This is a genomic window from Scytonema sp. NUACC21 (assembly GCF_054684315.1).
Genome location: NZ_BAAFZH010000079.1, coordinates 1 through 57,671 on the forward strand (window position 1 = coordinate 1; position 57,671 = coordinate 57,671).

The window sequence follows — 57,671 nt, forward strand, 5'->3', positions numbered from 1 at the left end:
AGAAATGGAAGCTTTAACAGCCGTTTCCGTTGCTGCTTTGACTCTGTATGATATGGCAAAAGGCCTGGAAAAATCGATTCAAATAGAATCAATTCAGTTGCTAAGCAAAACTGGCGGGAAATCAGGAAGTTATTCCCGACCAGGTTAAGGTTAAACTTTATACAATATCTCCTACTGCTTCGCTGACATCAGTGGGAGCTTGGTAGTCCTTATCGGGAATTTGTTGCAATACAGAAATAGCGTTGTCGTCAGCACCGTTCTGCTGTGCGTGTTTAATCAATTGTTCCTTTTTAACAGGATAATCAACACCTTTCAAGTGTTTTTGTAGTTGGATGGGATTGAGCTTAGCCATTTTTATCCACCTCTAAACGTTTCTTCCATCTTGGCAAGTGAATGTACTGGCTACCTCTATCAAATAGCTTACAGAGCCACTGTGTAAGATTTATTGCGTTGGATAGATATCGGATATTTGAGAGCCTCAAATAACTTCACGGAAGATTATCGGGATCAACACCAAGGGAACGCAAATAAGCTGATAACTGCTCAGCCCTTTGGCGTTCTTGTTCAGCCCTTTGGCGTTCTTGTTCAGCCTTTTGGCGTTCTTGTTCTAACAGTAATTCAGCCTGTGTTGCTCGTTGCTCTCGTTCCACCGATGTTAAAAATCTTTGACCATCTGGACTGTAGATAATAAGTTCACCTTGTGTAATATCAAACCTAATTCCCAAACGCGGGCTAACCCATCGATCCATTTGCCAAAGCTTTTGTAGGTTCTCCCCTTGCCGCAACCATCCATCAAGTTGATAGTTGTCTGGGTCGTATATGTAGTACTCCTCGACACCATAAGTATTATAAAATTCCAGCTTACGGTTCATTTCATCAGTACTATTGCTGGGGGAGAGAATTTCAAATACAACTTGGGGTGGAATATTCTCCTCGTTCCACTGACGGTAGGAACGGCGTTTGCCCTTTGGTCTACCAAAGACAACCATCACATCTGGCGCTACTGCTGGAATAATTTGCGATCGCACGGGATACCAAAGTAAATCTCCTGCAATAAAAACATTTTCATCAGCAGCAAACAGAATCTCCAAATTCTCTTTGATAATAACTATCCAACGAAACTGCTCTGTATTATCCGCCATTGGTTTGCCGTCACTGCTGGGAAAGAGGATATCCTCATCAACTTGCGAAAAGGTTGTCATTGATTTTACCCCAGATTGTTTATACTTCAATTTTAAGCCAATCAGATTTGTAAGGTGGACGCTAACCGGACTCGCAAAAACTTTAAAATGAATCAGATGTCTACGACGTGTAATAAATATTTATGCCTCCTCGTTGGCCCCGTAAACCCGACCGCAAAGACCCTGCTTACCGCAAGTTAGATGACCGAATGAATTTTGCAGTTCATGTGGCAATATTCGCATTGTTTAATTCAGGTTTGTGGTTTTTCCATAACCTAAATAATGCAACCTGGGAGTGGTTACCTTGGTTGACTGCAAGTTGGTTAGTCGTATTGTTAGTCCATCTAATTTATATTTCAGCGATCGCTAATTACTCAGAAACACCACCTACATCCACCTGAAGAAGGACTGGTTAAGCTGGGGCGATTGTAACTTGTGGTGGTAGAGCTTGGTCGATAAATGAGCGATAATCTTAATTGAGATGAGAGATTAAACTCATTATATAGGGTTATATTTATGGCTCCAACTAACACCACAGAATTACTAGAAGCCCTAGCTGCAGAAATTGGCGAAAGCGTTTACATAGATATTGCCAAGTGGCATCTTTATTTATCAGATGCCAAACTGCATACAGTAGTAGCGGAACAAGTGTACCCCTTAATTACCGCTAGCAAAACTGTGGAAGAAGAGGATGTTATAGAAGTTTTACAATCTATTCCAGTCAAGATTGGTGGCGGTAGAAAAGAACTTCCTCTGATTGATTTACTACCAGTACAATGCCAGGTTAATTTAGTAGATATTTTAGAAAAATATCAGCAGGAAATGTAATTAAATTGTTACGGGCACTCAGTTAATCACAATAACAAATTTCCAGGTAAATTTAAGGAGGATTATTTTATGCTTTTACAACTCAAGGATAGTGGTGAACTCGTCAAAGTTGTTGATGTTCAGGAATTGATAAATCCCAATACTGATACGATCCGCGCACAAGAACAAGAAGGTCAAGAAGAACAGCAAGCGGATTCTTATAAAAAAGACAATCTCGTTTTTCCTTCTGGTGAAAATCTACCACGTTGTTGGATGGATGCCAATTACAGAAATAGTACGAATTAGTCATCTTACCAACTTCATCAGATTCTGAATATTAGGGTTTATCCAACCTTCCTTAAAATAGTGCCAACCTAATTCTAGTGGATGCTTGTGGTTGGGAAATTCTAGTGGTACGGGCGTCTCGCCCGTAACCAGTCTACCTCAAGATAAAAATACCATATTAAAAGAGCATATTTAACCAATCGCTGAAGACTTCTCTACACCATTAATTTCTTCACCTTCACCACGGGGAAAAAACCGCTTTGTTATCCAGTAAGTAAAAATGTGAGAAAGTAATCCCATTGGACCGGCAAATAAACAAAGTATCAGTGAATGGATTGTCCAAATCCCCGTTTTCTGTCCTTCTAGGTAAATGTAGCGCCCTGTAAATAAGTCCAAAGTTAAAAAATGAATCCAACCAGTAGCTGTCACTTTTTCATCTGCAAACAACCGCGCAAGATCCGCTAACTGAGGACTTGAAAAAGCTTGAGCAGATTCTGGTGTGATACTGGCAATAAATAAATACAAATATGCTGCAGCTAGTGGAACGAAAGGAATATAAGACTCCATGACCCTTTTTGTAACGTTCCATCTAGGCAGTAATATCATTGAAATCCAAAAGGGCAAAACAAAAAAATTGGCAATATTGAAAATTTGCTCGACAGACATAAATAATTGAAAATTCCAACTTAGTAGGGTGGGCAGTGCCCACAAAATCATATCACAATGGGAAAGGTCTATCTTAATATCGACTTGACCTACCAACTCTACAAAGATGTTAATTGTGATTCTATGCTAGAAGAGTTAAGAGCGCGACCAATAAAAACAAGGCGGGTTTGTTTTGGTTCTTGTGGTTTCCAAGGGCGATCGTAGAATTGTTCAAACCGATTGCCTACACCTTGCATCACCAAACGCATAGATTTATTTGGTACTGCCACAAAGCCCTTAATCCTATATATCTCTTGCTGTTGCGCCAGGACTTGTAACTGAGACACAAGTTTCTGTGGGTCAAAGGCACGGTCTAGAATCAGGTAAGTAGAAGTAATCTCGTCATCGTGGTCATGTTCTTCTTCTGTGTCGTGGTGGCTTGGGCGAGTCTCTAAGTTATCTTCAACTGCAGCTTGGAATCCCAGTAAAACAGAGGCATCAAGTTGACCGTAATTGCTTTCTACAACTTTCACACCTCTGGGTAATTCTTGTTGAACTAACTGTTCAACAGTTGTCTTAGAAGACTCATCAACTAAATCGGTTTTATTCAACACCACTAAATCCGCACAAGCCAGCTGGTCTTCAAACAGTTCTTGTAATGGTGTTTCGTGTTCCAAACTATCGTCTGCTTGCCGTTGTGCTTCCACTGCCTCTGGGTTACTGGCAAATGTCCCAGCAGCAACTGCTGCACAATCTACCACCGTAATAACAGCATCCACTGTGGCTGCATTGCGAATTTCATGCCAGCGAAAAGCTTTTACCAAGGGTTTTGGCAGTGCTAAACCAGAAGTTTCTATCAAAATGCAATCAATACTATCTCTACGCTTAATTAACTGTTGCATTGTAGGTAAAAATTCTTCCTGCACTGTACAGCACAAACAGCCATTTGTTAATTCAAAAATGTTATCGCTGGTATCATCTTCTGGGCAAATTTGACAAGTTTTTAATAATTCACCATCAATACCAAGTTCGCCGAATTCATTAACTAACACGGCAATGCGCCGTCCTTGGTTATTTTGTAGTAAGTGGCGAATGAGGGTAGTTTTACCACTCCCTAAAAATCCAGTGATGATAGTAACGGGAATTTTTGCTGCCATTTTTATGTTTATAAAGTCCAATATCTAGAATCAAGGGTGTTGGTAAGTAGGATGACATAAATTAAAGTTAACTCATGAGGACCGTCCTTAGTCATTTGTCATTGGTTATTAGTAAGGTTTCAGATCCATTTACATTTTGTAACTCCTGTCTGTTTATTCACGCCGACTGACTTAATTAGTCGTTATTTGTGTGAATGAGCCACTTAAAACTTTGCTCAAAAGCTGTAGGGGCTACCTCTCCGCGACTCCCTACTTCGCTAGGGTAATCCCAGAGGTGCTGCCCCTACAATTGATAAAACTTTGTGGCTTATGGTGCTGTTATTCGACAGTTGCTAGCTCGGTACTGCCGCGTGTACGACGCTTTGTCAGAGTATTGTACAGCATTTGACCAATGGCTTTAATAAGATTGCCTTCCAACTCTTGGAACATTTTCATGTTCATGCCAAAAGCAGCGTTGGCTTCATCAACAATCCGAGAGGCTGTAGCATCATTTATTGGGAGTTCGTCCAATGCCTGACGGTATTTAGCTTTAAATGCCTTTTCATCAGGAATTTCATCAAATTCATAAAAGGCGGTACCTTGTCCGTCGGAAAGGTTCATTGCTGTTTGGGCAATCCCCTTGAGAATTTGTCCGCCAGACAAGTCTCCCAGATAACGGGTGTAGGAGTGAGCTACTAATAATTCAGGTTCTTTTTCCGAAACTACCCGGATGCGCTCTAAGTACGCTTCACCTGCAGGAGATAGTTGAATTTGCTCCCGCCAGTTGCTTCCATAGTAGTAGTTGAGATCCTGCTCTAAAGTGTGCTTGCGGTAAAGTTGGGGAAAATTGATTTTAGAAATAATTGGATGGTTCTGGTGCTTCTCCATCTCTTCTTCAATGGTTGAGTAGATGAAGTAGAAGTTAGCCACGAGTTTGCGATAGGAGTTTTTCTCAACGACTCCTTTTAAAAAGCACTTGACAAATCCAACATTTTCTGCCATCGTGTGGGCTTTTTTTGTCCCTACACGCAATTTTGTTGCTAAATTGCTGCTCATATTAAATTGCTCAACTTTAAAAAGTCAACTGCCGGAGATGGATTTACGAACGGCTACAAAAGCCACTAAAACGTTACAGTAGAACTATTTGATGAGAATTTCTATTAATATTTTTTAAGTTTTTAAGCTTAGTATTCAATTATACATATAATGTCATAAGAAGTATAAACCTATATTTTCACTACTCGAAGTCTTCTGAGCCCTGTCTTAACGATGCTTGTGTACGATTATTTACAATTTTAGCGTAAATTTTTACAAAAAAGTAACTAAAAATACATAACGGTCAAAGTTTAAGTTTATAACCTCTGCCATAGAGAGATAAAATTTCAAGTCTGGGAATAATTTGTCACAAATCATTAAGGTAATCATCTAGTTCAGTGCTATTGCTGAATTTACAAAATCTTTACAATAACATCATCAGGAATATAAGTATTTTTGCTGAAAAAGGCGACAAATTGGCATAAATTTATAGAGGTAAAAATTAGTAAAATGTCCTGAGGAAAAGGTATATGAAGGGAATTGTTGAATGAAGTTTAAAGTGTTATTCTCCAGTGTGACTGTGTAGAGATATTTAAATTATGGTATCATTTATAACGCAAAATCAAGGCGGTATTTCTGAGGAATCAGCTTCTCAAGGCAATGATAATAAGGAAAATTTTGGTCTGGATTTAATATCGCTGCCTGGTACCCCTCTGTTTGGAACAGATGGAATTCGGGGGCGCGTAGGAGAACTGTTAACTGCACCCCTAGCATTACAAGTTGGTTTTTGGGCTGGAGTGGTTTTGCGTAGCCAAGTTTCTCACCCAGGACCAGTGCTCCTCGGGCAGGACTCCAGGAACTCCAGCGATATGCTTGCTACGGCTTTAAGTGCGGGGTTAACAGCAGCAGGGCTAGAGGTTTGGTATTTGGGTTTATGCCCCACTCCCTGTGTTGCGTTTATCAGCAGTACGAGTGATGCCATTGGGGGAGTGATGATATCTGCAAGTCATAACCCGCCAGAAGATAATGGTATTAAAATTTTTGGCGCAGATGGTTTGAAGTTACCCCAAGCATTGCAGGCAGAAATTGAAGCAGGGTTGCGGGGATTAACACCATATCCGGTACTTCGCGATCGCGGACAGCACTACTCTCGCCCAGATCTGGTGGAAAATTACGCTCGGGCTTTGAAAAAACCACTGCACGGTAGTGTGAATTTTCAAGGCATGAGAATTGTTTTAGATTTAGCGTGGGGAGCAGCCGTTGGTCTAGCACCCTCAGTATTTGAGGAATTAGGGGCAGAAGTTGTTTGCTTGCACAATCAAGCAGATGGCGATCGCATCAATGTGAATTGCGGTTCCACTCACTTAGACATTTTGCAAGCAACGGTTAATGAATACCAAGCCGATCTGGGCTTTGCCTTTGATGGCGATGCAGATCGCGTTTTGGCTGTAGACAATACGGGTCGTCAAGTCAATGGTGATTACATCCTCTACCTTTGGGGACGCTGCTTGCAGCAAAAGCAAGAACTACCAGACAACTTGATTGTTTCCACCGTCATGGCAAACCTTGGCTTTGAGAGAGCGTGGAAACAAGCAGGTGGTAAATTGATTCGTACAGCAGTTGGCGACCAGTACGTGCAAGCAGAAATGCTGCGGACAGGGGGAATGCTTGGAGGCGAACAGTCAGGTCACATTCTTTGCCGTCACTATGGCATTACCGGAGATGGTTTGTTAACAGCACTACACCTAGCAGCCTTGGTTCAACAAGCAGGTGTTCCCCTATCGGAAATGGTAGATCGGAGCTTTCACACATACCCACAATTCTTGCGGAACGTGCGAGTAGAAGATAGGTCAAAGCGTATTGCGTGGAAAGAGTGCCAACCTTTACAACAAGCTATTGCCCGCGCCGAAGCCGCCATGAGTGATGCTGGAAGAATTCTAGTCCGCGCCTCCGGTACCGAACCAGTCATCCGAGTTATGGTAGAAGCCGAAGATTCCGAACTCGCTAACTATTGGACAAATGAATTGGTATTACAAGTCCAGCAACACTTGGCAGATTAACTCGTAAGTCACTGACCCCCGAATAGAACCGTAGGGTGGGCACCGCCCACCACAGCCAGTACAAATAACAGCATGAAGCCCGCGCAGGCGGGCTTTGTTTGTTTGGCTGCCACTTCAGTTAGAAATACGAAATTTCTGTAAAATTTATATAAAATTTTCATAATTTTTTTCCAAAGATTAACGTTAAGATCCTATTAAGTCGCTCAAATGCGTAAAACCCATACAACCCTGACCTCTGTATGGAAATGGAAGCCTTTAGAAATCTCGACCAGTAATTCCCATTGCTTAGAAAAAGTAGTTTCGCAGTCTTTGGCTTATGCTAGTTTTTGTGGTGCCGCTAAAAAGCCCACAAGTTTCAAAATCTTGGGAGCTTGTGACTCAACTATTTGAGAGGTGCGTGCGATCGCTCTGCAATCAAACTTCACAAGAATACAGAGTAATTGTTGTTTGTCACGAACGTCCGCGTCTTGATTTTCGACATCCTAAAATCACCTATATTGAAGTTGATTTTCCACCAGCAAACGAAGCAGATGATTTCTGTAGGGGGCATACAGACAAGGGGCGCAAAATCCTTAAAGGATTAGTTCACGCTCGAGAATTTTTACCAACTCATACAATGGCAGTTGATGCTGACGATTGTGTCAGCAAGTACTTGGCAGAGTTTGTCAATCAAAATCCTGATTGTAATGGGTGGTTTGTCAACAGAGGCTACAAATATCAAAACGGTAGTGATTTTGTCTTCCTGAAACGAAGAAATTTTTACAAGATGTGTGGAACCAGCAACATCATCAAGTATGAGTTAAATCAACTACCTGAGAACCCAGAATACAATAGAGGCTATGGATACTACAAATTCTACGTAGATCATGAAAAAGTCAGACAAACACTAGCTCATGAAGGAAACCCTCTAAAACCACTACCTTTCCCAGGTGCCGTCTACATAGTCGCTACTGGAGAAAATCTGTATTACGGAACGACGAAACTGACGTTTAATATCCTCAATCGCAAATCGCTGAACCAATCGATGCTTGAGGAATTTAACCTATACCCATTAAGACAAAATTCAGTTATAACAGAAACAACGTATTCAAGATGACCCCTGTGAAACCCGAGATAATTATAGCTGACTCACGGGTATATTTGCAGCAAGGTCATGCTGAAATCAAAAGTAAAAGGCAAGAAATCCAAAAAAACAAAAAAGCAGCAGAAAGAGGAAACGCCAGCTCTTAGCCTCAAAGAACGGCTAGCACAAAAGCGAAAAGCTGCACAGGCAAGAAAAGAATTTACCAATCTTTTTTCCACCGCCGTCGCAGGCGGTATCTTTGTTGGCATTCTCTTGGCTCTTATTGGAGGAATTAAGGCAGCAGTTCCGGGTATATTGGGAATCATTACCCTGTCTTTATCGTACAAATATCCCCGCCAAGCGCTTTTTGCTTTCCTGATTTATATGCCCTTTAGCGGTACTATTACTTACTACATTGGTAGCAGTCCCATACTCCAACTTGCTAAAGATTCCTTCTACATTCCAGTAGTCATTGCACTTTGGCAGGCATGCAGCAAGCAGAAACAACCCTTTATTATCCCCAAAGCCATTAAAACTCCATTCTTTATTTTGTTGGGCTTATGCGTGCTGACACTATTATTTGTCAATGGGATGCAGCAATTTAGCCCGCCTACAAGTGGTATAGGAAGCGGACCCAACGAAAAACCGTTTTTCATGGGTATTTTGGGTCTGAAAGTATTTATAGGCTACATACCCCTAATAACTTGCGCTTACTATTTAATACGCAACAAACGAGATTTTTTATTTTTCTCACGGATGCAGGTTGTTATTATACTCATCTGCTGTGGATTGGGATTTATCCAGTATATGCTACTGCTAACTGGGGTCTGCCAAGGCACAAGAAATCTACAAGGTGCTGCCTTATTCAAGGCATCAATTGAAGCCCGTTGTTATTTTGGGGGTTCTCTAGTCTACAGCCCCGATCAAGGGATGATTCGCTTACCAGGAACCTTTGTTGCACCTTGGCAGTGGGCTTGGTTCTTGATTTCTAGCACCTTTTTTAGCTTTGCCTCTGGTTTTAGCGATCCTTCTATTATTTGGCGTTTTATCAGTTTGGGTTCCATCGCCGCAGTCTTTATCAACGCAGTGATCTCCGGACAGAGAATAGCTTTAGCATTGGTACCCATCTGCTTTGTAGCTTTGCTATTGCTAACAGGTCAACTTCGTAACCTGAAGCGGTTTATCCCTATAGGAGTAGGGCTTGCACTTATCTTGGGGATTGCTGTAGTGAGCAACCCTGCAGTTCTAGAAGAAAGGACAGCAAGTTTTAATGAACGATGGGAGGCTTCACCACCATACGAGTTTATTACACAACAATTTGAGGAATCTTTCAAAGAACAAAGAGGAATTTTAGGCAATGGCTTGGGTCGCGCCACAAACTCAGCCCGTGCAATGGGTGAAACCAGGCTAATTGAAACCTATTATCCTAAAGTCCTCTATGAAGTTGGCCCATTAGGAACCTTGGCTTTTCTGGCTTTGGTCACAACTCTAACAATCACTTGTTACAGAACGAATCGTCTGGTAAAAAACCGTAATTTCCGCAGTTACGGATCGGCTTTATGGGTGTTTATATTGTTTATTAGTTACAACACCTACTACTATCCTTTGGATGTCGATCCAGTGGCTGTGTATTACTGGTTTGCTGCTGGTGTTCTCTTGAAATTACCAGTGATAGATAAACAAGAGAAAGAAAATTCTGAAAATTCCGAGCAAAAACAGTCGAAGAAAAAAACAGTAAAAGCACTATTGAACTAAATTGAATTTAAATTACAGGTAAGCAAAGATGGTCAAGGTTCTCATCACAGGTATAAAGCATTTAAGCAATAATAATCTGCCTCGGAAATCCCGGCATAAAGTAGTGCATGCTAAACCTTTTCCTTCAGGGAGATATCCTTTGGAAAAAGTTTGGCATCCTTTATCAAGCTTTAGTTTCTGGAGACCCATCTGGAGACAACACCAAATTATTCATTCTTTTAACAAAATTATAGAAACAAAAAAAACTTGGTTTATCACTTTTGAAGATCATTCCTTTTTATATATAAATCCCCGCAATAAGGTTGAAGCTCTAGCTTATGAACACTTAAACAATCGCTTGGGATTAGAAAATTGTAAAAAAATGATTGCCATATCAGATTATGCGAACATGAGATGTTTGACTTGGCTTGATAAAATTAACAGAGATTTATTGGAAAAAGTGGTTCGTAAAGTTATTGTTATTCAGCCTAACTTTCCAGTTAGAGTAACATCTCCTAAAAGTTACAAAAAGTCCCAGAGATTGCAGCTGTTATTTGTAGGGAATCACCTAGCTAGAAAAGGTGGAATCGTCGCTTTAAGACTGGCAAAGAAAGCAGAAAAAATGGGTTTACCTATTGATGTGCATATAATATCTGAACTGAAACACGGGTCAGGAGTCCCTACAGATTTTCCAGATAAGTCAAAGTATGCAGATGACCTGAAGTTACTTGATTTACCTAACGTGACTCATTATAAGAGTCTCCCCAATGGAAAAGTTATTGAATTACTGTCACAAAGTCATTTTCAAATGTTGGCTACTTTGCATGACACATATGGTTTTAGTGTAATTGAAGGATTTACTGTTGCAACTCCTGCTATTACGACAAATGTATGTGCTTTACCAGAATTTGTGCATCATGAAAAAAATGGATATTTGTTGCCCTTAGAGCTTAACGACATTAGGCACTGGAAAAACTGGTTACCCGCAGAAAAACGAAATTCTGAAGAGTATTGGGATATTTTAGATAGTACATATGAACTGATAGCAGATCGAGCATTACAAGTCATACTAAACTTTTTAGATAGAGACGATAAAGATGAACATTATGAGTTACTTAGTGAAGGGGCTTTAGCACAAGCAAAAAACTTCAACAACTCTGAAATTCAAAATGAGCTATTTGACAATTTGTATTCAGAAGCAGCAGGGGAAGCATAAAGTAGAAGAAAACTCACTTGTAGATAAATTCAGTATATTTACTTAGATAGGATATATAGATACAAAAATGTCATCTTACCCCTTAATTTCCGTAATTATCCCAACCTATGGTCGTGAAGAACCACTCCGCGATAGTGTTGCAGATGTCCTAAAGCAGGATTATCCAAACTTTGAAGTTTTGGTTGTCGATCAAACTCCAGAACACAAGCCAGAAATAGAATCTTATCTAGAAGAATTATCAACCGCAGGTAAAATAAAGTGGTTTCATCTGAAATGGGCGAGTTTGCCAGGGGCTCGAAATTATGCTATCAAAAGGGCAACTGGTGAGATTATTTTGTTTATAGACGATGATGTGCAACTACAACCTGGATTTTTGGCAGCCCATGCAAAAAATTATTTAGAAAAACCAGACGTGGGAGCTGTTGCCGGACGTGTCTTTGACAGAATGAAGTTGGGTGACTCTGGAGGAAAATTACAGATTGAATATCTTCCTCCTCAAGCGATGGACCCAGGGATTGCTTGGTACCATATTGACTTAGTACACACAGTAAAACCCCAGCAGGTGCTAACAGCAAGGGGCTGTAATATGTCCTTCCGTCGTGAAATTTTCACAAAGTACGGGCTGAAATTTGATGAGAGATTTCGCGGTAGTGCGGTACGAGAAGATTATTATACTTTGCAATCCGTTACATTTAGCAGTCCTTTTTTAAGGATGTGGCATATTGCGAAATTCTCCATTACTCCTAATTGCCAATCCATGCTAGATTTTAAGACTATCCCTTTAGATGCCCATCTCAAGCGCCCGCCAAAATAACCATAAAATGGTATCATAGAGAGCTAAGTTAAAAAGACTTTATGCAACTTGTATGCTATTAGCCACATGGAACAAGCAGGTCTTTGAAACACTCTATGGCAATCATCAGTTTCTCAGAAAACTAGATTCTTCTTCAACAAAGGTGTAGTAGGTATCAATTTTCTTGAAACAGCGATTGAGAAGTAGTGGAATTACAGCATTTTTTAGGTAAATGAAGTACATAGGTAGGGGCAATCGGTTGTTTGCCCCTACAACAACCTCTTGCTAGTACACATCGGTAGAAATAAGGCTATCATTGTGAATCCTTATAAAGCTTCCAGTAAAAGCCCGTTACTTTCATCCTTGAGCCTTCATACTTCATCCTTTGCGTACTATAAAACCTATTCAAAACTACTCATAAGTAGACAAATCTACATTATGGGTAATTTGATGCTTGCTTCCCCTCAGAATTCATCTAGCAAATACTAGTAAGTAGTACTGAAAGCAAAACGTCTGCAAACTGTACAACTAATAACGATTAACGACTTGGAAGAAATACACGATATTTTCACCACCATAGCTCAAGAACATAATACTTTTTATAAGATTCACAATTGACAACCTAGATAAAATTTCTCTCTAGAGGATGAAATCTTTCCTATCATTAGTAAATTTAATAGTTTTTTTGAGTTGTTTACAAATAATTTTTCGACTTTACACACTGGTTGTGCTTAAAGTAAAACTCAAACTCAGTATAAATTAAATGACTAACAAAATATAATACAAGAGTTTTAAGTATTTCCTTGGAGGAGAAAATAAAATTTCCAATGAGAAATTTAATATATTAGGGTAGTCACAGCAGGATTACAAAAAAGACTATAAGGAAAAATCAAAAAGGCTACGCAACAACCAGTATACATGACTTCTTACACTTTGCTATTGATGTAATATTTTGTACAAAAAATACTGAGATTCAAAAATAGTTCTTGAACTCTTTGGTTGATGTGATTTGAACTAAGTGATAAAAAATTTAAATCATAAAACAAGTAAGAATCGAAAATGATATCTAAAAGTTTTATTTGCTTATTGAGCGACAACAGGATAATATGTAACGTGCTGGGATCGCTCAGTATCTTAATCATAACTGCGCGAAAACTCTTATTTTGTAAAAGAGGAGATGTTGTGGTTTAATGATTGAGAATTGTCATTACAGAAAACAAGGTTTGCACCATGAAAAGGTGCGGTTACCTGAAAACTGACTGAACCATGATATTTCTTGGACTACTTTGGGTTACATCCTGGATTGGGGCTACTTTGTCGTTTAACCAAAGCTTGCCACTAAGTTTTACTTCAAAGGATATTCCGGCAAAAGTGTTATTCAATTCAGGTATGCTGGTTGGTAAATCTCGCCCATTTTTTATGCCTGAGCAACAGCAAATAAGTGCTTTAAGTACAACGCTGCTGTCTCCAAGGTTTCTCAAGATAGATTGGGGAGATAGGGAATCGAGCGCAAGCGACGCTAAGCCTCCCAATCCATTAGTAAAAAGGGCTAGAGATAGTAAAAATCACTTTTGTACTACTCCACGAGATAAATTAGCAAAGCAGCCTAGTATCAAAGATGCAAGTTTTCTACCCGTTCCAAGCTTGATAGAAACAGGTTCCGAGCACCGAGATTTCCTCCCAAATCAAATACTGCGATCGCTGCAAAATTTCTTTCGCTTTTCCACTCCTATTGAATCAAGTTTTGATTCTGCTTCTTCGCCGGTGGTAGTTGTTAGCCGAAGCGAAAACAATTATGAGGTATGGCTCAATAACCGTTTGGTAGCTCATCTACCCGATAAACAGCAAGCTAGATTGATGCAGCAACGCTTGGCAAGACTTGTGAAATCATCTACCTTTGACGCTTCCCGGTTACGACCCGCCCTAGTTGACGGAATACCTGCTTTAATGGCAGGGAATCGCTTTTTATTTGGTATTGGGAAAGAAGTGACTAAAAACATGCACCGTAGTGGTGACTTGTTAGCGATTGAGTGGGTTAATAATTTGCGTCAAGCATTGCAAACTCCTACTCTATCACTTGTAGAGGGACAACGGGAGATGTACGGCTTGACTCCTTCAAAGAAAAGAATGTCTGGCTTAGCATCTTGGTACGGTCCGTACTTTCACGGTCGCCTAACAGCAAACGGTGAGACATTCAATCAGAACGAATTAACAGTTGCTCATAAGTCACTGCCATTTAACACCTACTTGCAGGTAACGAATTTGAGAAACGGCAAAACAGTGATTGTGAGAGTCAATGACCGAGGTCCTTATATTCCCCCGAGGAGCTTGGATTTATCCAGGGTAGCCGCCCGCTGTATCGATAGCGAATTAGCTGGAGTTGTACATTATGAAGCGGTTATTTTGAACAAAAGCGAACCTAGAATGACTTTGAAAAACTCAAGCCTTGGCATTAAAATGCCGAAGCCTCCAAGAAAACTTGCAGTCATTTCGGACTGAACTATCCCCAACTCCTTCCCATCACACCCGGTAAAGGGTTCAGTTTTACCCCACCCTAGCCCTCCCCTTCCTTATCAAGGGGAGGGAATTGAATTTCTTGTTTCCACCCTTGATAAGGGGGGATTCATATTAAGTTCGGTTAATTAGTTATTATTAAACAATAATCGCAAAAACCGGAAAACCCGCCCCCCATCTCCCCATCTCCCCATCTCCCCATCTGCCTTAATGATAAGTCTTTGTGCTAACATGATATGATGGGCATTTTGGTCTGTCTTTTCTACTGGGCGGGCAACGCTCCCCCGCAGTCGCTGTTATTAAGAAAATGTCTGAATTGAACTTACACAGTCTTTATTCTCCTCATATCTTACACCACTGTCTTATTGAGAAAATAGTAAGCTAAAAAGCTGATTACTCCCTTCCCGCCATTGGATTACCTAAAGACATAGATGTAGATGTAGTAGATGTAGGGTGGGCACTGCACACCACAACACCAAGATGGTGGGCTTTAGCCCTACCTACAAAAATCGGTAATTTTAGAGCGAAAAAGGAGTAATTCGTAGGTAGGGCTATGCCGCACGTTATTTTCTTGAAAAGATGCAAGATGTCAGTATTGTTACTTATATATAAAAATTTCATAAGTAATATCAACAGTGTTTGGGGACAAGTTTTCAAAGATTTCATGAAAAGCTCATATTTCTCCTTAGTACTTTAAAGTTAATTCACAAAAGTTTTGTTATATTGATTATTGACTTGTATCACTAATTTTCTATTCATTTAAGAATGGTTATTGCACATCATGATTACAGCAGTAGACTCTAGAAACTGGCTACAAGAAAGCCGTTATAGTAGTCGGGGAAGTGTATATTTATATGCACCGATGGTAAACTTCAATGAGATGGCTGAAGTTGGTGACACTCCCCCCTGATGTGCTGTATTGGTATAGCAATCCTAAATCATTTGTGAACAACAGGTAATTTTGTAGTAAGTTGGTAGATAGGCTCGCACCGATTCTATGATGGTGGGCTAACAATTTCACAAATTAGATAGGACTGCTATGTATAAAAGTGTAAATATTTTGGTGTATTCAAATATTGCATCTTAATAAGAGTATGAGAGGAAATTACTCTCTTACTTTCGGATGATTCTAACAGATGTAATTAAGTGAAAAAACAATTTTATAACTGAATCAAGAAATCATTTTTTAGCAAATCTACTCACTGATAGACGCTCTTGGTCTAATAGTTGTTGTAGTTTATGCAATGAGATTCAGTAATTAATAATTTCCGAAATCAGCTTTGATAATTGTGAATAGCCTAATTTAGAGGAATTAGTTGCAAGCTATCAGAGTATCTATTATTGAATAACACCAAATTCAAGCTCCCCGTAGATCTAATAGGCTATCTTTCATATTTCTCAAAAATTGTTTGAGAATACCTATAGTATTCACTGGTAACTTTTCTATATCTCTGGTATTCCAAAAGACAGAGATTCTAAAAATAAACAGTGATACTAAGGATAGCTCAGGTTAGGTAACATTCTGAAAACTTTTGCTAGGTATTAAAAAACCACTTAACTAACAGAGAGTTCTAGAGCCATGAATAACGAGCACGATATTTCAAAGTGGAAGCGTTTTCAAGAACTTTTCTTAACAACTTTATTAGGAGATATTCCAACGCTTTTTCTGGGTGTAAAGCTACGAAATATTCTTTATAAGAGTATTTTTTCCCTGATAGGTAGCTCAGTGTACATCCAAAACGGGGCTGAATTTATCAGTACTAGATATATTAGAATTGGTAACGGGGTCTATATTTTCAAAGATGTTCGTGTAGATGGGGGAAGGCATAAAAATAATAAAATCGATCTAGCAGATGGAGTTGTCCTTGAAAAAAACGTGAATATCGGCGCGTTGGATAACACGCGTATTCACATTGATGAACGTACATTTATCGGCCCTAACGTTTGTATAGCTGGTCCTGGAAATATAAGAATTGGCAAAGATTGTCTTATTGCATCCAACTCAGGAATCTTTGCTAACAATCACGTTTTTGAAGACCCTACTCAAAAGATTGTCTCACAGGGCGTGACTCGTCAGGGGATTGTCATTGAGGATGACTGTTGGCTGGGACATGGGGTAACGGTATTGGATGGAGTGACTATCGGTAAAGGAAGTGTCATTGGTGCAGGTGCAGTCGTGACTAAAGACATTCCTCCCTATTCCGTTGCTGTGGGAATACCTGCAAAAGTTGTCAAACAGAGAACTAGCAAGCAATTAGTGAAATCTAGAGATTAGAGCGTCGGTACTACAATCCTACACACCCCGGTTTCTTTAAGTTGAGTCAACAAAATCTCTGTCTTTACAAGCAAAGAAGCCGGGTTTTTCCCAATACCGAACAACCCCTTTCGCTTAGCACCTTTGTATCTCTTTAATAGATTTCTAGAATCCGCTTGTCCTTGGTTTCTTGGCATATTTGCTTTAGGGATGCTTGCGGCTGATGTCGGGTTTTCTCAAAATTCAAAGCTAAACCATCTCAAAAAATCTATCCCTTGGGGGATACTTGCAGTGCTCTTCACTGTTACTGCTTTTGTGACTGAGTGGAGACGCCTGAGTTTAGAGTTCTGGATAGGGCAAAGTTTTCTTGGTGCAGCAGCGGCTTGTTTGTTTATTTGTTTCACCCAACTTGTGGTAGACGAGAAAAAACCGCCTCTATTGTTGAGGTTATTCGATCGCCCTTGGGCAATTGCACTTGGAGCCTTTTCATACAGTCTCTATCTCACCCACGGTCCGGTGTTAATGCTGGTACGTCAATTGCTTTTAAGTTGGCAAATGTCTCCAACAATGTTCGCTGTGACGTATTACTTACTAGGTACAGTCCTGTCATTGTTATTTGGCTACTTATTTTACTTAGTTGCTGAGCGCCCATTCATGTCTCATTTCTTGAAGAAGCGCAAGGTGAAAGATGCAGTCAGCAACTTGTAAATAACTCTTACATCAGACGAAAATCAATATACCATTTGAAATTGCTAAAACGCTTGTATTATTTATAAGGTGATAACCATGACCTCAATAACCTCTACATACTTTATTTCTTTGGAAAGATGGCTGCGTTTAAAAGAAGTCTTACTGATTGGACTTGTAGGAGGAATTCCTCCAGTACCAGGTAGGTTTTTACGCAACTTACTTTACCGCAGCATACTGGTGCGGATGGGTAACTCTGTGAGAATCGAGCGTTTGTGTGAGTTTCTAGGTTCGCACCAAATCGAGCTGGGAAATAATGTACATATTGGTCAAAGCTCCTTTCTAGATGCATCTAAGCCTGGGAACAAAATTTCTTTAGGCGATGGAGTGTGGCTTCATGACAATGTCCGCCTGACGGGGGATGGTATCAATGGCAAAATTCTGATATTTGATGCAGCTATTCTCGATCGCGGTACTGATATCAAAGCTCACGATAACGGCTGGGTTGAAATTGGTAGACGAACCTATGTTGGCCCGTATTGCACTTTTGCAGGACCCGGTCACATTAAGATAGGGGAAGATTGCACGATCGCATCTCATACAGGGATTTATGCAAACAACCATAATTTTGCCGACCTAACTAAACCCATGAACTCGCAAGGGGTTACCAGTCAGGGAATTGAGATTGAAGATGATTGCTGGTTGGGTACCGGAGTGAAGGTTTTAGATGGGGTAAGGATTGGTCGCGGTAGTGTCATTGGTGCCGGTGCAGTTGTGACCAAAGATATCCCGCCCTACTCAATTGCAGTTGGAGTGCCAGCGACAATAGTTTCTCAAAGAAAGAGTTGGAGATAGATAAGTCGGTTGGCACAAGTAAAGTTAACGAGTTAAGATCGTCCTTTGTACGCGTGCCATTCTTGATTGGTAAGGGTTCTAGGTATATTGACGTTTCTTAACTCGCGACTTAAAAACTAAAAACTGCATCACTATAACGGTTTTTAGTTGGGTGCAATACACATAGGAGGGCGAACAACCGTATGCCTGTCGGCAAGCTACGCTAACGCCCCTACATTGTCTTGATATCACTGTATTGGATTCAAGTGAGAAGCGCTATATTTTCTCATGGATACGGCACATCGGCTACAAGGATGCGTTTGGTGACGAATATATGACCCTCCATTCTACAGGTGTAAATTAGGATAGTTGACAAAGTAGCAGAGATGCCAAATAAAGAACAGTTTATTTGGTTTAATGCAAGGTATGAGGCGATGCTTCTTCTGAAAATCCTACTAAAGTAATAGGTTCCGAGTCAGGAAATACGACAACAATTTGTAAATCGCCTTCCATTGCCTGAATGTACTTTTGCAAAAGGGTACATCAGATAGATATAAAATACACTCATTAATAGAATACTGAATACAAGACCGCCCTTATAGTTACCTCCCTGTACCCCAACTAGACTCTCAACTAGGAGACACTGTTACTGTGACAAACGATATTAGCGATTATCATCCTAAAAATAATGAAAGTTATTCTCAATTTTTAAGTATGTTGCGAGTACTTGTAGTAGATAATGATGTTGATAGCTGCATCTTAATTAAATTTATTCTTGAAAGTTTTAATTTTCACGTCATGACAGCCTCATCAGTCATGGAAGCTATAAAACTCGTGGAAACATTTAAGCCAAATCTTTTAATAAGTGATATAGTTCTACCTCAAATCAACGGTTATACATTAATTCGTAAAATTAGAACTCTTAACCCTCCATTAGGACAAATTCCGGCCATAGCAGTAACAGTTGTAGATGTGGAAGAAGGACGAACCTTGGCTTTAAAGTACGGATTTCAAGCTTATTTAATTAAACCAATCGATCCAGATGAATTAATGCTAGAAATAGCAAAACTTTTGAAGATTCATCCAAAACATCAACTTCCCAGCCAAAATTCATTCGGAATAACATCTACTGAAGAAAGCTTGTTTACTTCTGAATCGAAACAGGTAGACAAATTATCAATTAAAACAAAAGCCTTGAACAAAGATTTTGCCAATCAGGTTATTGCTAGGTCTCAAGAACTTCATACTCATTCAAAACAGCTTCAGAGACGTTATCACGACCTTGGTTGTCGTTTTGTAGCCTTAAAAGCTCATTTTGCTCAACGTCAACAGAAATTGGAACCACTCAAGTTCTCTGGCATTGACATTGCATTCACTTTCCACAATTGAATACAATTTAGTATATGTCTTAAGTTTGGTTTATTGAACAGCTTCCATTGCATCTGATAAAAAAGTATAGTTCCTCATGAATTAGCTGATTAGCGTTATCTCAATTTAGCCTCAGTTCTCCCAAAGTTCAGCTAATTTATCTAGTAGGTTCTTGGCTAACTTTTGGATTTGAATTTTCTCGTTTCCATCACTTAATTCCCGGTCAGCGACGCTATTTGCTACAGTACCTGCCAAAACATCGGCACCAGCATAACGCCATTTGGTTCGAGGGGTATTCTGGTAGACGTGCTCGAGCTGCGCGACAATGTCGGAAATGTTTCTTGTTGCTAGCATTTCTCGCACCTGCACTGCAACGGGATCGTTTCCTTCAAGAAAGTCTCTACCTACCTTCAACCGATAGAGATGATCTTTACTATCCACATCCTGGCTTACAAGGTCACTTAACGTATTCAGGCGAACAGGTGGCTTATTCGGAAGCTCAACCACAATAGTTAGATTGCCGCCTATAGCATCAATGTAGTTTCTCAAAGTAGACAGCAACATATCAGACTCTCTTTCCAGGCGTGACACGTTAGATTGCGGCATCCGCAAGCTTCGTGAAATTTCCGCCTGTGTTAGCCCTGCGGCTTTTCGCAATTCCTGCAAAGTGAGATATTCAGTTTCTAATTGTTCAGCCCGAGCCTGTATCCGTTGCTTGCGATCGTCTGGCAAATTATCCCATATACTTTGCAAGATTTTCCCTTTGGTCATTGGTTTTCCTCCTTTAACTGGGTCAAATGATTGTCGAAGCGTTCATCGGCCTTTTTGATAAGCTGCTTGTAAAACCGTTTCTCACTCATCCCAGATTTATCCGAAGCGACAAGCAGAATTGCTTGTCGCTTCGGATCGAAGGCAAATGCAGCTCGCCACACACCGTTGTCCGCTTTAAACCGTAGCTCTTTCATGTTCGTATGCTTAGAACCATTAAGTGTGTCCACATGGGGCCTGTTTAGCTGCGGACCGTACTTTTCCAGCAATGCCACTTCTGCTAATAAAGCATCCTGCACAACTTCGGAAAATTCCAAGAACTCTTGTGCAAATAGAGGATACAATTCAACGTTCCAACACATACCACTACATTATCATTTATGATATATATCGTCAATGATATTATTTTGGTGTTTTTGTGTATGACGATCGCGTTGTAAAGTTCTGTTATTTCTCTTCATCTGCGTTTGTCTGCGTTCATCTGCGGTTCCTTAATTGTCATAGAATTAAGACAACCGATTGCCCACAAACCATCCCAAACCGCCCAGTCCTAACAATAACGGCGTTAACCAATCCCCCCAACGCACGTATAAAGTCTGACTTTGAAGACGATATATTGTTTCTGCATGAAGTTCGTAAGTATTGTGCCCGGATATCCACAATGTTCTGCCATGGGGATCGACAAAAGCTGAATATCCCGTATTTGTTGCCCGCACTGCCCATCTATCGGTTTCAATTGCCTTCATAATATCCTGTGCGTGGTGCTGGGCTGGCATAGCAGCACTGTAGTGAGCATCATTAGAAGGACCTAATATGAATTCTCCGCCCGCAGCTGCTTGACGGCGGAAATGTTCTGAAAAAGCAGATTCATAACAAATCCCCACAATGGCGCGACCAAAAGGCGTGTCAAATATCTGATTTGGCTTCCCTGCAACTTGGTGTTCTTTTAAAGGTGATAAACGGTCGATAATACCGCCTAAAATTTCTTCAAAGGGAACATATTCCCCTATTGGCACCATCTTAACTTTGCCGTAGCGACTAAAAATCACACCACTGCCCGTAACTGTAAATAAACTATTTGTATAGCTACGTCCCTCTCTATAAAAACCGCCAATCCAAGCAACTTTCTTTTTCTCTCTCACGGCAGCTACTAAAGAACTTGCCATAATTTTGTCCTGGAAAAATGGCAAAGCACCCTCTGGTGTCAGAACTGCATCAACACCCCGGTCTGCTAGCGTGGCATAACCCTTGGTGTATCTTTCAATGGCACGACGAAAACCTTCTCGATAAAGTTTAATTTCATTAGGGACATTACCCTGAACGATCCCCATTTTCAATGCTGTTTCGGGTCTTTGAACTAAAGGGCGGGAGTATAAACTAAAACCAATGAGATGGAGAACAATAAATAGTGCTGCAGCAGAAACCAAATAAGCGAGACGTAGAGGCGCTGAGTAAGGCGATTTTGTGGTGGAGGTTTCACCACTATTTAAAGTATCTTTTGGCACATAAGCAAGATTAAGGTTTCTCCTCTCTGCGACCTCTGTGCCTCTGCGGTTTATCCATGCTTCCGCAATCAAACCGTTCACCGCCACAATAGCCGCAGTCACGGCATTAGGACCAGATAATTGACCCAAATGCAGAATTGCAAGATTATGCGGGCTTTGAGTGTAAGAAAGAGAACTCCACCACAATGGACCAGCACTCCAAAGTCCTTCTAATCCGCACCAGATAGCTGTGCCAATGAGAACGCGAACAAAGGGAATCAAATGTAGAGACGCGCCATGGCGCGTCTGTGGTTTATGACTGAGCCTATCTCTAAAATTCAAAACCCAGCAGAGACAAGCTGCCCAGGTAGCAACTAATGCAGCGCCCCACAAGGTAATAAAGGTCCAGCAAAACAGTGCGATCGCCAAACTTGCCAACCAAGGAACCCCCATCCAAGTCATGGGATGAATTCCCGTAATCCAAGATAGGGCAATTCCGTGATAACCAATACCCCAAGCCAGGGATGGGAGGATAGGGAGAAGGGGCGATGGGTTGTTTCGCCCGGAAGAATTGACAACCAACACCCACAGGGGAGCAAGGGCAATCCATGCTAAAAACCATGCATTAAAGGGTGCAACTGTCAACCCCATCAAAATTCCACCAACAAAGGCAATGAGGACACCGTTTTTTGGAGCAAGGAGAATTTTGCTCATCAATTCGCCTTGTTTCCGTGTCCCCGTATTTTCTTGTCTTTTCTGCTTACTCTGCCTCGGTTGCATCACCACTATCGGGGGGAACTATTGCCACTCCCGTGATAACGTCATCTTCATCAAGACGCTGCACTCGTACCCCAGTTGCCGATCGCGATTGAATAGAAATCGCATCTACTGCCTGACGGATGATAATGCCACGACTGGTAACCATCATAATCTCCGCGTCGTCATTATTAACAATATGCAGGGTTGCCAATTGGTCTTTGATTTTGCGGTTCTTGAATTTGGTTGCCATGATACCTTGACCGGCACGATTTTGCAGGCGGAACTGGGAAACGGGTACTCGCTTGCCATATCCTCCCATTGTAATCACCAATACCCAAGGTCCAGTACTGCCATTGCCAGCAACTTCTACAGATTCTTCATTCACATCAGCATCAATGAGTTCTTCGGTTTCGACATCCTCAATTTCAGTTTCTGTGTCTGTATTTAAGGTAGCAAGAATAGCAGCTGGGAGTATATCCATTCCCACCAATTCATCTTTATCGCGCAGTTTCATGGCTCTTACCCCACGAGTTGCCCGTCCTAAGGGGCGGAGTTGTTCGTGATTGCACCTAAAGTGAATTGCCATACCGCGACGCGAACCGATGATAACGCTATCTTCCACTCTTGCCCGTCTCACCCACCGGAGTTGGTCGCCTTCTTCCAAGGAGATGGCAATCAAGCCATTGGCACGAATGTTACTGAAAGCTGCTAATTCTGTCTTCTTAATATAGCCACCATTGGTAAGCATCACCAAATATTCATCAGTGGTAAACTCTGCAACAGGCACTATGGAGGTGATTTTCTCCTCTTTAGGAACGGGCAGCAATTGTACAATTGGCGTTCCCCGGCTTGTGCGGGAACTTACGGGAATTTGGTAGGCTTTGAGGCAGTAGACAACACCTCGCTCGCTAAAGAATAAAACACTGTCATGGTCGCAGCACGTGAGGAAATGCTCCACACCATCATCCTCTTTCATTTTTGCCGCTGCTTTGCCTCTGGTTGCACGGCTTTGCGCCTCAACGGTGTTGACTGGCATCCGTCTCGTTACCTGGGCATGGACTTGGGACCCATGATTCGCAAAGGATTTGCAGATGGAGAATTATACATTCAAATCCAAGAATCAATTAGAGGCTGTGATGTTTACCTAATCCAGCCCAGCTGTCAACCCGTCAATGACCATTTGATGGAGTTACTAATTATGATTGATGCCTGTCGTCGGGCTTCAGCACGCCAAGTTACCGCAGTTCTTCCCTATTACGGTTATGCCCGCGCTGACCGAAAAACAGCAGGAAGAGAGTCAATTACTGCCAAGCTGGTTGCTAACCTGATCACAGAAGCTGGTGCCAACCGGATTTTAGCAATGGATCTCCATTCGGCTCAGATTCAAGGTTATTTTGATATACCGCTGGATCACGTTTACGGTTCACCAGTTTTGCTTGATTACTTAGCGAGCAAACAACTGCATGACTTAGTTGTGGTTTCCCCAGATGTAGGCGGCGTGGCACGGGCAAGGGCATTTGCGAAAAAGCTGAATGATGCTCCGTTGGCAATTATAGATAAACGGCGTCAGGCACATAACGTTGCCGAAGTTTTAAATGTTATCGGTGATGTTAAAGGCAAAACAGCAGTGTTAGTGGATGACATGATTGACACTGGCGGTACCATCTCTGAGGGAGCAAAACTACTGCGTCAGGAAGGGGCGCGTCAGGTCTATGCCTGTGCAACACACGCGGTCTTCTCCCCACCTGCAGTTGAGCGGCTGTCAAGTGGGTTGTTTGAGGAAGTGATTGTTACCAACACAATTCCCGTGCCAGAAAGCAAGCGCTTCCCCCAGTTGGTCGTTCTGTCAGTAGCCAATCTTCTTGGCGAAACTATCTGGCGCATTCACGAAGATAGTTCTGTTAGTAGTATGTTTCGCTAATTAAGAAAAAACTGTCTTCCCCATTACAGTTGGTTTGTTTGAGGATGAGGTTTGGGTTTTTCCGGGCTTCATCCTTTTTGTTTATTTATAAATTTATTTGGGACTTCTATGAATACGAAGATTATACGTAGACTAATGCTATTCCCACAATCGCCGACCGGAAGTCCCATTTAATTTATCGTGAGCATCTTGTAACAAATTGGGAATATTTAAATTTTCCGGACATCGGGGCAGACACTCACCGCATTCCGTACAGCGATTTGCTTTCATTCCAGGAAACCAATGACCGGCATTCTCAAACATTCGGTAGCGGTATTGCCCAAAGTCGGTCATATTATATGCGCTCGCCAGATTGCGTAACCGCAATACTTCTGGTATATTGATGTTTTCAGGGCAAGGTAAGCAATCATAGCATTGGCTGCATCTATCAATTCCCAAAGCAGCTCTTTGGTAATCTTCTAAACGTTGAAAAGCCGCAGTTTCTTCGCGGTTCAATTCTTGAACGCAGTCTGCAACGTGTAAAGGCTCCTCCAACTCATTTGGGTTTGCAGGGCCTACACTGAGGGTGGTAATTCGGGTGTCACTAAGTAAAAATCTGTAGTTTAACTCCAATGGTGAGAAAGGATGGCATAGTTCTTTCAAAGTTTGGGGTGGCGTATACAGGCGTCCTCCTTTATCAGCAGGGGAAATAATAAAGATTCCCATGTCTTTTTTATAAGCTTTCTCAATTGCTGGTGCATTACGTTGGAAAAAATAGTAATAATGCAGATTGATAAATTCAAATAAATCTGTATCTATTGCTTCTAAAATAATGGACAAGGGTGCGTGGGTAGAAAAACCAACGTGTCTCACCCTACCGTCGTCAATAGCTTCCTGCACGGCTTGCATACAACCACCCTTGGTTTTTATCCAGTCGAGATGCTCCCTAGTGTTTAAGCCATGAATCCCCAAGCAATCAAGATAATCCAGGTTCAATCTTTGCAAGGACTCATCAATACACCGGCGCATCTTGTCAGCATCCGATGTAGGTGGAATTTTGGTAGTAATGTAAAATTGGGAACGGGAAACTGGCAATCCAAAGGCGATCGCTTTGCCAAGATAATCTTCACTATTGCCATAACCTTTGGCAGTTTCTAAATGATCGATCCCTAAGGTTATTGCTTTTTGGATTGTCTGGTAGGCATTTTCAGGTGAAGCCAAATAGCGCATTGTACCTAAAGAAAAGACAGACAAGCACAGATTTGTTTTCCCAAAACGTCGGTATTTCATCTTAAAGTAAATTGGATTTTGGATTTTAGATTCTGGATTGGAAACTTAGGACTATGACATACTTGTATTCTGAAGCACAAATACAAACCTAATCCAAAATCCAAAATCAAAAATCTAAAATTCCTAACTCTCGCTGCTGCCAAAACGCTTGATTAAATCCTCTGGTCGCAGATTGGATACAAATTCCCGGAAAGCTTCCTGTTCTGCTTCATCAGCATCTCTATCGACTGGGATAGAAGCATCAGCTATCACTTCTTCCATGACCCAAATGGGGGCATTTGTGCGTAGGGCAATTGCGATCGCATCACTGGGGCGGGCGTCAATTTCCTTTTTCACTTCGCCTTGCTTGAGAATGAGAGATGCATAAAAGGTATCCTTTTGAAGCGAATGAATGATAATACGCTCCAAAGCCATGTTCCATGCTTCAAACATATTCACAATCAGGTCGTGGGTTAAGGGTCTCGGAGGCTTTTGATTCTCCAGTGCGCCCATAATTGCTCTCGCCTGCTCTTGACCAATGTAAATGGGCAATGCACGGCGCTCTGAAGCGTCTTTCAGGAGTACAATTGGGCTGCGGGTTATGGCATCTAATGCTATGCCAGCGACTTTCATCTCAATCATTGGCTCAGCCTCTAAAATCCGTTAAGTGTGAGGGAAGTATGTAGCAAATCATACTTTTGTTTGGTTGATTTAGGAACAAAGTTAAACATAACAATTTATTCTCTATAATTGCTTCTATTAAACTCCTAAATGGATGTGAATACCAGAGTATGACGACTAGGTCTAGTTCGACTATAATCTACTTCCCCAAGTATGCCTCGTGACGAATCGAAATGTATTGATATTCTGACATGAATTTTTGTCAGAAATTATACATATTCTTTCTCAACTTGTGTGAGAATCACTAGCTTGTTTCAGACGAAAATTTGCCATAAATAGAGTAAATTTAGCAAAATAGCCGTGTTTACAGGATTAATCCAGTCATTAGGAACGCTTGAGCATTTAGAGGGCGATTCTTGGCAAATTACTTGTGTCACAGAGTCGTCCAGTGTCATTATGCAAGATTTGGCTATAGGTGACAGTATCGCAGTCAATGGCATCTGCCTAACGGTAGAAAAAATTTTAAAAGATGGATTTATCGCTACTGCTTCACCAGAAACCTTACGCCGTACAACCCTAGGGCAGGAGACAACACAACAGAAGTACGTAAACTTAGAAGCATCGCTACGGGTGGGCAGCAAGGTAGGGGGTCATTTTGTGATGGGACACGTGGATGGCATGGGTCAACTGGTGTCTGTGGAACAAACTGCAACATCTTGGGAAATGACCTTTACTGCCTCAAATGCTATTGCCCGCTACATTGTTCCCAAAGGAAGCATAGCGGTAAATGGCATTAGCCTCACTGTTGCCAATTATCAACCAGAAATCATGCAATTTACAGTGGCGGTGATTCCCCTCACCTATGCCGAAACCAATCTACAGTATTTAACCCCAGGCAGTTGGGTCAACTTAGAAGGGGATATTCTAGGGAAATACGTAGAAAAATTTATTTCTGCGGGGAAAAATGATTTAGAAACATCCACAGACAACGATTTTAATGGAATTACACCCAAATTCTTAGCGGAACATGGCTACCTGTAAATGAGGAGGGGGAGATATGCCTCCCTCCTTCCCTCGTCCTAACTACCTGGTTGTCCAGACACTTGAGCAGTTTGTATGGATTGAACCAATTGACCGAGGGCGTACTCCAATTGAGCGCCAGGGTCAGTTGCAACCCATCCTTGAGAGGTCAGTTGACGGACTTCAAAGTGCAAGTGGGGACCTGTGGAGTTACCAGTGCTGCCCACTCTCCCAATGACAGTTCCTTGTTCAACCCTCTGACCGGGTTGAACAAAAATTTCTGACATATGACCGTACAGCGTTTGTTGGGCATTATTGTGGTTAAGAACGACGGTTAACCCATAGCCGCCAAGATAGTCGGCAATCTCTACTAAACCGGATTGTGCAGCTAAAACAGGTGTTCCCATAGCCGCACCTAAGTCTGTACCGGCGTGAAAACGACGATCTCCCGTGATGGGGTGAGTTCGCCAACCAAACAGAGAAGTAATTGGGGCGGGTATGGAAAGGGGAAACATTAATCCCGGACCCCCGTAGGGAGGTCTACCAGCATAAACTCCACTATAAGCAATTTGCGGCAATGTTGTTGCTAGTGGGATGTCATAAGCCACCGTACTCATGCGAGGTGCAACATTTTCCGCTGTCGTCGGTGGGATTAGAGTATCACCAGAGGGCGCGGGGACAGAACTAACTGTGGTGCCGGGGGTGAAATCATTGGGAATAAATCGATTGCGACGGTAGGGACTCTGGGGTACACCAGCAGAAGCGATCCGGGATGGATGACGCACAAAATTGTTTGTCACCACACCAGAAGTCACTCTAGGACTTTGACGTACAAGAGTGCCATTCATACCAGTTGCCGCACGACGTATGGGAGGCACAGTTGCTAAAGTAGCTGTTTGACTTCTTCTGAGCCAACTTGGAGAGGGCTTGGAGGATAGTTGAGTGTTAGCAACGGGTGCTTTGTCACGATTACGTTCGGTAATCACGACAGCATCAGGTGCTTCATATGTTTCTGTAGCACCAGTGTTGTAATCCGTTGGGTCAATGTAGGAGTTGTTGTAATCTTTAGAGGTTGGTTGAGCAGATGCTGAAGAATAACTTTGCCGGGAAACCTCTGGTCGAGGTTTTTCGTCCCTAACAACAGATACTCTTGGTTGGGAAGTCTCTAGTTGAGGTTTTTCCTCTCTAGTAATAGCAGGAGCAATCCGTGTAGCTCTCAACCTTGTTCTTAATTTTCTAGCTGTTGCTACAGGTACCGAAACTTCTTCTTGAGGTCTTGACCTTCTGATAACTACCGTAGGTTCTGAAACTGCTTGTCGGGGTTGTGATTCTCTAATAACAACGACAGGGCTAGAAGACTTTGGCTTTTTGGATAATCTTTGTTTCAGTCTCACCCTGCGTCGAGAAAATTCTGGTTGCTTTTGAGAAGTTTCTGGTACGGGAGAACCTGAGTTTTGTCTGGCAGTATTTCTGGTGACTGGATTTGCAGGTGCTGCTTGTGGGCTTTCAACAGTGGGAACAAGATTATCTACTGCGGAGGAATCGGTTTGGGCAAAAACCAAGCCGCCACTACTTAGCAAGCCAAGGCTACCTAGCAAACTAAGGCTTTGTGCGGGTAGGGTGGATGCAAAACGTCTTTTTGACAAGCGTCTTTGCTCCGGTTGATTCCAACGATTCCCAGCAGAGTTATTGCGCTGCGTCATGTGTTCTCTAGAATTGTGTGATTGGGCTTAGAGAAATTGTGTCAGGTTATTTTTCAAAAAATTTTAGATTTTGCGTTGCTAATTGTTTAGTTGTAGAGACATACAATCACATGTCCATACATTGAGTCGTGAGTATTTACCACTAACTACTAACCACTAACCACTAACCACTTTCAAATCTAAAATTTTGATGATTCAGGGGAGGAATTACAATAACCCAAACTGATTGTACCGGGCTGGAAGGAAATTTCTCGTGTTTGTCCTGTGACAAATTCTGATGTTTCCGTCTGTACCCGAAGAGCACCACTGTTTGTAACGCCTACTACAGTACCTGTAAAATTGTCAAGATGCACCCGATCGCCTATATTTGCCAGCAACTCTAGATAGCGAGTCATTAATATATTGACTCCTTCAGCGACCAGACACTGTATACCAGATTCTATTCCAATAAGAACAGTAGCAGCTAGCATTTCCAAAGAAGAAATTGGTTTGTGATGCTGCCCTTGCCACATTTCTAAATTGATTCCGGTCTCCGGTACTGGATTTGCCCAATTGATACCAACTCCGATGGCAGCTTGGGCAATCTGTCCTTGTTTTACTCTGGTTTCCGTCAAAATCCCGCCTAACTTGCGACGATTCAAAACCAGATCGTTGGGCCATTTGATTTGGGCAGGAATACCTCTGTCTTGCAATTGTTTGGCAATACCCCAGGCAGTAGCCAAAGTAATTTGATAACTATTTGTTGCCTCTAACCCAGGAGCAACCGCTACCGAAAGATACAATCCTCCAGTGTGGGAAATCCACTGCCGACCCCATTGACCTCTCCCTGCTGTCTGCTTCGTTGCGATCGCCGTACATCCTGGTGATGCCCCTTGTTTTAGCAGGTTCCAAATAATTTGATTGGTCGAGGTAACACTTTCAAAAAGATGTAGCGAAAACGGTAAATATAGACTTTTGCTACCCGTTTGTAGGGCGATCTTCTTGCGCCCTGTTTCAAGAGCGGTTTCCAGCTTTTCTCTATCTATTCCCATAGTAGTTTACGCAAAAGATTACCTAAAAAAGCTAGTTTAGGATAGTATGTATTGGCTGCTTTTTGTTTCTTTCTATTCTGGTTTTAGGTACAGTTAACGATGCACGCTTGGCACTGGCGCACTTGGGAAGGACTCCCCTACCTCATCTGTAGTCTACTGGAACCTTGGCATCACGGCTTTTTCACCCGGCAGTTTTCGCCCAGTTCTCCTTTTGAACTGACAAAGGCATTACATCCAGAGGCATCAGTTTATCGATTGAGACAGGTTCACGGGAATACTGTCCTCTCTCCGGAAGAAATTGCTCTTCAGTTAACAGAATCTACACAAGCAGAAGGCGAAATGGATTCTGCTTTTGCCTCAGGAGATGGGTTAATCAGCACCCAGTCTCTACAAGCAGTTTGGGTAGCAACTGCCGATTGTACCCCCGTACTGATTGCTGATGAGAAAACAGGACAGGTAGCGGCTGTTCATGCAGGTTGGCGCGGCACTGCGCTCAAGATAGTACCGCAAGCCATTAGCAGATTGCAAGCACAAGGTAGCAAGCTAGAAAATTTGCGAATTGCGATGGGTCCTGCAATTTCTGGAGAAGTTTACCAAGTGTCCGAACAGGTTGCAGCAGAAGTAGGAGGTAGTATTATACCATATGACGACGAAAAAGCGATTTTAGCAGCGTTGCAGGACTTACCATCATCTCCCTTGCTTCCAGACCCAGAACCAGGGCGAGTGCGACTGGATGTTCGACGGGTTAATACTTTACAAATGGAAATGTTGGGCATTGGTTTGGAACAAATCGCGATCGCGCCTTACTGTACATACCAAACCCCCGAGTATTTCTTTTCTTACCGCCGAGAACAACAGAAAAAAGTTCAATGGTCGGGAATTGTAAGTAATTAAGTTGTAAGAGCTTCTAAAATGAAGAAAATTCGCCAACAAATGGCGCGATCGCCTTAACAAACTCAGGAGTTACTTCATAGGGCAAAACATTGCGACCGATAATTTTGATTCCATGACTTTTGGGCAACCGAGTCAGGTAATCAACCAACCATTCATCTGCATTTAATTCTTTACCTTCTTTACTAATACTCGATATATCCTCACCCAAAACAACTAATGTCGGTTGTTTTATAGAGGCGATAGCACTTCCATAATCCTTACGCCAAAAGCCAGCTAAAAAAGCAAAAACTGCATGACGGCTGTCAGGATTTTCCGCGCCTTTTTGTAAAGTATTTATCCATTCAGTATCAACTGCCTCGCTTGAGCTAAACAATTGACGAGTAGAGAAAGAACGCAAAAACTTTTCGCGTCTTGCATAGCGATAAAAAGCATTGCCAAAAGGAGAATCTAAAAGATTCCAGATGACTTTCTGCTGCCATTGCGGTGTTTCTTTTGTCAGCAAAGGCATAGCTGGAGGACCAGCAAGTACAAGCCCAGTAATTAAATTTGATTCTTTTTGAGTTAACTCGATAGCAACTGGAAATAGGGCACCTTGAACAACTATAATGACTGGTTTTTGCACCACTGTTTGTAAGAAGTGTTGCAACTGTTTTGCCCAATCAGTGGGAGTGTAAGCGCCATAAGGCATATCACTTTCACCACATCCCAAGAGATCGGGGTTGTAAATGGTATTTCGATGCCCTTGGTTGTACCATTCATGGGAAAACCGCTGCCAAAATTGCCGCGACAGCCCAACACCAATCGGGTGAATTAATAACAAGGGTATCCCGAAGGGTTCTGAATTGGTAGGGTTGAGAACTTCGTAAGCGCAGCGATAATTTTTCCAAGTATAAAACTGAGTGGAAGATGTTGCTTGATGTTGAGTCATCATTAAAAAATCATCTCTGGGTGAATGAGCTTGTATCCCGAATCTTTTATTTTTTTATTAGACACTTTGACATTATAGGAGCGCTGACTCTGTTGGGAAGAATCCCATGTAACCTTTGGTAGATTGTGTGTTTCACAAACACGTTCTATCACTTCCCGATTTGTAAGATAGGCATCATCAACTAAATTATATATACCTTCCAGTCGGTTTCTGCGGGCAAACTCTATGGCATTAACAATATCATCAAGGTGAATCCAGTTTGCAGGTTCCTCCCCATTACCAGGTCGGGTTGTACCAGCAATGCGCCTATATATTTTCGCGAGTTCTCGATTGGGACCATAAATTCCCCCCAACCGTAAGATACAAACATTAAGTTGTTCGCTTGATGCTGATAGCAAGACTTGCTCAGTTTCACTCAGAATTCTTCCATTGGAGTTAAGAGGCGCAACTGGTGTTTCTTCATCTACCAACACGCCCTTCTGGTCACCATATACAGAGCAAGTACTGGTGTATATGAGTTGCCCGACAGAAGGAATTTGTTTTAGAACTGAAACAATTGTTGTAGCAGTTTGTAAATACACTTCTTCATAAGAAGCACCTTGTGCACCAATAGATAGAAGCACTGCATCATGATTTTTCAGTACTGATTTTAACCCTTCTGGATCGTTTCCTTTTATAACTGCAACTCGTTGAGCTACTGCCTGCAATATAGGAATGCGTTCAGGCATAGTTGTCGTAGCTGAGACGATAAAAGCCATCTTTTGATGCCAGTATTGAGCAACTGCATAACCTACATATCCGCATCCAATAATAGCAATGTTCATGTTTAGTAAGAAGTTAAGCGCTCGGAATAAGGATTAAAATAACTCAGCCGATTGTGTAGGAAAGCCTGACACTTTAGCTTTCCCACCTCAATCTCTACAAACAAGCATGGTGCATAATTCCTACTATTCGTAAACTCTCCCATCAGGCATAATTGCTCCAGTCAAGTTAGCTCCTATAAGTTTGACCAGAAGTCTTTCGCCGGATCGCATGCGTGCTCCTGTAAAGTCTGCTCCTCGTAAGTCAGCACCACTTAAATCTGCTCCAATTAAATTAGCATTACGGAAATTAACTTCTCGGAGGTCGGCTAATAGTAAGTTCGCCCTAAATAAATTTGCCTGAGACAAATCCGCACCTCTAAGGTTGACTTTATGCAAAAAACTATCACTGAGATTGGCACCGCTTAAGTTAGCGTAGCTCAGATTTCTACCAGATAAATCTTTGCCTTTTAAGTCTGCTTGGCTAAAATCTTTACCACTTAAGTCAGGGTTTTGCTTTGGTGGATGGGGTGTTTGATAGGTTTGTTGAGGTGTTTGATAGGTTTTTTGGGCTGGTTTTTTCTGTGTATGTTGTCCCGAATGATGTGGTATTTGATACCTTGCTTTGAGAGAACGCAATTTTTCCCGAGCTTCATTGATTTCTTGCAGCTTTCTTTGCGCTTTCTCTTGCAAGCGAATGTTTTCCTTTGGGAGGCGATCGGGATGCCATACAAACGCTAAATCTTTGTACGCTTGATTCACTTCCTCAAGTGTGGCTCCAGGCTCTAATTCTAACAACTTATAGTATTGCTCCAGCTCGCTCATAAGACTTTTTAGTGGAAATTAATTTCATTATGAGTGATGCAACCAGTAAAAGACTGCACCATTTGTATAAACTTTCCATTTTTGGGCAATTCCGGCGGAAAGAGGAGAATTCAAAACTCGAATTTTAGCCGTTACTTGAATTGGAAGCCCGCACTCAAGACAACTTCCATACGAATATTCTAAAAGTCTATGGTAGCGAATCGATTCCATAAACAACTTTTCCCACAAACCCTCATCCCAAAGACAGGTTTTATTGCACAACAAATGTATAACCTACTTGTTAGCCCAGATTGTAGCTGTAACTACTTGTCAAACCTGTTTATATTTTCACGCTTTTTTTACCTTTTGGGCAATTGTTACTCAATACTTCAACCCGTGAATCTTTATATTCTGTTACAAATATCAAAAGACTTCCTATGACTGGTTTCATAATCTTCAAAAATTCGGTAGATTTTCCTTTGGCTAAGACCCCTTCCAAAAATGTAACTTCTTGTATCAATTATTCAGAAATTATTGTTGTTAATTGTAAATTAGTAATACGGAATATTGTGGTTAATTTCCGTATTAAAACAACCTCAATTGAGCATCTATTTTTAAGAAAGCCAATTTTTGGATGATGCGGATCTCGTGATGATATTTAGTGGTAAGAAACTGCTTATTAACGTCTGTACTCTGACCTGCGACTGAGGAAGCGCTGTTGTAAAGCTCGTATATAGGCTCGCACTGGAATCTGATAAACCTCGATAAGAAGCCAAACAATAATTGCTAAATGTGAGGCAAAGGTTAATATTGTCCAAATATATGGAACCCAAGATAAGGGGGTCTGTGGATTGGGTGTAAAGTTATATGCCACTATGCCAATTAACGCGGTGGGAAGCAATACAAAAGTCATTGCTGCGATCGCGTAGCCCCAACCAAACTCTACTCCTTCTATTTGGGCTTCTGTCCAATTCAAGCCGTTCCAATACCAAACAAGCGGCGGTTGTCTGGAAGGCATTTTAAGTTGCTGTTGTTCGATGTTAACAATAAAAATTTGTTGACAAAAGTCACAAGCCATAGCTTCCATCAAGGGCATATGACTGATCTTTCCTACACGGCATACTGGGCAGGGGTAAACTTCTTGATAACTGAAAGATGTGTTTAGGAGTTTGGAACTGGGCATAAGCAATTTAAAATACAACATTGAGAAACATAGTACTGAGAAGTTTCTTACTTTCTGTCTGGCTGTAGAGAAATGGCTGACAGCCAAGCAACACTTGGTGGAGCAAGAAACGCAATGACTTCGGATTGCGCTACGCTACACCAGAAGTTTCGTTAACTCTTGTTTTCGAGTGGTGGGGGGGTTGACGCAACTCTTGCCCTCTGTTAACGTCATTTATATAAGTGTAATCTATCTTTGTTAGACAAAGTATTTAGCCGATGTTAAGCAGCAGTTCCTACTTTTATTATTGGTTTAGGGTGGTTCACCGGGAGTGAATCGAGTTTCCTCATGGAAACCGCCCGGTGAACCGCAGAGCGAACTCTGCGGTTTTTGTTTTTTTAAGGAGTACCATTTCATCATGATGACCTATCTCAATACCTGGTTTTATGGATTTTACTTTTGGCCTAGAACAAGTTCCGGGTAGATAGCGTCATGCTGATCAATCGTTAACGCCCGGAACTTAGAAAAAGTTCTGGGCTTTTTTGTTCTCAAACGGTTAGGGATTATTTTAACCACCAACCACCAACCACCAACCACTAACTACCAACAAAGGAGAATCCAATCGTGAATAACGCCAAACTTGTAGAAAAATCTCACTCTCACCATCAAACCATCGTCCGCCTGTCTGATACAGTTCGCTTTGGGGGTAAGGAACTGGTTATTATTGGTGGACCCTGTACTGTTGAAAGCCCAGAACAAATGGAACAAGTCGCTCAAAAGCTTTCTCTTGCACCAGTACAGGCGCTACGTGGCGGAGTCTACAAACCCCGCACTTCTCCCTACGCTTTCCCTGATTTAAAGGATAGTATTCTGGTCGATTAAACGCTGCCTGTTGATACCGTTCGTAATTGCCAATCTTCTTTTTAACCAGTTCTTGATTGTAGGGATACTCTTCTTTCACAATTTTTGAGATAATCTCAACCGTTTGCTCCAGATAGCTGCGCCCATCAGGTAACAATTTATTGGCATCCAACGGACCCCCAACACCCATATGACCTACTGGACCGAGTGAAATAAAACTGATTTTGCCCATTCGTTGGGCACGGTTCCAGTAGGATAAAAAGAAGATCTTCCACCGCTTTGGAAATAAAATGGGACTTAAACGCGCAACTATATCTCTGTTACCAACAAGATGATAGAGATGCTCTACCAACAATGCATTGTTATTACCACTGATGACACCAGCCAAGGAAATGACCTCAATGGGAGCATCCAACAATGCTTGCTTGAGATAGGAAAGAGCTCCCATTGCTATCTGTCCACCACCACTAAAACCAATCAGTGTGATTGGTACTGCGCTTCCGGGTTTGTAACCGTGGCTCATCAGGCTGTTGTACATAACCTGCGCTGTTCCTTGGTTGTAGATAGCTCCGTAGCGTTGGTCAGTGGAAACTGCAACAACAAGCAGATTGCGAATATTAATCGTCAAAGCAAACAAAGCGTTAAATATACCACCTCTACTGGATTGGCTGCGGCGTTCGGCGAAGCGCCAAAAGGACGACAGTATTCCATCTTCTGTCAGTGGTCGATTGAGGACTGAGTAGGGTATTATCCCTCTAACGATCGCGATATTATCCGGCAAAGCTAACCCTAACTCGTGCAAAAACCGATCTCCATCTGGGAAGTACTTAGATGAAGCTTGACCGATACCATCTAAGTAAATAACATAACGAACAACATTTGTTTTTGGTGGAATCGGTTCTTCTAATGTTCCGAAATCAGGCTTAGTAGCGATTGGCTCGCCATACCACCCTGCCCACCATCTTAAAGCTTCAAGGGGAACCAAGAGTCCGGCAAAGAGGATAGCAATCAAACTAATTTGCAACAAATCAACTGAAAGCTTCAACGCACTTCCCAAGGTACTGTACCATGCCAACCACAGATGGTGGATTTGTGGAAAGAGTACGGTACAAAGTAGGGCAATGAAAAAAATTCCTAAAAATAGGCTGACTCGTTTGATATTCATGCTCTTTCGTTATTCCCTCTCTGGTTAGCATTAGCCTGCTTATCCCCACGCAATATCTGCGGTCCTGCTTGCAGAAGTTGTTCCAGCCCTTGCATATCTGTGACCAATTGTGTCCCTGCAGCTGTATTAGACAGCCACTTGCCAAGCATCGCAATTGGTCGTCCAATGGTGCGTTGTGCTATCTGAAATGCAATCCATCCCAATACGCCACACCAAACTGCCTCCCAAACATTAAGATTGAGGGAGACGCGCCAGCCTGTAACAAATACTAACAGTGTCCAAATAGAAAGCAAAATTTGGATTGGCACACCTAAGTAGGGCAATGCCACTAAAAAACTAAACACCAGAGGTGCGTAGGCAAATCCCAGTGTAGACCACAGAACGCCATAGGAGGTATTCGTCTTAAATAGTATGAGGGTTACCAGCCATGTGCTCAAGCCCCAAAATACCACAGTAAATGTAAATAATACAGATGCTATCAACAGACTGAGAAAAAAGCGCAGTGGTTTGACTCGGTTGATGAATAGCACTATTCCTTGGCCAACAGCTTGAGAAAATCCTGCAATCAGTACGATGTACACAGCTGCTGTTGAATTTTGGGGTAGCGATTGAATCAGCCTAAAAGTTTCCGGATTGAGGGCGATCGCTCCGAATACAAGCTCCCAAAATCTGTTAAGGGCGGTCTCAGTCATAGCAAATAGAATAAGAAAGCACATAACTGATTTTAGTTGCTCTCACTGTATTTTTAATAACTCTTATAAGTAAAGCTACTAAATTGGGTGTCAAATACCTATGGTAAAAAAAGCACACTGTTACTGTTGCAACCTAAAAATGGTTGAAACTTTTGCTAATGACAAATGACAAAGGACACTTATAAGTGCAGAGGTTAATAGCGCTAAACCCAACCCCTAACCCCTGACCCCTGGATTTAATCGGCAAACACGCCGGATGCTTCTTTTTGCTTTTGATAACGCTCTTTGAACTGTCGTTGCTGTTTATTGTGATCTACAATAGGGTTAGGATAGCCAAGAGCACGACGTTCCAAGGGTGTGATTTTACCTGTTACCAAATACTCTGTGTCTACAGAGCGCAATTCGGACACCCATGTCCTGATGTATTCGCCCTCTGCATCAAACTTTTGTGCTTGACTAGCTGGGTTGAAGATTCGCACGGGTTTTGGGTCCATACCACTAGAAGCACTCCATTGCCAACCACCATTGTTGGCAGATAAATCACCATCAATTAAACTCTGCATAAAATATTTTTCTCCCCTTCTGGGATCGATAAGCAGGTCTTTGGTGAGAAAATTGGCAACTATCATCCGACACCGATTGTGCATCCAGCCCAATTCATTCATTTGCCGCATTGCTGCATCAACAATTGGGTAGCCAGTTCTGCCAGAGCACCACGCTTGGAAATGCTCTTCGTTATTGTCATAAGGAAAGTTTTTAAAAGATTCGCGGAAAGCGCCGTCTGCCAGTTCTGGAAAGTTATACATTGCGTGTTGATAGAACTCCCGCCAAGCTAGTTCCTGCTGCCATGCGCGGATGCTGGTTTCTGTTTCGTCGCTGCGGCTATTTTCTAAGACTTCTAAAGTTGCTTGCCAGACGGTACGAATACCAATAACACCAAATTTTAAAGCTGCACTCAATCGAGATGTTCCATCAATTGCTGGAAAATTACGTTGTTCTTTATATTCTTCAATTGCCCTAGTGCAGAATTCTTCTAACCGTTCTTGCGCTGCTGCTTCTCCCGGTGTCAGAATCAGTTCTCCATCCCAATGTTTACCTAAATCTTTAGCTGAGGGCAGTTCTATTACCCCGACTTCTTTTGCCTTGTCCTTTTGAGTCTGTGTCAATCCTTCTAGAGACGAGGGAGGGAAGGTTTCCACAGGAGGTGCTTTTGGTTTGCCAGTCCATTTCTTCCAAAAGGGAGTGTAAACTGTATAAGGATTATTTGAGCCAGTACGGATTTCTTCTGGTGCGTGTAAGAGTTGATCCCAGTTTTTCTCAAGAAACTCAATCCCTTTTTCTTGTAATGCCTCCATGACAACGCGATCGCGTTCTTGAGAGTACGGTTCTACATCCCAATTCCAGAATACAGCTTTCGCACCCAAAGCTGCTGCCAGTTCTGGTATCGCTTGAGTTGGGTTGGCATGAAGAATCAGCAACTGGCTTCCTGCTTGAGCATATCGCTCAAGTAGCGATCGCAAACAACCAATCATGTAGGTCACTCTTACGGAAGCAACATCATCTCGTTGGAGAATATTCGGGTCGAGGCAGAAAACGCCCACAACCTTTGGGCTTTTTTGCCTTGCAGCAGCCAGCCCTGTATTGTCAGAAATGCGTAAATCGCGGCGATGCCAAAACAGAATTAGGTCAGACATTCCATCCTATCGATAGTTCTACCGTACTAGCTTAACAGTTAGGAGGGGTAAGTTTAACTGGTTCTTCCACCTACTTAGGTAGGTGGGCAATAAACATAACTGTATTACAAAATGTAAATGTAAATACGTCAGTAAGCTTACCAATGACAAATGACTGAGGACAAACTTCTCCTGTTACGTTTTTTCCGAACGACCTACTTACCTAGTTTGTAGCTATTAGTATTTCCTCTGCATACAAATTTTTATCTACATCAAGTTTTCATAAAAACTACCTGTGTAAATGTACTTATTTGCCTAAATCATGCTGGGGAACAGCTTTTTAACTAGATACTTAGATGTTGCGTATTTTCTACAATAAATTACCCAAACATAATAATTGATAGACAATACGAGTATTACAATTGAAACAAAACGAACCCAATTTCACTGAATCGATACATGAAGCCGTAGAAACAAGTTATGCAAAACACAACTAGAGCACAAACAGCAGGACTGAGTTTAGAGCTTTTTCACGTTCAGACAAACACATCTTTTGAGTTACCAGCACATTGCACAGTCTTTCGTATTGGTAAGCCCAAGGATCAAGTGGTACCAGATATCAACGTGACTGGTTTACCCAATGCTAACTTTGTTTCTCGTCTTCATGCAGAAATTCAAGTTGAAAAAAACATTTACTACATTGTAGATATGGGGAGTGCCAACGGTACATTTGTCAATAATGTTAGGTTAAAGTCAGGAAAGCGCCACAAACTTAACTTAGGAGACAAAATAGACTTAGGTTCTGGGAACAATGTCACGTTCCTATTCCTTAGCAAACAAAATGCAACTCCTCAGCCCGATACGGTACTGAATCATTTACCGACAGTGATTCAGGTTGAATTGTTTGCTGAAACCAAGCCTACTGCCGTGGAGCGTTCTGGTAAGCTTATGGGCATTTTGGTGATGATTGCAGGCATTTTGATTTTAGCTGTAAATATTCACATTGGCATTCAATTGCGTCTTCCTGGCGTAATCCTATGCTCTGCAGCAGTTGCAGCCCTATCCTGGCGTCGTATCAACCACAATATAGGATGGCTTTTGATGGGTTTGGGAATTTCAGCTATGCTATTTACTGAAAAAGCCTTTGCACCAATGCCTCTTTTAGCTATTGCTTTAGGTTGCGCTCTGATAATAGGTGGATATCACCTGTATACAACAGAGAAAATGGTGAATTTCAGTTTGCCCGGATTGCGATCGCCTAAAGGTATGGGAAAAAAATAATCTTTCTCTGCTTCTAGAACACCGATTCAGTATTCCCGTAGGATGTTAAAAACCCGGTTTTTTAAACTTGATGGGGAAAAGTTAGTAAAGGAAAATAAACTATTTCCACCGCTCGGAAACCGGGTTGTTCTATTTTCTTACTCAACAACAGAAACAAATAATGCAGATAGAACTGCATAACTAGCAAACAAAGCAACAACAGCAAGCATATCCGTTTCCTCCTAATAAGGGTAGTAATAGATAAATATTTATACTTTAAGTATATAACTTTTTTTCAGCAGCCGATATCGTCTAAACAGACGATTCTAAGGGATAAGACTGAGATAGAAATGATTATTTGACGATCGCCTCAAGAAGTATGTCAAGTAATATTACTTAACCTAGAAGATGTAGGTATTAATAACACTTTACTTTGGGCTGTGGTTTGAATTTTATGGAAACCCCTCTCTTTGTAGAAAGGGGATAATATCAAGGTGTTGTATAGTGCCCTTACAATTAATTATGAATAGGTGGCAGTAAAGTTGGGTTATGCACTTGTGAAAGGGTGTGATATCATGTCCGGGTAAAGACTTATCATTAAGGCAGATGGGGAGATGGGGAGAGGGTTTTCCGGTTTTTGCACAGATTGTTTAATAATAACTAATTAACCAGACTTAATATAAGTACAAGCTCATAGCAAAAGTTCACTTACAGAAGACGCAACAGGCAGGGTAAAGTGAAACTCGCTGCCCTGATTTTTGCCAGCAGAAACAGCCCAAATCTTGCCACCCAATTTCTCAATAATTTGTCGGCAGATTGCCAAGCCCAATCCAGTTCCGCCAATAGTACGTTGCATGAATCCTTCTTCTTGATAAAAACGTGCAAAAATGGCTTCTAGCTGGCTGGGTTCAATGCCACGACCCGTGTCAGCAATAATAACTTCTAACATTTGGTTTGTCTTTTGCTTGTTTTGGGTAACACCCTCTTGTTCCACATGAAAAACTTGGGTGCGAATTGTGACTTGTCCGTTGGCATCGGTAAATTTATAAGCATTGTCTAAAAGTTTGGTTAAAACTTCAGTCAGCCCATCTCCATCAGCAAGCACTAGGGGTAAGTTAGGAGGTAACTCTACAATAATTTCCGGTACAGTGTCAGGAGGTTGGTTTCTGGTGAGGCTAGCAATAACTAAATCCAAACAGGTTTGGAGTGACATGGGTTCAATATGCCAGTTAACCCAACCTCCTTCCAAGCGAGAAAGGGTCAGAAAGTCTTGAATCAGCCGACGCATCCGTTCTGAATCAGCAAGGGCTGTTTGCAACATGGTTTGCTGAAATTCCGGGGGCATATCTGGTTCGTTGGCTATACTCTCCAAGCAAACCTGGATGGTTGATAGGGGAGTTCGCAATTCATGACCGACGATCGCAATCAAGTTACTTTGAGTCCGTTCTAATCCAGCAAGTTGCTGATTCAAGGTTTCTAAATTGCTGTAAGCTTGAGCTTGTATCAAGGCAACTCCCACTTGAGTCGCGATCGCTTCGACTAGAGCTTGGTCTGACTCATTCCAAATGTGAGGTTCTATGCCGCAGTGGTGTAACTCTAAAATACCCAACCACTTCTCTTGATAGCGAATAGGAACAACAAGACACGAGCGGATGGAAAATCGCACCAATTGCTCTCTCAATTCCGGATATGACCTAATGCCCAAATCTTGTGTGGTGTCGGCGATCGCAACTGCTTTATCCTGATCTAAAGCAACTTGAAACAGCGGATGATTTGCCAAAGACCAAATTTCTCCCTTCAATGAAGGTAAGCCATGAGCTAGCGCCTCATACTTAATAGGTGCGGGTTTTTCTGTGGGATGATAGTGGTAAAGCAGACAGCGACAGGGGCTAAAAACCTGACTGAGTTCCCGCACTGTTACCGTAAAAATCTCTTCCAAATTGAGAGAACGGCGAATAGCAGTGCAAATGGTATTAATAAGACGTTCCTGACGTTCCTTTTTAGTAATGGTACGGTAGGCTTTGAGCTGCTTGTATTGGCTATTTTGCAAATAAGTCACCAATCGGTCTGTAAACAATCTCGCGTCAATTTCCAGGACGCGAACCCCTGCTTCTTGATTTAAGTTAGCTTGGTTAAGACCGTAGCTTTGTCTTGCTATTTCCACTTTAGCCGCCAGTTCTGGGCAATAACTCAAAATCCGTTCCATTAAAAGCTGAGCAGCACAAATACTGACCTCACGGTCAAAAGTCCAAATTCCTTGAAATTGTCTTGCCTGGTCTAATGATGAACCATCTACTGGGGAAGCATACTCTTGACAAACAATGCAGGCACTGTATTTCTGTCCAATAATTACCAAGTGCCATTCCTGTGCTAGTGCATCCTCAGGATCGAAAGGAATTGTAACGAACGGAGTGGAAACTTTTGCAAAATTAGATTCTGGTGCAGCGAGGACATAAACCTGATCTGTACGCTGAGCAATCCGTTGATAGCGACGGGTTTCTTGAAGGTAATAACGCTCTTGCTGAAAATTAGCAATCACGAGTGGCTTATCGGCTCCCACTAAGACTAGGTCTTCCATTGCATGGGACAGTGCTGTCAAGGATGATTTGAAATAGACTTGACACCGTAAGTTTGGTAAGACCTGAAGTAAATTGTGCAGTAGGGAAATTGAGTTCTTCATTACCGATAAGCTGTAGAGGCCGCTTCCTGCAATTGCCAGCCAAAAAACAGGAGCTACAAACTGGTCTGCTCCCCAAGAACACTACTTCCGTAATTATCGCGTGAATTCAGTATCTATGATGGAATGAATAATATCACGCACCAGGGTGCTCTCAATCAGTGAAGTGCTCGCCTATAAGCTGACTGCTGATAGCTCGTCATCGGTCACAATGATAGAGCTGAGATCGGCATGGCACAAATCGGTTCTTAACAATATGGCTTTGGTGAGATTCACTTTATACAGGTCTGCTTGACTCAGGTTTGCACCAGTAAGGTTTGCTTTCCTTAGGTTAGCACCTGCTAAATTCGCACCACTCAAGTCAGCATATCGTAAATCTGCTCCTTCTAAGTTAGTATGGCTGAGGTCAGCATATCGTAAATCAGCTAGACGCAAATCTGCCTTTTTGAAAATAGCCTTGTGTAAATCTGCTTTACGAAGATTTGCGCGAATCAGGTTAGCTTTGGTGAAATTCGCCCAAATCATAAAAGCCTCACTTAAGTCGGCTCGCCATAAATTAGCCTCAGCCAAAGTGGCTTCCGTCAAATTTGCTCCCCGTAAATTCGTTGCTGATAGAGCCGCCCCAGTTAAGTCTGACCGACTCAAATTAATTCCGGCTAAACAGATTTCGCTGAGGTGAGCCTGTCGCAAGCAAACCTGTAAAAAATCTCTGTTGCCCGCTCTGTAGTGTTTTATCAGTTCATTAGCATCCATGTTACAGACAGCAAAGATTATGAATTTTAGCATTGAGAAAGGTTCAACAGGAACATTTTTCACTGTTAACCGTTGACTACCCAGTGTTGATAAGGTTTTCGAGCAGCGATGCTGAAACCAAAGCAGCACCTGCAGTCAGCGGTTTACAGCGTGAATATTTTTCATGTAGCTCCATGTAAATAAATGTAACAAATTATTAAGCTAATACAAGTCCCTGTAATCTTTTTTTAATGAATTTTGGTTATTCGAGTATAAAAAAAGCTTATGAAAAATCTTCCTGACAGTGCGAATAAGCAAGAATAGACCCTGTCAGCCCAACTGTTATATGTTGAACCTGCTTTTAACCGCACAACATCTGTATTAAGTATGAGCCGCACAATAATCAGCGTCTAAAGCAGAGGAATTACAGCAATTGAACGCACCACCAACTAAACCTTCGGTTATAGTTGGGGATTCTTACGCTATGAAACCGAAAGGCTCCACAACGTCCCCAGCGTTATCGGCGTCCGCGAATTATTCGTTCAAACACAAAAATGATTGAAGCTGGTTTCTTCGATTCTGGATGGCACGGCTCTTGTAATTTCAGTAACCGATAACCCCTGACATGGAACTCTTCGATCCATGATTCAATAGTTCTGAAGTACCAGGGAGAAGGATGAAAAGCCTCATTACCAACTCCTTGCCAGGACGTTTCTCGCCACCCGTTTTCATAAGAACCTTCGCCACTTATCATAAGAGGGTGAAGTGTTTGGATGATGATGCTACCTTTGTCTTCTAAAAGGCGAAGACCAGCCTCTGCGACCTCCTCTAGAGCGGATTGTCCAAGAATTGAAAAGTTACAAATCATGCACGAAAAGTGAGTAATATCACTGAATTTCCGTGAAGGCAAATCGGAGTAGGAAGATACAAGAAAACGATTATCGCCACTACGCCTTGCTACTTCAACAAGATCGGCAGTGACGTCAACTCCCCACCCATTAATTCCTTGGGAGAAGAGTTCATAGCATAACCATCCTTCCCCACAACCAACATCCAAAAAAGTTTTCGGCTTCAGCGCAATTACGGTCTTGGTTATTGCAGCATCTGTGATGAGGGTTCGACTCGAAATTAGCTTTTCACGAATTACGCGTGTCCATGAGTTGGCATTAATTCGCCACGAGTCAAGAATTTGTTTTTCCCGATCTTCCATAACTATCCTACAAGTTGTCGCCTCTACTTACTTTTCACGGGATTTAAATTTCTTGTTTCCCCCTTTATAAGCTATCCATTACCCGCATCTTTCTTAACAATCGCAGAACTGTTATGGAGAAAGGGGGTAAATTCAACTTGTACACCACCACCGTAGCTTTATAAGGGGGGATAAAGGGGGTAAATTCAACTTGTACACCACCACCGTAGCTTTATGAGGGGAAGTAAACACCAAAGTCCACATCTTTATAGGTATGGGTAACTTTGAGTGAAGCAAATGTAAAATTTAATACAGTGATTTTACCCAGTACCACTCATGAGTCAATCCCTCCCTAAGAGAAACTTGAGGCTGATAGCCCAGTATTCTCCGTGCTTTAGAGACATCAGCCGCTGTGTGACGGGCATCGCCCCTGGCTTTATCTACATGGTTTCTCTTGATAGTTTTTCCCACAATTTCTTCCATTGTGTCCAAAACTTGAGAGAGAACAACTCGACTACCACCACCAATATTAAAGATTTCTCCTACGGCATCCGGCACTGTAGCGGCGGCTAAATTGGCGGCTACAGCATCACTCACAAAGGTAAAGTCCCGTGTTTGATAACCATCACCATACACGGGAATTGGCTCATCAAGTAAAACTGATTTGAAAAACTTATGAAATGCCATATCTGGGCGTTGCCTGGGACCGTAAACTGTGAAATAACGCAGTGATACATAGGGTACGCCGAAGTTCCTGTAATAGAGGCTACATAACTGCTCAGCCGCTAGTTTTGTAATACCGTAAGGAGAAACGGGTTTAGGGCATATCTCTTCGTGGGTTGGTAGAGTTTCAGCATCACCGTATATGCTGGAGGTAGAGGCAAAAACTAGTCGTTTCAACTGTTTTGCATCTTTGGCTGCTTCCAAAAGAATTTGTGTAGAATTAATATTTCGTTCGGTGTAAAGACGAAAACCCTCACCCCAACTTGCTCGCACTCCTGCTTGCGCTGCTTGATGGTAAACTACATCTACGTCTTTTAGGAGTGTTTGCCAGTCTAAAAACTGAATATTCCCTTCAATTAATCTAAAACCAGGATGATTTTGCAAGTGTGCAATATTCTTGCGCTTTAAGACTGGATCGTAGTAATCATTAAATTCGTCTATTCCAATGACTTCTTCACCTTGTTTCAATAACGCTTCCACAAGGTGAGAACCTATAAATCCCGCAACTCCGGTAACAATAGTTTTAACCATGATTCCTGTTTTTCGATATTTTTATCTATCTGAATTTCCAAGTTAATCCTTTAAACCAAGAAACCGCCATCCATTTATGATTATTTTTTACTATTTTAAATTTTCCAGCAGGAATGAAAAATAGTGAAACAGCAATTTAGAATTGAAATTGACTTTAGAAGAATTACTGATATTTGATATTTTATATTTACCACAAATCTACTTATTAGCTCAGAAAAAGCTAAAATTAAGATACAGCCAAAAACCGTATAATACCTGTTGCAAAATTTCAAGCGCTTGACGAGTCCCAGGCAAAGGAAAAAAGCAGGGACTTGCACAAGTATCAAAATTGGTGAAAAATTGTACGGCAAGTAGCCATTCAATCAGTAAACAGTCAGCAATGAACAGTAACCCGCAACCAGAGATAACTGGTCATTGGGAACCCACTGATAGCTGCTAACTGCTAACTGATAACGAACCAAGAGGAAGTCAGTGAAAGTTTTAGTTGTTGGTAATGGAGGGCGGGAACACGCTCTTGCCTGGAAACTGTTGCAATCAAAGCAAATTGAGCAGGTTGTTTGCGTGCCGGGAAATGGTGGTACGGCAATCATGGAACGCTGCAAAAATGTGCCTTTGGCTGTAGATGATTTTGAGGGAATCAGTCAAATTGCTCAAGAAAATGGCATTTCCTCGATCGTAGTTGGACCAGAGGTGCCGCTGGCAAAAGGAATTACAGACTACCTTCAAGCCAAAGGATTTATGGTTTTTGGTCCAACAAGGGCGGGGGCGCAAATTGAGGCGAGCAAAGCTTGGGCAAAAGCCCTAATGCAAGAAGCAGGGATTCCGACAGCGCGGTCGGCGGTATTCACAGAGGCACAAGCAGCAAAATCCTACGTAAAATCACAGGGAGCACCAATTGTTGTCAAAGCTGATGGTTTGGCAGCGGGTAAAGGTGTCGTTGTTGCTGAAACAGTGGAACAGGCACAGGCAGCAATTGATGGTATGTTTGGCGGGCAGTTTGGCAGTGCGGGGCAATTTGTTGTTATTGAAGAGTATTTGACCGGGCAAGAGGTTTCTGTTTTAGCGCTGACGGATGGAATTACAATTCGCCCATTGTTACCGGCTCAAGACCACAAGCGAATTGGTGAGGGCGATACGGGGGATAATACAGGTGGGATGGGTGCTTATGCGCCTGCACCCATTGTGACACCAGAGTTGATGGCAAGGATTCAACAAGATGTTTTGGAGAAAGCGATCGCGACTTTAAGGTTAAAGGGTATTGACTATCGAGGGGTACTGTACGCCGGATTGATGATTACTGAAGGCTTTTGGTTTTCACGAAGAATTTAAAAATTGGCGTTGCGGTCATTGCGATCGTTGTCATTAGTCATTTGTCCAGTGTCATTTGTCCTTAGCTAGTGACCAAGTTGGCTAAAACAAAGAATTAAAGAAGTTGAAGCTGAGAATGGGGGATTGCGTAACCAGCACGAAGCAATTTATGGTCGTATCCTCCAGGCTTCTGAACTAGAGCATCGGCTTGAGAGACTAGAGGCAGAAAACGCAAGGCTAAAGAAAGAATTGGAAACGTGTTTAGCTCAGCCACAACCGCCACAACCGCCACAACCATCTTCATTGTCTAAAAAGTCTAATGTTGCAACAGCTTTAATCAAAAGATCAAAAGGTGAGATGAGCGACACGATTGGGGATGAGCTAGATTCCTTGGGCATTAAACTGACTAGAACTCTTGCTTCCAAGATTAGGAATTCTACTGAACAAATTGTGTTAACTGCAATTGAAGCATTAAAAGAGCAACTGCAACATCAGGTCATTAGAAGCCCTGGAGGATGGCTAGTTAGTGCGATTGATCCTGCATGGCTCAATCAACCTCTTGGAGAAGAAACTCACGCAGCAGAAGAGTTTGCTCAGTGGTATGACTTGGCTAGAGAGTATGAGATTGTAATTGGGAGTCAAAAGAAAGACGACGGCTCTATGTGGGTTCAAGAAAATACTGGTTAGTGGTTCCCTTTTGAGAAGTTTTCCGCAAAGTGGACTCTGGAGTATTTGCGTTCAAGAGTGGTGAGGCAAGAAAGCAAGGTATCCAAGAATCAACAATTTATGTCTTAAGGGTATATGAATCGCTTTAATTGATAGAAAACTTGCTGACAAGCTTCCATCTATTATTAATTGTGTGGTAAAACATAAAAAGCAGACTTAATGTCTGCTTATTTACATAACAAGGCTTCCATATCTGGCGGTGTAAGCTAAGTGAATTTCCGACCCACAACACTTACACTGCTTAGAGACGAAGCCGACATATCCTCACGAGAAAGGAGGTTTAATATGTCTAGACTAAAACCTAGTCTAGACGACAGTCTGCTACGTAGTCAACTATTCGACTTAAAGCAATCTGTCGATACTCCCATTAAGCAGTTAATAGATAAAGTCCTAAGCTTATCGTCAACAAAGCTGCTTATTCTTTTCACCATTTATAGTCTTGAAAAGTCGAACAGCAAAGAAGTTGCTGAAAAAATTTTTCTTAATCGAAGCACGGTAGCAAAGCGCATGGGAGAACTTGCTGAACAAGATGGTCTCCTTAGCTACGTGCAATCTGAAAACAATAATCCGCTCTTTCCAGGAGTCAAAACTTATTTTGTCTCACACGAGTCAACCAAGATGATTCTTGGTTTTGTGACTGGAGCAATCAAGCCAATAGATTCAAGCAATCATGAACAGAACGGAACTTTGCCCAAAGTAACTGGGGATTCTAATTTGGACACCTCTGACAACCCGATTGACAACAAGCAAGCTAGCGTAGAGCAAATCCATCAATTCTATCAAGGTATTTCCGATCTACCGCCAACATCGCAAAAAATAATTTCTTTGCTTGATGATACTCCAAAGTCGGTTAAACACTTCTATGAACGGATTGGATGCGACTATACAACCGCGAGTAAATACCTGAAAAAATATTGGGATTTAGGCATCGCACATCGAAAAATGGCATCTTCACCTGGTACGGGCAGGGGAGAATTTTTGTATTATTTAAATCCCGATGTCTTTAAAGTACTACCAGAAGTCAAAAATCAGTTTTTAGCTTCTGCATCTTCAGTTCAAGCAAAGTTTGAAGGTAGCAGCGATGTTGTGACAGAAAACACGGCAGTCTCCGCCTCAAACGAAAAAACGTGTAATAGCAGTGACGGAGCGAATATGAGCACAGAGCCTTCTCAGCCTGCGGATATTAGTGTTAATACTTCTGAAAGATCCGAACCGCTTGCTCACAAGATAAAAGAATTTATCAAACAACTAAACCAAGTTGAGAAAACTGAACAAGAATTGCGCGATCTTTTGGGACCTGGGAAAGAAACGGATATTGCTATAGCTAGGCTCAAATCTAAAAACTTATAAAAAAGCGGTGATATTACTCTCACCGCTTTGTCAACTCATGGGCGGCGCTTGGTGCCAGACGGGTCTCCTAAACTCAGTGCTGAGGGGTTCGATATCCCCTGCCGTCCACAAGCTGATATGCACATATTAATACGTGTGTGTCACATCTTCATATTGCTTAAATCAAAGAAAATCATGGTGAAAAACAACCAAAGAGAACTCCAGTACGAAGGTCATTTGGTTCACCGTCGCTTACACGATGGGCTAGTTAGTTTGACTGATATGTGGAAAGCTGCTGGACAGCCAACAAACAAGTCACCACGGGACTGGAAACGCCTTCATAAAACTCAAGAATTACTAGAGAGTTTAGCTTTTGGGACGGGCATCTTGCCCGTTCGAGTTAAAAGCAACCGGGGTAAGCATTCCAAGACTCATTACATTATTTCTGAAATTCTCGGTATTCTTGAAACCGTTAAACATGGAAGACACCCTGCAACATACGCTACTCCTGAATTAGCGATTGATTATGCACAAATTATTTCAGTAAAATTCCATCAATGGACTTTGACTGCGCTGAAAGAGCGCATTGAAGAAGAGGCTAACTCAGAACTTGCTTATAAAAGAGGTCGAGCTAGGGCTATTCAAGGATGGAAAAAGCAAGGTAAATCTGATGACTGGATTCAAGACCGCATAAATTGTATTGAGAACTATAAGCAGCACACAAGTGTTCTTGCTGCTCACAGTGTCGGGCGAGAAGGAGGACGCAATGGTTTTGCTGAATGTGCAGACGCTATTAATTTAGAAATTTTAGGCGGACGATCTAAAAAACTGAAAGCAGTTTTAGGATTAACGAAAAAATCTCAACGACTGAGAGATAATTTAACCAGGACCTAATTGACAGCCCTTAGTTTTGCAGAAGCGCTGGCTGATGACGACATTGAAATCAATAATTTACAGGGAAATAAATATTGTCGGCAGGCTTGCTCTCAAGCAGCTTATAGGGTTGTTTTAGCTGCTCATGGCTCTACAAGAATTATAGGCAAATTGGACTAACTTAAAGCATCACTTATCATATAACTAAATAAATTTGAGCTATGTCCAGTATTTAATTACTGAAATCTAATTAATCATACCTTTCATTTCTTTTTCCGGATTCCAAAGGGTTTAACTTCTCTGCTGTCCGTAAACCTGCAGCTATCTTAAGGCAATGTTTTTGAACTTCACACTGGTATGCCAAAAAAACTAAATAGCATATTAACTATTGCTTTACGTTCAATGACATAAAAAAATAAAAACCTTAATCCATTAATCTAATTTGGTTTAAGGTTTTTATTTAGTGAAATATTTAATTGACAAAATTTAGTTAATCAGATTTTTCATACCTGAATAGTCTTATGACTTACCAGTTTTAAGCGTCTAATAAACTCTTCTTTTGTTACAAAACCACTTTTGTTGTTTTTACAATCAAAGTTTTTAGGAAAGCTTGGTTGAACTATTTTTTCAGCATTATCAATAATTCGCTGAAATTTCTCCCTCTGAATTTGAGTGAGTGCCTTTGATTCTTCCGTTTTCTGTAGACTTATTTTCGTCATGTTGCTCATTTTCTTTTTTCTCCTCATTATCTTCATCATCAAAATCTTCATCGCCTGAGTCTTCCAAATCTTCATCAAGAAGATCATCTAAGAAAAATATCATTTTTTCAGAAGAAGGAGTTCTTATACACTCATAAAGAATTTGTTCAAGAATTTTCTCTGATTGACTTGGCTCTCGAACTACAGGAAACAATTCTTGCGCTTCTTTACGGTCAATAACAAATCCGTGGGATGGGTAATCATTTATTAATTTATTTACTGTTTTCTTTAAATTAGGGTTTAATCTGATGCCATATTCATAAGCTACATCCATTGATCTATAAACTGCGCCTAATCTTAGAGGTTCAATTTGACTGGCAATTGGAGCTAATAAACCGACAGCTATAGAACTAGCTATATCTGCTGCTGTTTTTGTAGTAACTACACCTCCTGAGCTAACAGTCGTTGCAATAAAATGTTGCTGAAAAATTTGAAAGCCTTGTAGACTTAATACGGTTAAGGCTTTTTGCAAATCTAAACCTGATGACCTTCTAACTAAGTCATCATCTTTAGCAACTTGGATGTCTAAAGGTCCTAGTTCAGCCAAATCAGACATTACTATTTCATCTGCACCAATCGCTACCAAAGTACCCGCACTTTTGCAATACCCAAATACAAAAAGAGTAAACTTATTGTATGTATTTTGCAGAAATCTAGCAATTCTAAAAGCGGCATCAGGATCGCCACCATAGGTTGCCAAAACAAGTACTAGATTATCTCTTTTATTAGCTTTTGCCTGTACAATCTTAATTACCTGGTCAGCGTTTTCCTCCTCAATATCTGCACTGTAGATAAATAAGTCAGCATCAAGGGTTTCAGAAATAGTCTTGATGCATTCTCGTAACATATCATGTACATTCGTACTCATAGGTTGCCTTTAAGATAAACAACCTATTATACATATTATACCTGTTTTAACGTCAAGAAAAGAGCTTCTTGATTTAAGAGTCCATAAAGTTAAACGAAAGTATAAATTAAAAGGTGTACATAATCGTTTTCTCAAGCAAAACCATTTCGTTGCTGAAAGCCTGATATTCTTTAGTCATATATTACAAAAATTTTTAAATACGTTTTATATCTATTGTGACAGTTTAAGAACCAATATTGTGTAAATTTATATAAAAGTTATTTTATCTTATTTACTTTATAGATATGTCTAAAAAGTAAAATCTTTGTAAAATCAGCTTTCTGGCGTTTTAGCTAAAGATAACTTGCGTTGGGTGGTTCACTTTCAATCACCTTTGTTGCTATCGGAGTATGTTCAGGAAATTGGACGTGCAGGACGGGATGGGAAACCAGCTCATGCGTTAACTTTAATTAGTGAACCAACAGGGTGGTTAGATCCTGAGGATAAACAAAGGCAAAGGTATTTTGAGAAAAATTTGCGATCGCTACAGGTCTCCGCGCAACAATTGATGCAAAAATTACCTTCAACTGGGGAAGTGAATGCAGTGGTACAAAAATTTCCCGAAGGTGCTGTTGCATTATCTTTGCTGCGTAGGAGCGGTCAACTCAAGTGGCTTGACCCTTTTCATTACACAATTGTTCGCGGTGAAAAAACTATACCACACGAACACTTGGATGCTACCAAGCAGATGAATCGGTATCTGATGACTCGGGGATGCCGTTGGCAATTTTTACTGAAGGCTTTTGGTTTTCACGAAGAATTTAAAAATTGGCGTTGCGGTCATTGCGATCGTTGTCATTAGTCATTTGTCTTTGGTCATTTGTCTTTGGTCATTTGTCTTTGGTCATTTGTTCTTGGTTATTTATTCTTAGGTAATGACCAAGTTGGTTGGTGGGCAGTGCTCACCCTACGAAAATCTGAGAAGGGTTTTGGTCTTATCTCAACGATATTGGTAGTCATTTGCCCTTAAACTAATGACCAAGGACAAATGACAAATGACCATTTTTAAAACTGTCTTAAGAATCGTAGGTCACTGTTGTAAACGCGGCGAATATCATCCATTTGGTGGAGTACCATCGCAAAGCGTTCAACACCGAAGCCAGCAGCGAAGCCAGTATACACTTCTGGATCGTAGCCCACAGCTTTTAATACGTTTGGATCGACCATACCGCAGCCCATGACTTCCAACCAGCGACCATTCCATTGCAAATCAACTTCTGCGGAGGGTTCTGTGAAGGGGAAATAGCTAGCGCGGAAGCGAATTTGCACATCGCCAAACATTTCTTGTAAAAAGACTTTTACAGTACCTTTGAGGTCGGTAAACGTTAGCCCTTCATCAACTGCTAAAAGTTCTATTTGATGGAAAACGGCTGAGTGGGTAGCATCTACATTATCTCTCCGGTACACGCGTCCGGGAGCAACCACTTGGATTGGTGGTTCCTCGTTTTCCATGTAACGAATTTGAACCGATGAGGTATGAGTTCGCAGGAGATTTCCGTCAGGTAGGTAGAAAGTATCCTGCATATCGCGGGCTGGGTGGTCGGGTGGCGTGTTGAGCGCTTCAAAGTTGTAGTAGTCCGTTTCCATCTCTGGACCACTTGCCACCGTGTAGCCCATACCAATAAAGATATCCAACGCTTTATCAATTATCCCGTTTAGGGGATGGACACGACCTTGGGGACGGTAGACACCAGGCATCGTCACATCCAAGGTTTCAGCTTCTAGCTGTACTTGAATTTGGGCTGTTTCTAAGGCTACGCGTTGCCGATCTATACTGGCTTGCAGGGCATCTTTAACTGTATTTGCGATCGCGCCAAATTTTGGTCTTTCTTCTGCACTTAATTGACCCATATTTCGCAAGAGCGCCCCCAGCTGACCCTTTTTACCCAGGTAGCTGACTCTTAATTCCTCAAGGCGTTCTAATGTATCGGCAGCAGCGATTGCCTTTTCTCCTTCCTCTTGCAGTCCTAAAAGTTGAGCTTCTAAGTTGTTAGTCATTAGTTAATTGTCATTTGTCATTTGTCAAGAGTCATTAGTCCAAGGTTTGGTTTGCTGGACAAATGACATCAGTATCCCATTAATGAGTTAAGGCGATGGTAAGAAACCAACTTCTTTTTACCAGTTTAGCTGCTTTACCCGGTCTAAAATTTAAGTTTTGACCATAAATATTTCGGTGTTCCTATCTTGACTCATCAAGCAGGTGAGCGCTTAATCCATATATTCTAGAAGTTTCCAGGTTGACTCTTGACGAAATGAGTCTTCACTCTTAACGATTAACTAATGACCCATGACTAGTGACAAATGACGATGAAATTACTGATTAGCAATGATGATGGTATTTCTGCTCTGGGTATTCGTGTTCTGGCAAACACCTTAGCAGAAGCAGGTCACGATGTCAGCGTAGTTTGCCCGGATCGGGAGCGCTCGGCAACTGGACACGGCTTAACCTTACACCAACCGATTCGTGCCGAAATAGTCGAATCGCTTTTTCATCCGTCTGTCAATGCTTGGGCTTGCGATGGTACTCCTTCTGACTGTGTCAAATTGGCTCTGTGGGCTTTGTTGGAAGCCACACCAGATTTAGTTCTTTCTGGCATTAATCAAGGTGCTAATTTGGGAACTGAAATTCTCTACTCTGGTACTGTATCTGCGGCAATGGAAGGCTTAATTGAGGGCATTCCCAGTATCGCCTTCAGTCTTGCCAGCCACACGAGTAAGGATTTCCAAGCATCTGCTCGCTTTGCCAAAATCTTGGTTGAGCAATTAGAGAAAAATCCCTTACCAGACTTGATGTTACTCAACGTTAATATTCCTGCTGTCAATTGGGAAGAAATTGCTGGGGTGACAATTACCCGTCAAGGAGTGCGGCGCTATGTTGATGTTTTTGATAAGCGAGTCGATCCTCGCGGGAAAACTTACTATTGGTTAACTGGCGAAGTGCTAGAGGATGTTGAACCACCAATCGGTTTAAATCTTCCTCAAAGTATACCTATCGATGTTCACGTTATCCGTAATAATTACATCAGTATAACGCCTTTACAATACAATCTAACCTACGCAAATGGGCTGAATCAATTGTTTGATTGGGAATTTAAGCTTCCATAAAGTAGGACAGGTACGGATAACTCTGTTGGCTTCATGAAATGCATCCTGACAAAATTTAGGTTATAAAGTTAGGAGCAGATTTGTGGATCGAACATACATAAACATTTGTAAATAAGAGAACTATGGTTAGATATTTTTAATTTGTAAAAACAAAAACAATGTTCATCAGGGTACGCTGTCTTCCGAAGAGGTTCTTTCTCTAGCAAAAGCTAGAAGACAGCATAAACTTAATGGTTAAAGTAAAAATTTTTTGTATTGATCGCCCGCTCAGTCCAGCAAGTACCACTCATGTCTAGGATAGAGAATTTATTTTCCGTACATTTTTGGGGCGTTCGCGGCAGTATCCCCTGTCCGGGACCAAATACCGTTCGCTATGGCGGTAATACCCCTTGCGTTGAGATGCAAGTGGGCGGTAAACGCTTAATTTTTGATGGAGGCACGGGGCTACATGTTTTAGGGCAATCGTTGTTGCCCGAAATGCCAGTAGAAGCTCATATCTTTTTCACCCATTCCCACTGGGATCATATGCAAGGGTTTCCCTTCTTTACTCCAGGGTTTATCCAGGGAAACAGGTTTCATATCTATGGTGCGATCGCTCCTGATGGCTCGACCATAGAACAACGTCTTAACGACCAGATGCTACATCCAAATTTTCCCGTTCCCTTGCAAATAATGCAAGCGAATTTAGATTTTTACAACGTCGTACCGGGGCAAGCGATACACGTTGGTGACATCACTGTGGAAACAGCACCGCTCAATCATCCCGGTGAAGCCCTAGGATTCAGAGTGAACTGGCGTGGGAGTGCAGCAGTTTATGTAACCGATACGGAACATCTGCCCGACAGAATAGATGAAAATGTTCTGAGTTTGGCTCGTGACGCTGAGATCCTCATCTACGATTCCACTTATACAGATGAAGAGTATCATTCTTTGACCAAACCTAAAATTGGCTGGGGACACTCTACGTGGCAAGAAGCTGTGAAAATAGCGAAAGCTGCCAATGTGAAAACTTTGGCGATATATCACCATGACCCGTCCCATGATGATGAATTTTTAGACCGTGTTGGACAAGAAGCAGCAGAAAAATTTTCGGGGGCTATTATGGCACGTGAAGGAATGGTACTTCAAGTTCCCGTACCCATCTCCTTATCAGAATCTTTTCCTGTTAGCAAGTTTTTGGCTTAAAGTTGGAGTCGAAGCAAAGGTGAATTTTGGATTAGATTGGTGAGTAGAAGCTGTCAGCAATCATCAAAAAGCAATTAGCTGTCAGCGGTTAGTCGAAAATTGTAGACTAAGGAGCTGATAGCTAATAGAGTAATGTACTGAAGTTTTGAGTTTCTTTCGGCTTTCGAGCTAACGCGCTTGGCACCGGCTGGGACTCAACAGTAGTTGCAATAACTGGGGAACCCAGTAACGCACTACCTTAACTTCTGGCTCACAGCTTAAACATTCCTAAAATCCCAAAATCGACGTGCTAAATTTGTCTCAAAATGGGTTTTCTGTGTGGGTTACTTCATTGACCGAATTGGCTCTAACACCAACTTGTGTTGCACTTGGCAAATTTGACGGCGTGCATCGCGGTCATCAACGGGTTATTCAACCGATATTGCCTGATTTCACCGCTTCCTCAGGCACTCACTCGACGGTGGTTACCTTTAATCCCCATCCACAGGAGTTTTTCACAGGTCATAAGCGTACTTGGTTGACACCATTGGATGAAAAAATTTATCAACTGCGATCGCTTGGGGTAGAACAACTCGTGCTCCTACCCTTTGATAAAGAATTATCTGCTTTAACCCCCGAACAGTTCGTAGAAAAAATTCTCGTTCAGCAACTACAAGCTAAACAAATTAGTGTTGGACAAGATTTTTGCTTTGGCTCCAATCGTAGTGGTACTGCCAAACATTTGCAAGTGCTTGCTGCCAAATACAACATTCCTGTCACCATTGTTCCCTTAGAAACTTGTGCGTCTGATTTGTCTGAGGGTAACACTGATGCAGGCGAATCTTCCATCCATCAGACCCGCATTAGTACATCACTCATCCGTCAATTGCTACAAAATGGAAATATCCAAGAGGCAAACAAGCTGTTGGGGCGTCCTTACACCCTTATAGGTACTGTAATCCAAGGTCAACAACTTGGTAGAACAATTGGTTTTCCCACTGCTAACCTAGAGTTACCAAAAGATAAATTTTTGCCATGCTGTGGTGTTTACGCTGTTCGTATTTTTACCGTAGGTGAAACACTAGATTCTCTCGAAGATCCCTGCTTGGGCGTTATGAATATAGGTAACCGTCCAACAGTAAATGGTACGTATCAATCGGTAGAAGTTCATTTACTAGATTGGTCTGGTAACTTATACGGTAAGAAACTAGCAGTGCAGCTAGAACAATTTTTGCGACCTGAG

At 41.7% G+C, this 57,671-nt stretch carries 49 protein-coding genes and 5 pseudogenes (1 of these 54 running past the window's edge); 28 read left to right on the plus strand and 26 right to left on the minus strand.

Annotated features, from left to right (window positions below):
• The coding region (locus tag ACYRY3_RS17120) for a cyclic pyranopterin monophosphate synthase MoaC (protein WP_460202924.1) at nt 1–148 on the plus strand (148 nt) is incomplete at its 5' end.
• A 9-nt stretch (nt 149–157) separates the two neighbouring features.
• Here the strand turns inward: ACYRY3_RS17120 and ACYRY3_RS17125 are convergent.
• A complete protein-coding gene (locus ACYRY3_RS17125) occupies nt 158–352 on the minus strand; it encodes a DUF2795 domain-containing protein (protein WP_460202828.1) in 195 nt (64 codons plus the stop codon).
• Nucleotides 353–488: 136 nt separating this feature from the next.
• A complete protein-coding gene (locus ACYRY3_RS17130; protein WP_460202829.1) occupies nt 489–1,202 on the minus strand; it encodes a Uma2 family endonuclease in 714 nt (237 codons plus the stop codon).
• Nucleotides 1,203–1,324: 122 nt separating this feature from the next.
• Between ACYRY3_RS17130 and ACYRY3_RS17135 the strand changes: the two genes are divergently transcribed.
• From ACYRY3_RS17135 to ACYRY3_RS17145, 3 genes are all read left to right on the plus strand, one after another.
• Nucleotides 1,325–1,582, plus strand: a complete 258-nt coding sequence (locus ACYRY3_RS17135; protein WP_460202830.1) for a 2TM domain-containing protein — start codon at nt 1,325–1,327, stop codon at nt 1,580–1,582.
• Between the two features lie 115 nt (nt 1,583–1,697).
• Complete coding sequence (locus ACYRY3_RS17140) at nt 1,698–2,009, plus strand: DUF3181 family protein (RefSeq protein WP_460202831.1); 312 nt, start codon at nt 1,698–1,700, stop codon at nt 2,007–2,009.
• A 69-nt stretch (nt 2,010–2,078) separates the two neighbouring features.
• Nucleotides 2,079–2,294 carry an acetyltransferase gene (locus tag ACYRY3_RS17145; RefSeq protein ID WP_460202832.1) on the plus strand — a complete coding sequence of 72 codons (216 nt, stop codon included), beginning with the start codon at nt 2,079–2,081 and terminating at the stop codon, nt 2,292–2,294.
• A gap of 171 nt (nt 2,295–2,465) precedes the next feature.
• Here ACYRY3_RS17145 and ACYRY3_RS17150 read toward each other — a convergent pair whose 3' ends face one another.
• From ACYRY3_RS17150 to ACYRY3_RS17160, 3 genes are all read right to left on the minus strand, one after another.
• Nucleotides 2,466–2,939, minus strand: a complete 474-nt coding sequence (locus ACYRY3_RS17150; RefSeq protein ID WP_460202833.1) for an ABA4-like family protein — start codon at nt 2,937–2,939, stop codon at nt 2,466–2,468.
• A 98-nt stretch (nt 2,940–3,037) separates the two neighbouring features.
• Nucleotides 3,038–4,075, minus strand: a complete 1,038-nt coding sequence (cobW, locus tag ACYRY3_RS17155) for a cobalamin biosynthesis protein CobW (RefSeq protein WP_460202834.1) — start codon at nt 4,073–4,075, stop codon at nt 3,038–3,040.
• 318 nt (nt 4,076–4,393) lie between these two features.
• Complete coding sequence (locus ACYRY3_RS17160) at nt 4,394–5,110, minus strand: biliverdin-producing heme oxygenase (RefSeq protein ID WP_460202835.1); 717 nt, start codon at nt 5,108–5,110, stop codon at nt 4,394–4,396.
• 578 nt (nt 5,111–5,688) lie between these two features.
• Between ACYRY3_RS17160 and glmM the strand changes: the two genes are divergently transcribed.
• The 10 genes and pseudogenes from glmM (at nt 5,689) to ACYRY3_RS17210 (ending at nt 19,633) form a co-directional block, all read left to right on the plus strand.
• The gene (gene glmM / locus ACYRY3_RS17165; protein WP_460202836.1) at nt 5,689–7,149 is read left to right on the plus strand and encodes a phosphoglucosamine mutase; all 1,461 of its coding nucleotides are present in this window, start codon (nt 5,689–5,691) and stop codon (nt 7,147–7,149) included.
• A gap of 373 nt (nt 7,150–7,522) precedes the next feature.
• On the plus strand, nt 7,523–8,245 hold the full coding sequence (locus ACYRY3_RS17170; RefSeq protein ID WP_460202837.1) for a glycosyltransferase family 2 protein: 723 nt from the start codon (nt 7,523–7,525) through the stop codon (nt 8,243–8,245).
• 57 nt (nt 8,246–8,302) lie between these two features.
• Nucleotides 8,303–9,967 (plus strand): hormogonium polysaccharide biosynthesis protein HpsL, encoded by a 1,665-nt coding sequence (hpsL, locus tag ACYRY3_RS17175; RefSeq protein ID WP_460202838.1) that lies wholly within the window; start codon nt 8,303–8,305, stop codon nt 9,965–9,967.
• A 28-nt stretch (nt 9,968–9,995) separates the two neighbouring features.
• Nucleotides 9,996–11,162: a glycosyltransferase gene (locus tag ACYRY3_RS17180; RefSeq protein ID WP_460202839.1), complete on the plus strand. Its 1,167-nt coding sequence runs from the start codon at nt 9,996–9,998 to the stop codon at nt 11,160–11,162.
• A 67-nt stretch (nt 11,163–11,229) separates the two neighbouring features.
• A pseudogene (locus ACYRY3_RS17185) lies at nt 11,230–11,829 on the plus strand (glycosyltransferase); the annotation flags it as partial.
• 1,392 nt (nt 11,830–13,221) lie between these two features.
• Nucleotides 13,222–14,454 (plus strand): septal ring lytic transglycosylase RlpA family protein, encoded by a 1,233-nt coding sequence (locus tag ACYRY3_RS17190; RefSeq protein ID WP_460202840.1) that lies wholly within the window; start codon nt 13,222–13,224, stop codon nt 14,452–14,454.
• 1,594 nt (nt 14,455–16,048) lie between these two features.
• Complete coding sequence (locus tag ACYRY3_RS17195) at nt 16,049–16,744, plus strand: acyltransferase (protein WP_460202841.1); 696 nt, start codon at nt 16,049–16,051, stop codon at nt 16,742–16,744.
• Between the two features lie 123 nt (nt 16,745–16,867).
• Entirely contained in the window at nt 16,868–17,431 is a 564-nt protein-coding gene (locus ACYRY3_RS17200; RefSeq protein ID WP_460202842.1) for an acyltransferase family protein, read from the plus strand.
• Between the two features lie 78 nt (nt 17,432–17,509).
• Nucleotides 17,510–18,265, plus strand: a complete 756-nt coding sequence (locus ACYRY3_RS17205; RefSeq protein ID WP_460202843.1) for a DapH/DapD/GlmU-related protein — start codon at nt 17,510–17,512, stop codon at nt 18,263–18,265.
• 630 nt (nt 18,266–18,895) lie between these two features.
• On the plus strand, nt 18,896–19,633 hold the full coding sequence (locus tag ACYRY3_RS17210) for a response regulator (RefSeq protein WP_460202844.1): 738 nt from the start codon (nt 18,896–18,898) through the stop codon (nt 19,631–19,633).
• Between the two features lie 111 nt (nt 19,634–19,744).
• Here the strand turns inward: ACYRY3_RS17210 and ACYRY3_RS17215 are convergent, their stop codons facing one another.
• From ACYRY3_RS17215 to ACYRY3_RS17230, 4 genes and pseudogenes are all read right to left on the minus strand, one after another.
• A complete protein-coding gene (locus ACYRY3_RS17215; RefSeq protein ID WP_460202845.1) occupies nt 19,745–20,383 on the minus strand; it encodes an XRE family transcriptional regulator in 639 nt (212 codons plus the stop codon).
• A complete protein-coding gene (locus tag ACYRY3_RS17220) occupies nt 20,380–20,742 on the minus strand; it encodes a type II toxin-antitoxin system RelE/ParE family toxin (RefSeq protein ID WP_460202846.1) in 363 nt (120 codons plus the stop codon). The genes ACYRY3_RS17215 and ACYRY3_RS17220 overlap by 4 nt, the downstream gene beginning before the upstream one ends.
• A gap of 144 nt (nt 20,743–20,886) precedes the next feature.
• Complete coding sequence (lnt, locus tag ACYRY3_RS17225; protein WP_460202847.1) at nt 20,887–22,644, minus strand: apolipoprotein N-acyltransferase; 1,758 nt, start codon at nt 22,642–22,644, stop codon at nt 20,887–20,889.
• Nucleotides 22,625–23,665: pseudogene (locus ACYRY3_RS17230) on the minus strand (DNA gyrase C-terminal beta-propeller domain-containing protein); the annotation flags it as partial. The gene lnt and the pseudogene ACYRY3_RS17230, both read right to left, overlap by 20 nt.
• Between ACYRY3_RS17230 and ACYRY3_RS17235 the strand changes: the two are divergent.
• The gene (locus tag ACYRY3_RS17235) at nt 23,552–24,544 is read left to right on the plus strand and encodes a ribose-phosphate pyrophosphokinase (protein ID WP_460202848.1); all 993 of its coding nucleotides are present in this window, start codon (nt 23,552–23,554) and stop codon (nt 24,542–24,544) included. The pseudogene ACYRY3_RS17230 and the gene ACYRY3_RS17235 sit on opposite strands and share 114 nt — an antisense overlap.
• Before the next feature lie 138 nt (nt 24,545–24,682).
• On the opposite strand, the gene ACYRY3_RS17240 is transcribed toward ACYRY3_RS17235, so the two are convergent.
• The gene (locus ACYRY3_RS17240) at nt 24,683–25,813 is read right to left on the minus strand and encodes an aldo/keto reductase (protein WP_460202849.1); all 1,131 of its coding nucleotides are present in this window, start codon (nt 25,811–25,813) and stop codon (nt 24,683–24,685) included.
• 123 nt (nt 25,814–25,936) lie between these two features.
• Nucleotides 25,937–26,434 (minus strand): bifunctional nuclease family protein, encoded by a 498-nt coding sequence (locus ACYRY3_RS17245; protein ID WP_460202850.1) that lies wholly within the window; start codon nt 26,432–26,434, stop codon nt 25,937–25,939.
• A gap of 339 nt (nt 26,435–26,773) precedes the next feature.
• On the opposite strand from ACYRY3_RS17245, the gene ACYRY3_RS17250 reads away from it, so the two are divergent.
• Entirely contained in the window at nt 26,774–27,454 is a 681-nt protein-coding gene (locus ACYRY3_RS17250; protein WP_460202851.1) for a riboflavin synthase, read from the plus strand.
• 38 nt (nt 27,455–27,492) lie between these two features.
• On the opposite strand, the gene ACYRY3_RS17255 is transcribed toward ACYRY3_RS17250, so the two are convergent.
• The gene (locus ACYRY3_RS17255; RefSeq protein WP_460202852.1) at nt 27,493–29,136 is read right to left on the minus strand and encodes a M23 family metallopeptidase; all 1,644 of its coding nucleotides are present in this window, start codon (nt 29,134–29,136) and stop codon (nt 27,493–27,495) included.
• Between the two features lie 179 nt (nt 29,137–29,315).
• Nucleotides 29,316–30,167, minus strand: coding sequence for a biotin--[acetyl-CoA-carboxylase] ligase (locus ACYRY3_RS17260; protein WP_460202853.1), 852 nt, complete (start codon nt 30,165–30,167; stop codon nt 29,316–29,318).
• Nucleotides 30,168–30,266: 99 nt separating this feature from the next.
• On the opposite strand from ACYRY3_RS17260, the gene pgeF reads away from it, so the two are divergent.
• Nucleotides 30,267–31,061, plus strand: a complete 795-nt coding sequence (pgeF, locus tag ACYRY3_RS17265) for a peptidoglycan editing factor PgeF (RefSeq protein WP_460202854.1) — start codon at nt 30,267–30,269, stop codon at nt 31,059–31,061.
• A gap of 13 nt (nt 31,062–31,074) precedes the next feature.
• On the opposite strand, the gene ACYRY3_RS17270 is transcribed toward pgeF, so the two are convergent.
• The 5 genes from ACYRY3_RS17270 to ACYRY3_RS17290 form a co-directional block, all read right to left on the minus strand.
• Nucleotides 31,075–31,992 (minus strand): alpha/beta fold hydrolase, encoded by a 918-nt coding sequence (locus ACYRY3_RS17270; protein WP_460202855.1) that lies wholly within the window; start codon nt 31,990–31,992, stop codon nt 31,075–31,077.
• The gene (locus ACYRY3_RS17275; protein WP_460202856.1) at nt 31,992–32,813 is read right to left on the minus strand and encodes an SDR family oxidoreductase; all 822 of its coding nucleotides are present in this window, start codon (nt 32,811–32,813) and stop codon (nt 31,992–31,994) included. Before ACYRY3_RS17275 ends, ACYRY3_RS17270 begins: the two co-directional genes overlap by 1 nt.
• A 123-nt stretch (nt 32,814–32,936) precedes the next feature.
• Entirely contained in the window at nt 32,937–33,614 is a 678-nt protein-coding gene (locus ACYRY3_RS17280; protein ID WP_460202857.1) for a pentapeptide repeat-containing protein, read from the minus strand.
• Nucleotides 33,615–33,641: 27 nt separating this feature from the next.
• On the minus strand, nt 33,642–33,824 hold the full coding sequence (locus ACYRY3_RS17285) for a hypothetical protein (RefSeq protein WP_460202858.1): 183 nt from the start codon (nt 33,822–33,824) through the stop codon (nt 33,642–33,644).
• 448 nt (nt 33,825–34,272) lie between these two features.
• Entirely contained in the window at nt 34,273–34,776 is a 504-nt protein-coding gene (locus ACYRY3_RS17290) for a hypothetical protein (protein WP_460202859.1), read from the minus strand.
• Between the two features lie 603 nt (nt 34,777–35,379).
• Here ACYRY3_RS17290 and ACYRY3_RS17295 point away from each other — a divergent pair.
• A pseudogene (locus ACYRY3_RS17295) lies at nt 35,380–35,604 on the plus strand (3-deoxy-7-phosphoheptulonate synthase); the annotation flags it as partial.
• Nucleotides 35,605–36,777: 1,173 nt separating this feature from the next.
• Here the strand turns inward: ACYRY3_RS17295 and ACYRY3_RS17300 are convergent.
• Nucleotides 36,778–37,473: a hypothetical protein gene (locus ACYRY3_RS17300; protein WP_460202860.1), complete on the minus strand. Its 696-nt coding sequence runs from the start codon at nt 37,471–37,473 to the stop codon at nt 36,778–36,780.
• 236 nt (nt 37,474–37,709) lie between these two features.
• A complete protein-coding gene (locus ACYRY3_RS17305) occupies nt 37,710–39,167 on the minus strand; it encodes a cryptochrome/photolyase family protein (RefSeq protein WP_460202861.1) in 1,458 nt (485 codons plus the stop codon).
• A 459-nt stretch (nt 39,168–39,626) separates the two neighbouring features.
• On the opposite strand from ACYRY3_RS17305, the gene ACYRY3_RS17310 reads away from it, so the two are divergent.
• Nucleotides 39,627–40,427: an FHA domain-containing protein gene (locus ACYRY3_RS17310; RefSeq protein WP_460202862.1), complete on the plus strand. Its 801-nt coding sequence runs from the start codon at nt 39,627–39,629 to the stop codon at nt 40,425–40,427.
• A 670-nt stretch (nt 40,428–41,097) separates the two neighbouring features.
• Here the strand turns inward: ACYRY3_RS17310 and ACYRY3_RS17315 are convergent.
• The 4 genes from ACYRY3_RS17315 to ACYRY3_RS17330 form a co-directional block, all read right to left on the minus strand.
• Nucleotides 41,098–43,086, minus strand: coding sequence for a DICT sensory domain-containing protein (locus ACYRY3_RS17315; RefSeq protein WP_460202863.1), 1,989 nt, complete (start codon nt 43,084–43,086; stop codon nt 41,098–41,100).
• A gap of 171 nt (nt 43,087–43,257) precedes the next feature.
• Complete coding sequence (locus ACYRY3_RS17320) at nt 43,258–43,836, minus strand: pentapeptide repeat-containing protein (RefSeq protein WP_460202925.1); 579 nt, start codon at nt 43,834–43,836, stop codon at nt 43,258–43,260.
• A gap of 496 nt (nt 43,837–44,332) precedes the next feature.
• Nucleotides 44,333–45,025 (minus strand): class I SAM-dependent methyltransferase, encoded by a 693-nt coding sequence (locus ACYRY3_RS17325; protein WP_460202864.1) that lies wholly within the window; start codon nt 45,023–45,025, stop codon nt 44,333–44,335.
• Between the two features lie 285 nt (nt 45,026–45,310).
• Nucleotides 45,311–46,258 carry an NAD-dependent epimerase/dehydratase family protein gene (locus ACYRY3_RS17330; protein WP_460202865.1) on the minus strand — a complete coding sequence of 316 codons (948 nt, stop codon included), beginning with the start codon at nt 46,256–46,258 and terminating at the stop codon, nt 45,311–45,313.
• Between the two features lie 471 nt (nt 46,259–46,729).
• Between ACYRY3_RS17330 and purD the strand changes: the two are divergent.
• From purD to ACYRY3_RS17355, 5 genes and pseudogenes are all read left to right on the plus strand, one after another.
• Nucleotides 46,730–47,557 (plus strand): annotated as a pseudogene (gene purD, locus ACYRY3_RS17335) (phosphoribosylamine--glycine ligase); the annotation flags it as partial.
• Nucleotides 47,558–47,710: 153 nt separating this feature from the next.
• On the plus strand, nt 47,711–48,253 hold the full coding sequence (locus tag ACYRY3_RS17340) for a hypothetical protein (protein ID WP_460202866.1): 543 nt from the start codon (nt 47,711–47,713) through the stop codon (nt 48,251–48,253).
• 324 nt (nt 48,254–48,577) lie between these two features.
• Entirely contained in the window at nt 48,578–49,642 is a 1,065-nt protein-coding gene (locus ACYRY3_RS17345) for a hypothetical protein (RefSeq protein WP_460202867.1), read from the plus strand.
• Between the two features lie 174 nt (nt 49,643–49,816).
• The gene (locus tag ACYRY3_RS17350) at nt 49,817–50,515 is read left to right on the plus strand and encodes a KilA-N domain-containing protein (protein WP_460202868.1); all 699 of its coding nucleotides are present in this window, start codon (nt 49,817–49,819) and stop codon (nt 50,513–50,515) included.
• A complete protein-coding gene (locus tag ACYRY3_RS17355) occupies nt 50,516–50,674 on the plus strand; it encodes a hypothetical protein (RefSeq protein WP_460202869.1) in 159 nt (52 codons plus the stop codon).
• Nucleotides 50,675–51,130: 456 nt separating this feature from the next.
• Here the strand turns inward: ACYRY3_RS17355 and ACYRY3_RS17360 are convergent, their stop codons facing one another.
• The gene (locus ACYRY3_RS17360; RefSeq protein WP_460202870.1) at nt 51,131–52,120 is read right to left on the minus strand and encodes an SDH family Clp fold serine proteinase; all 990 of its coding nucleotides are present in this window, start codon (nt 52,118–52,120) and stop codon (nt 51,131–51,133) included.
• Nucleotides 52,121–52,454: 334 nt separating this feature from the next.
• Here ACYRY3_RS17360 and ACYRY3_RS17365 point away from each other — a divergent pair.
• Nucleotides 52,455–52,961 (plus strand): annotated as a pseudogene (locus tag ACYRY3_RS17365) (RecQ family zinc-binding domain-containing protein); the annotation flags it as partial.
• A gap of 203 nt (nt 52,962–53,164) precedes the next feature.
• On the opposite strand, the gene pheS reads toward ACYRY3_RS17365, so the two are convergent.
• Entirely contained in the window at nt 53,165–54,157 is a 993-nt protein-coding gene (gene pheS / locus ACYRY3_RS17370; protein ID WP_460202871.1) for a phenylalanine--tRNA ligase subunit alpha, read from the minus strand.
• Nucleotides 54,158–54,466: 309 nt separating this feature from the next.
• Here pheS and surE point away from each other — a divergent pair, with 309 nt between their 5' ends.
• From surE to ACYRY3_RS17385, 3 genes are all read left to right on the plus strand, one after another.
• A complete protein-coding gene (surE, locus tag ACYRY3_RS17375) occupies nt 54,467–55,264 on the plus strand; it encodes a 5'/3'-nucleotidase SurE (RefSeq protein ID WP_460202926.1) in 798 nt (265 codons plus the stop codon).
• Nucleotides 55,265–55,552: 288 nt separating this feature from the next.
• Nucleotides 55,553–56,449 (plus strand): MBL fold metallo-hydrolase, encoded by an 897-nt coding sequence (locus ACYRY3_RS17380; protein WP_460202872.1) that lies wholly within the window; start codon nt 55,553–55,555, stop codon nt 56,447–56,449.
• A 286-nt stretch (nt 56,450–56,735) separates the two neighbouring features.
• On the plus strand, nt 56,736–57,671 hold the 5' portion of the coding sequence (locus ACYRY3_RS17385; protein ID WP_460202873.1) for a bifunctional riboflavin kinase/FAD synthetase. The gene runs 81 nt beyond the window's last position; the window shows 936 of its 1,017 coding nt (coding positions 1–936); it begins with the start codon at nt 56,736–56,738; its stop codon lies off the right edge, out of view.

Bases quoted from the DNA above. Each gene is read 5' to 3' on its own strand.
- ACYRY3_RS17320 (WP_460202925.1), bottom strand. From the start codon at position 43,836: ATGGATGCTAATGAACTGATAAAACACTACAGAGCGGGCAACAGAGAT.
- ACYRY3_RS17245 (WP_460202850.1), bottom strand. From the start codon at position 26,434: ATGATTGAGATGAAAGTCGCTGGCATAGCATTAGATGCCATAACCCGC.
- pheS (WP_460202871.1), bottom strand. From the start codon at position 54,157: ATGACTAACAACTTAGAAGCTCAACTTTTAGGACTGCAAGAGGAAGGA.
- ACYRY3_RS17150 (WP_460202833.1), bottom strand. From the start codon at position 2,939: ATGTCTGTCGAGCAAATTTTCAATATTGCCAATTTTTTTGTTTTGCCC.
- lnt (WP_460202847.1), bottom strand. From the start codon at position 22,644: ATGCAACCGAGGCAGAGTAAGCAGAAAAGACAAGAAAATACGGGGACA.
- ACYRY3_RS17145 (WP_460202832.1), top strand. From the start codon at position 2,079: ATGCTTTTACAACTCAAGGATAGTGGTGAACTCGTCAAAGTTGTTGAT.
- ACYRY3_RS17345 (WP_460202867.1), top strand. From the start codon at position 48,578: ATGTCTAGACTAAAACCTAGTCTAGACGACAGTCTGCTACGTAGTCAA.
- ACYRY3_RS17350 (WP_460202868.1), top strand. From the start codon at position 49,817: ATGGTGAAAAACAACCAAAGAGAACTCCAGTACGAAGGTCATTTGGTT.
- cobW (WP_460202834.1), bottom strand. From the start codon at position 4,075: ATGGCAGCAAAAATTCCCGTTACTATCATCACTGGATTTTTAGGGAGT.
- pgeF (WP_460202854.1), top strand. From the start codon at position 30,267: ATGCACGCTTGGCACTGGCGCACTTGGGAAGGACTCCCCTACCTCATC.
- ACYRY3_RS17380 (WP_460202872.1), top strand. From the start codon at position 55,553: ATGTCTAGGATAGAGAATTTATTTTCCGTACATTTTTGGGGCGTTCGC.
- ACYRY3_RS17280 (WP_460202857.1), bottom strand. From the start codon at position 33,614: ATGAGCGAGCTGGAGCAATACTATAAGTTGTTAGAATTAGAGCCTGGA.
- ACYRY3_RS17180 (WP_460202839.1), top strand. From the start codon at position 9,996: ATGGTCAAGGTTCTCATCACAGGTATAAAGCATTTAAGCAATAATAAT.
- ACYRY3_RS17140 (WP_460202831.1), top strand. From the start codon at position 1,698: ATGGCTCCAACTAACACCACAGAATTACTAGAAGCCCTAGCTGCAGAA.
- ACYRY3_RS17190 (WP_460202840.1), top strand. From the start codon at position 13,222: ATGATATTTCTTGGACTACTTTGGGTTACATCCTGGATTGGGGCTACT.
- ACYRY3_RS17125 (WP_460202828.1), bottom strand. From the start codon at position 352: ATGGCTAAGCTCAATCCCATCCAACTACAAAAACACTTGAAAGGTGTT.
- ACYRY3_RS17160 (WP_460202835.1), bottom strand. From the start codon at position 5,110: ATGAGCAGCAATTTAGCAACAAAATTGCGTGTAGGGACAAAAAAAGCC.
- ACYRY3_RS17360 (WP_460202870.1), bottom strand. From the start codon at position 52,120: ATGAGTACGAATGTACATGATATGTTACGAGAATGCATCAAGACTATT.
- hpsL (WP_460202838.1), top strand. From the start codon at position 8,303: ATGCTGAAATCAAAAGTAAAAGGCAAGAAATCCAAAAAAACAAAAAAG.
- ACYRY3_RS17260 (WP_460202853.1), bottom strand. From the start codon at position 30,167: ATGGGAATAGATAGAGAAAAGCTGGAAACCGCTCTTGAAACAGGGCGC.
- ACYRY3_RS17215 (WP_460202845.1), bottom strand. From the start codon at position 20,383: ATGACCAAAGGGAAAATCTTGCAAAGTATATGGGATAATTTGCCAGAC.
- ACYRY3_RS17275 (WP_460202856.1), bottom strand. From the start codon at position 32,813: ATGAACATTGCTATTATTGGATGCGGATATGTAGGTTATGCAGTTGCT.
- ACYRY3_RS17290 (WP_460202859.1), bottom strand. From the start codon at position 34,776: ATGCCCAGTTCCAAACTCCTAAACACATCTTTCAGTTATCAAGAAGTT.
- ACYRY3_RS17270 (WP_460202855.1), bottom strand. From the start codon at position 31,992: ATGATGACTCAACATCAAGCAACATCTTCCACTCAGTTTTATACTTGG.
- ACYRY3_RS17240 (WP_460202849.1), bottom strand. From the start codon at position 25,813: ATGAAATACCGACGTTTTGGGAAAACAAATCTGTGCTTGTCTGTCTTT.
- ACYRY3_RS17305 (WP_460202861.1), bottom strand. From the start codon at position 39,167: ATGTCTGACCTAATTCTGTTTTGGCATCGCCGCGATTTACGCATTTCT.
- ACYRY3_RS17310 (WP_460202862.1), top strand. From the start codon at position 39,627: ATGCAAAACACAACTAGAGCACAAACAGCAGGACTGAGTTTAGAGCTT.
- ACYRY3_RS17205 (WP_460202843.1), top strand. From the start codon at position 17,510: ATGACCTCAATAACCTCTACATACTTTATTTCTTTGGAAAGATGGCTG.
- ACYRY3_RS17330 (WP_460202865.1), bottom strand. From the start codon at position 46,258: ATGGTTAAAACTATTGTTACCGGAGTTGCGGGATTTATAGGTTCTCAC.
- glmM (WP_460202836.1), top strand. From the start codon at position 5,689: ATGGTATCATTTATAACGCAAAATCAAGGCGGTATTTCTGAGGAATCA.
- ACYRY3_RS17130 (WP_460202829.1), bottom strand. From the start codon at position 1,202: ATGACAACCTTTTCGCAAGTTGATGAGGATATCCTCTTTCCCAGCAGT.
- ACYRY3_RS17300 (WP_460202860.1), bottom strand. From the start codon at position 37,473: ATGACTGAGACCGCCCTTAACAGATTTTGGGAGCTTGTATTCGGAGCG.
- ACYRY3_RS17325 (WP_460202864.1), bottom strand. From the start codon at position 45,025: ATGGAAGATCGGGAAAAACAAATTCTTGACTCGTGGCGAATTAATGCC.
- ACYRY3_RS17235 (WP_460202848.1), top strand. From the start codon at position 23,552: ATGGTCGCAGCACGTGAGGAAATGCTCCACACCATCATCCTCTTTCAT.
- ACYRY3_RS17285 (WP_460202858.1), bottom strand. From the start codon at position 33,824: ATGGAATCGATTCGCTACCATAGACTTTTAGAATATTCGTATGGAAGT.
- ACYRY3_RS17315 (WP_460202863.1), bottom strand. From the start codon at position 43,086: ATGAAGAACTCAATTTCCCTACTGCACAATTTACTTCAGGTCTTACCA.
- ACYRY3_RS17220 (WP_460202846.1), bottom strand. From the start codon at position 20,742: ATGTGTTGGAACGTTGAATTGTATCCTCTATTTGCACAAGAGTTCTTG.
- surE (WP_460202926.1), top strand. From the start codon at position 54,467: ATGAAATTACTGATTAGCAATGATGATGGTATTTCTGCTCTGGGTATT.
- ACYRY3_RS17135 (WP_460202830.1), top strand. From the start codon at position 1,325: ATGCCTCCTCGTTGGCCCCGTAAACCCGACCGCAAAGACCCTGCTTAC.
- ACYRY3_RS17195 (WP_460202841.1), top strand. From the start codon at position 16,049: ATGAATAACGAGCACGATATTTCAAAGTGGAAGCGTTTTCAAGAACTT.
- ACYRY3_RS17255 (WP_460202852.1), bottom strand. From the start codon at position 29,136: ATGACGCAGCGCAATAACTCTGCTGGGAATCGTTGGAATCAACCGGAG.